Source organism: Acidovorax sp. MR-S7 (assembly GCF_000400995.2).
Lineage (GTDB): Bacteria > Pseudomonadota > Gammaproteobacteria > Burkholderiales > Burkholderiaceae_C > MR-S7.
In genome coordinates, this window is the sequence record NZ_DF238919.1 from 1 (window position 1) to 54,195 (window position 54,195).

Genomic DNA, 54,195 nt, shown 5'->3' on the forward strand with positions numbered 1-54,195 from the left:
TTCCGCATGGCAAACCCACTCCGTCAACGCGTTGGCCCACATACTACCAACACAGATTTGTGACAGAGCCAAAGGAAAAGCGGCCAAGGCCGCTTTTCTTTTCGACGCAGACTCCCTAAGCCGCTCGCCTGCGCACACGTCCATCCGAAATTTCGTAGGGATGGTTGATTCCGATGTGCGCCATGTTCCGGTCGATCTCCTCCTGGAGCAGGGCAAGCGCGGTATCGACGCCTTCCCGTCCACCCGCGGCAAGCGCGAAGTTGAACGGGCGGCCGGCAAAGACGCAGCGCGCGCCCAGGCCCAGGGCCTTCAACACATCGGAGCCGCGGCGAATCCCGCCATCCATCATGACGGCGAGGCCGGGCACCGCATCGACCACATCCTTCAACACGTCGAGCGATGCCGCGACCCCATCGGCCTGGCGTCCTCCGTGGTTGGAGACGATGAGCCCGTCAGCGCCCACGTCCCGCGCACGGACGGCATCCTGCGCGCACATCAGCCCCTTGACGATCAATACGCCATCCCAATGCTCGCGTGCGATCCGAATATGGTCCCACGTAAAGTTGTCCCGGTTCTTGACGTCTTTCTGCAGCGAGGCCGAAAGCACCGGATTGCCCCGGGCGGCACGCCAGTTCTCCAGGTGCGGCATCCCGTGCGACAGCAGCGAGCGGCCAAACGTCCCTATCGTCCAGGCGGGGCGGCTGAGGCCCTGCCACAGCAGATCGAGCGACGGGCGCAGCGGCGATGAAAACCCGAACCGGGCATAGCGATCCGGGCTGACCGACACCGGGATATCGACGGTGATGACCAGTTTCTTGATCCCTGCGGCGGCAACCCTGCGAAGCAGGCGGCGGATCTCCTCGCGGTCTCCGGGCAGATAGGCCTGGAACCACATGCCCGGCGCATGCTCCGCAACCCGTTCCAGACGAGTGAGGGAAGCGCCGCTCAGCACGTACGGCACGTTCGCCTGGCGCGCTGCGCAAGCCAAGCGAACGTCGCCATCGAAGCTGTAGAGCGCCCCCAGCCCCACGGGCGAGATCCCGAACGGGCTGGCGTACGTCTCACCGAAGAGCTCGATCGCCTGGGATCTCTCCGAAACGTCGACGAGCATCCTGGGCATGAACTCGTACTGCTCGAACGCCTGCCTGTTCCAGCGCAGCGAGGCCTCGTCTTCGGCGCCGTTGTTGATGTACGCAAAAAGCGACCGGGGGAGTTTTCTCCTAGCCAGGGCCTGGAAGTCGTGCAGGTTGTATATCTGCCGATGTCGCATTTGCTCTGCGCTCGCGGGTTCTGGGCGGCTCAATTGAGCTTGATGCCGGCTTTGCGCACGACCTCGCCCCACTTGGCCTGTTCGCTCTGCAGGAACTTCTCGAAATCCGGGCCGTAGACGAGCGAAGGCGTGATGCCCGCAGCCCGGATCTGTTTCAGGAACTCCGGCTTCTGGTAGACCTTCTTCAAGGCGTCGGTGTATTGGGCGACCGTGCCCGCGGCCGCGCCGCGGGGCAGGAAGAGAGCGAACCACGACTCGAGCTCAAACCCCTTGAACCCTTGGGCATCGAGCGGCCTGACGCCCGGCAATTGCTCGGACGGCTGGAGCGAGGAGACCGCCAGCGCACGCAGGCGTCCGGATTCGATGTGCGACAGCAGGCTGGTCAGGTTGTCGAACTGGAACGCGATGTGGCCGCCCATGAGGTCGGCGACGGCGGGCGCGGATCCGCGGTAGGGCACGTGGGTCAGCCTCATCTCCGGCTTCATCTGCTTCATCAATTCGCCCGAGAGGTTGCTGGTCGTGCCGCCGCCGGAGGAGCCGAACGTCAGATCCATGGTCCTGGCCTTGCTCACGAGATCGTCGACCGACTTGATGTCGGAGCCGGCCCGCACGGCCAGGACGTTGGGCATGGCCACCACCTTGGCCACCGGCACGAAGTCCTTGTTCGCATCGTAGGTCAGATCCTTGTACAGCCACGGATTGATCGCATGGGTGCTGATGGTGCCGAGCAGGATCGTTCTTCCATCGGGCGCCGAGCGAGCGACGGCGCCGGCGCCCAGCCCTCCGCCCGCGCCCGGCTTGTTCACCACGATGACGGTCTGCTTCATCTCGGCACTCAATTCCTTTGCCAGGAATCGGGCGTATATGTCGGTGGAGCCCCCGGTCGCGAAAGGAACGACGAGTTCAATGGCCTGGTTGTCGGCGAATGCCAGCGGCGCGATGGCAGCGGCGCACAGGGCGAGCGAAGCGCGAAGAATTTTTTTCATGGGATGGCTGCTGAGGCGGAAGGAATGAAGGGGTGAATGACTAGACGACGGTGTTTTCCAGGGTTCCGATGCGCTCCACGGTCGCGCGCACCACATCGCCCACCTGGAGGCATCGCGGCGGCACCATGGCGAATCCCACGCCTTGCGGCGTTCCCGTCGAAACCACGTCGCCCGGCTCGAGCGTCATGCCAGCGGAAAGCTCCTCGATGATCCGCTGGACGCTGAAAATCATGTCGCTGGTGCGGTGGTCCTGCCGCATCTCGCCGTTGACCTCCAGCGTCAGGCGAAGGTCGTTCGGGTCGGGTATGGCCGAGCGGTGCGTGATGACGGGGCCCATGGGGCAGGTGGTGTCGAGCGCCTTGCCCTTGAACCACTGGCCGTGCCGCTTTTGCAAATCCCTGGCGGTGATGTCGTTGACGACGGTGAATCCAAACACATGGTCCAGCGCATCGGCCTGTGCGATGTTCGTGCCTTTTTTGCCGATGACGATGGCCAGTTCCACCTCGTAGTCCAGGCTGTTGGTGAGGGCCTCGTGGCGCAGCACCCGGCCCCGGTGCCCCACCAGCGCCGTGGCCGGCTTGGTGAAGAACTCGATCGCCTCGGGGAACTGGTTCTCCGGGCGGCCATTGGCCCGGTTTCCCTCGATGATGTGTTCGCGATAGTTCCGGCCCACGCAGAACACGTTCTTGCCGTTGCTGAGGGGCGGGCGGAATTTCACCGCGTCCTGCGGGAACGTCCATTCGTCTTCGCAGCGCTGCAGCAATTCCCGGATCGCCCGCACCCCGCCTTCACCGGCCTGGATCAGCGAAAGCATCGTGGCGGGAGCCGCTGCGCCCGACCGGGCCGCAGCCAGGGTCACGTTGAAGATGCCGCCGCTCTCCAGCAGCACACCCAGTTGGTCGCCGGGCAGGGTTTCCACGGCAAAGGTCAAGAACTTCATCACATCTCTCTCGGGTCATGTGCGCCTGATGCTCGATCCGCGCGGTTTCGGAACGGGGCGCCTGCCGCCAGAGCCGCCCACAGCCCTCGAATCTATTCAGCTCCTAGATTCCAGTCCATTGAACAATTGGCTTGTCTTCTTTCTGTTCTGGTTAACATGCCGGCATGATCGCGCGCCTGCTTCGCTCCAACCTCAAGCTGCGCCATCTGCAGTTGCTCGTCACCCTCGACCAGATCCGCCATCTGGGCCGTACCGCGGAAGTGCTCTCGCTGAGCTCGCCGGCCGTATCCAAGAGCCTTGCCGAGATCGAACGCATGATCGGCTTCACCCTGTTCGTGCGGTCGACGCGGGGCACGGAGCCCACGAGCCATGGAACGGTGGTGGTGGAGTTCGCGAGGCGGGTGCTCGCGGACTATGCGCGGGCGCAGTCCGATCTGGACGCCGTGTCCGCGGGAAGCATCGGGCGGGCGCACGTCGGGGCCATGGTGGCGACCATCCCCGCCCTGCTGGTGCCGGCGATCGAGGCCATGAAGCGGAAGGCCCCGCGGTCCACCGTCCTGATCGAAGAGGACGACCTGAAGGGGCTGTTCCGGCGGCTGCGGCTCGGCGAGCTGGACTTTCTGGTGGGCCGGCTGGACCCGGCCTACGCCGCCTCCGATATCGCAATGGAGGAGCTCTATTCCGAACCTTCGTGCTGCGTGGTGCATGCCTCCCATGCCTTTGCGCATCGGGGCGACGTGGCCTTGCCCGAACTGGCCGATGCGAACTGGGTGATCCCCCAGCCCTGGGCCACCATGCGGCCCCGGGTCGAGCTCATGTTCCGCGTCGCCGGTCTTGCATTGCCCATCGATGTCATCGAGACGGCCTCGTTCCTCGCGATGCTGACCACGCTGCGCGTCCGCAAGGCCGTGGCGATCATGCCGCGGTCCGTCGCCTCGGCCTTCGAGGACGAAGGCCTGTTGAAGATCCTGCCCTTGGAGGTTCCGTTCGTGATGGCGCCGATCGGCATTATCTCGCTCGAAGGGCAGGAGTTCTCTCCCGCAGCGACGCTGCTGCTGCAGCACGTGCGCGAAGTGGGCCGGGGCCATGCCCCAGGCCGGCCACCCTATCCAGGCAACCGCAGGATAAGTGTCGAGCCGGGCTCTAGCCCTTTGCTAGAAAGCGCAGGAAGCTCCTGAAACAGGAGCATTCAGCAGGTGTGACATTACCCCAGGCACACCCCGATGTCGCGCGCCATGGCGAGCAGCTCATGGTCTAGCGACACCGTGCGCTGGGTGTTCGCCACGTCGGCGATCGCCACGCTGCCGATGCGCCCGCCCTGCAACGTGACCATGCGGCCGAAGCGGCCCTCGATCACGAGGCGCGCCGCATGGTGGCCGAAGCGCGTGGCCAGCACGCGGTCGAACGGCGTGGGGTCGCCGCCGCGCTGCACGTGGCCGAGCACGGTGGCGCGCACCTCGCTCTTGAGGTGCGGCTGCAGGCGCTCGCGCAGCACGTGGCCCACGCCGCCCAGGCGCACCGGGTCGGGGCTGTATTCCACGCGCTCGCGCACGGTGAGGCTGCCGCCGCGCTCCTTGGCGCCCTCGCCGATGCAGACGATGGTGTAGCGCTGGCGCTGCTCGCGCGCGCGGCAGCGGGCGATGACGGCCTCCAGGTCGTAGTCGATCTCGGGCAGCAGGATCACGTCGGCGGCGCTGGCGATGCCGCTCTCCAGCGCCAGCCAGCCCGCGTGGCGACCCATGGTCTCGACGATCATCACGCGGTGGTGGCTGTAGGCCGTGCTCTCGATGCGGCGCAGCGCGTCGGTGGCGGTAGCCACCGCCGTGTCGAAGCCGAAGCTGCGCTCGCAGTGGGCGATGTCGTTGTCGATGGTCTTGGGCACGCCCACGCAGTGCAGGCCCGCGGCGCGCAGTCCGTGCGCGATGGACATGGTGCCGTCGCCGCCGATGGCCACCACGCCATCCAGCCCCAGTGCGCGCACGTTGCGGCCCACCTGGGCCAGCGTGGCGTCGTCCTTCAAGGGGTTGGCGCTGTTGCTCGTGCCGAGGATGGTGCCGCCGATGTGCAGGATTCCCGACACGTCGCCCCACCCCAGCGGCCGCGTGCGCGGCGCATCGCCCATCAGGCCCTCGAAGCCGTCGAGGATGCCCAGCACCTCGCAATGCCCGTGGTGGATCAGCGACTTGGCAACCGCGCGGATCACCGCGTTGAGGCCGGGGCAGTCGCCGCCTCCCGTGAGCACGCCGATGCGCATCGTGGCTCTCCTCAAGGCAGCAGGTCGAGCGCGTGCATGTACGCGGGCTGCACCATGAGGTCGTCCCAGGGCTGGGGCAGCGTCTCGGGCAGCAGGGCGAGGCGGCGGGCCTCGCTGTTCTGGCTGGGCTGCCAGCGGCGTTGGCCTTGCGCTTCGCCCAGGCCGTCCAGCAGTTCATCGACCGCCCTGCCCTCGCCCAGGCTCTGGTTGCACAGCAGCACGAGGTCGCAGCCGGCATTGAGCGCCTCCACGGCCGCGTCGGTGTAGCTGACCACCTGCCCATCGATGCGCCGCGCGCCTTCCATGCTCAGGTCGTCGCTGAAGATGGCGCCGTCGAAGCGCAGCCGCCCGCGCAATATGTCCTGCAGCCACTTGGCCGAGAAGCCGGCCGGGCGCTTGTCCACCTTGGGGTAGATGACGTGCGCGGGCATGACGCTGGTGAGCACGGTGGAGAGCCACGGGTACGGCGCCGCGTCCTCCTGCAGGATGGCCTTGAGGCCGCGCTTGTCCACGGGCACTTCGGTGTGCGAATCGGCCTTGACGAAGCCGTGGCCGGGAAAGTGCTTGCCGCAGTTCGCCATGCCCGCCTGCAGTAGCCCCTGCATGAGCGCGCGCGCCAGCATGGCGACCACGCGCGGGTCGCGGTGGAAGGCGCGGTCGCCGATCACGCCGCTCTCGCCCCAATCCAGATCGAGGACAGGGGTGAAGGAGAAATCGACGCCGCAGGAGCGCAGTTCCGCGCCCAGCACGTAGCCCGCCGCCGTGGCCGCGTCCATCGCGCGCAAAGCATCCTTCATCCACAGCTCGCCCAGGGCGCGCATGGGCGGGAGGTGCGTGAAGCCGTCGGTCCTGAAGCGCTGCACGCGGCCGCCTTCGTGGTCCACGCAGATCAGTAGGTCATCGCGCACGGCCTTGATGGCGGCGGTGAGTTCCAGCAGTTGCGCTCGGCTTTCCCAGTTGCGCGCGAACAGGATCATGCCGCCCACGAGCGGGTGGGCGAGGCGGCGGCGGTCGGTGTCGGTGAGCCGGGTTCCAGCCACGTCGATGATGAGGGGGGCGTGTTCTGTCATGTCGTGTTTGCTCATGGATTGATAGCTGCTCGCGCTTGCCCATCAAGCGCCGGAGGCTGATTTGGCTTCAAACTTTCTCCACCACGCAAAAGCTGGCCGCGTAGTCGGTTTCGTCGGTCACGGTGACGTGGCAGCGCAGGCCGCGCGCGTCGAACCAGTCCTTGAGCGCGCCGTGCAGCACGATGGCGGGCTGGCCGCTCTTCAGGTTGACGACCTCGCAGGCGCGCCACGTCATCGGCATGACCATGCCCAGGCCGATGGCCTTGCTGAACGATTCCTTCGCGGAAAAGCGCGTGGCGAGGTAGCGCACGCCGCGCTCGGGCCAGCGCGCGCCGCGTGCGCGCCAGGTGGCGAGTTCGCCTTCGCACAGAACCCTCTCCGCGAAGCGGTCGCCGTGGCGCGCAAGGCTTTCGCGGATGCGGCGCACGTCGCAGATGTCGGTGCCGATGCCGTAGATCATGCGCGTGCGGCCATGCCGGCGTCGATGCACTGCTGGTAGGCATGCACGGTGGCGGCGTAGCCCAGCTCCAGCGCGTCAGCGATAAAGGCGTGGCCGATGGAGACTTCCAGCAGCCCCGGCACGCGCGCGATGAATGCCGCCAGGTTGTCGCGGTTCAGGTCGTGGCCCGCGTTCACGCCCAGGCCCTCATCCAGCGCGGCCTGCGCGGTGGCGGCGTATTGCTGCAACTGGCGCTCCTGATCGGGCGTGCCCCAGGCGGCGGCGTAGGGTTCGGTGTACAGCTCCACGCGGTCGGCCCCCACGGCGCGGGCGGCGGCCATCTGCTCGGGCACCGCATCCATGAACAGGCTCACGCGCACGCCCAGGCGTCTGCATTCGGCGACCAGGGGCGCCAGGCGCTCGGCATCCTGCGGAAAGCTCCAGCCGTGGTCGCTGGTGAACTGGTCCTCGCTGTCGGGCACGAATGTGGCCTGCTGAGGACGCACCTCGCGGATGAAGTCCATCAGGTTCTGCGTGGGATTGCCCTCGATGTTGAATTCGCGGCCCGGCCAGGCCTTGAGCAGCGCGGCGAGCTCGTGCACGTCGTCGGCGCGGATGTGGCGGCCGTCGGGGCGTGGGTGGACGGTGATGCCCTGCGCGCCCGCCTCCAGGCACAGGCGCGCGGCGCGCGCGACCGAGGGGATGCCGAGGTGGCGCGTGTTGCGCACCAGCGCGACCTTGTTGACGTTGACCGAGAGTGCGGTGGTGTGGGTCGTCATAGCGATTGCAGATCCATCATGAGCTGGCGCGTGCGCAGCAGCGGGTGGCCGCAATGGTATTGCAGCAGCGCGCGCAACTGGGGCTTGAGTTCGGCCGCCACAGGGGCCACGGCGCGCAGCAGCGCGGTGTAGGCGGTGCCAGCCTCCTGCGCTTGCTGCAGCGCGCCCCATTGCGCGCCGCTGAGGCTGGCGCGGTCGGCATCGGTGGCGGCGCGCAGGCCGCCTTCGGCCACGAGGGTGTAGCGTGCCTGCGCGGCCAGCGCGCCGAGCGTGGCGGTCTCCAGGTCGAGCGCGGGCAGCAGGCCCACTTCGCGCAGCAGCAGCAGCTCGAAGGCGCGCAGCACGGGCTCCAGTGCGTCGCCGTGTTCGCTGGCAAGCACGCGCACCACGCCCGCGTACACGTCGAACAGGGCGGCGTGCGTATCCTCGCGCGCCAGCAGGCGCAGCAGCAGTTCGTTGAGGTACAGGCCCGAGAGCAGCGCGTCGCCCGTGGGCATCACGTGCCCGCCCACCCATTCGGCGCCCTTGAGCGCGTGGATCTCGCCATGCCCCTCGCCCGCCACGCCGTAGGCCACGCGCAGCGGCTGCAGCGGCAGCAGCACGGGGCGGAAGTTGGAGGTGGGCTTCTTCGCGCCCTTGGCGACCAGCGCCACGCGGCCGTGGTGGCGCGTGAAGGCTTCGAGGATCAGGCTCGACTCGCTCCAGTCGTAGCTGTGCAGGATGTAGGCAGGCTCGTCGTGGATGCGGCGCGTGGCCATGGGTAGCTATTGTTTCAATAGCTGCTTGCGCTTGTCGGATAAGCGCTAGCGGCTGATTTCATTCATAGCCGAAGGAGCGCACGCGCGCCTCGTCGTCGGCCCAGCCGGAGCGCACCTTGACCCAGACTTCGAGGAACACCTTGGCGTCCATGAGCTTTTCCAGCTCCTGCCGCGCCTCGGTGCTGATGCGTTTCAGGCGCTCGCCCTTCTCGCCGATCACCATCGCCTTGTGGCCGTCGCGCTCGACGACGATGGTTGCGGCGATGCGGAGGAAGCGCTTGTACTGCTTGCTCTTTTCCTCGTCGAACTTGTCGATGACCACGGTGGAGGTGTAGGGCAGCTCGTCGCCGGTGAAGCGAAAGAGCTTCTCGCGCACGGTTTCAGAGGCGAGGAATTTCTCGCTGCGGTCGGTCAGCTCGTCCTCGGCGTACCACCAGGCCTGCTCGGGCAGGTACTTTTCGCAGATGCCGTACAGGCGCTCGATGTCGCCCTTGTTCTTGGCCGACATGGGCACGAACTCGGCGAACGGGTGGCGCTGCTGCATGCCCTTCAGCCACGGCGCGATCTCGGCGCGGCGGTGCACGGTGTCGAGCTTGTTGGCGATGAGCAGCGTGGGGATCCCGGGCTTGAACAGGCTCAGCACCTTGGCATCGGCCAGCGTGAAGCTGCCCGCCTCGACCACGAACAGGATCAGGTCCACGTCGCCGATCGCGCCCATCACGGTCTTGTTGAGCGACTTGTTCAAGGCCGTGCTGTGCCGCGTCTGGAAGCCCGGCGTATCGACGAACACGAACTGCGTGGCCCCGCGCGTGCGGATGCCGGTGATGCGGTGGCGCGTGGTCTGCGCCTTGCGCGAGGTGATGCTGATCTTCTGCCCGACGAGCGCGTTCATCAGCGTGGACTTGCCCACGTTGGGCTTGCCGACGATGGCGATCAGGCCGCAGCGCTGCCCTTCCACGGGCGCGCCGGCAGCAGGCCGTGCGGCGGCCAGCATGGATTCAAGGTCGTTTTGGCCTTCAGCGCTTGTCCCTTCTGCGCCAGCAGCTCCGTTTTCAGTAGCATTCATGCCTGTTTCGCTTTCAGTTGGGCCAGCATGGCGGCGGCGGCGGCCTGCTCGGCCGCACGGCGCGATGCACCGCTGCCGCGCTGCAATTGCCGCAGCTCGGCGATCTCGCACTCCACGTGGAAGACCTGGTTGTGCGCGGCGCCGGTCGTCTCGGCCACGCGGTACTGGGGCAGTTTCATTTTGCGGCCCTGCAGCCACTCCTGCAACGCGGTCTTGGCGTCCTTGGCGGCCTCCTGCAGGCGGGGGCTCAGCTCCACGCCCTCGAACAGGCGGTGGACCAGCGCCTCGGCGCGTTCATAGCCCGCGTCGAGGTAGACGGCGCCGATGATGGCCTCCAGCGCATCGGCCAGGATCGAGGGGCGCAGCTTGCCGCCCGACTTGGACTCGCCCTCGCCCAGGCGCAGCACCTCGGACAGCTGGAGCCTGAGCGCGATGCCGTGCAGGGAATCCTGCTTGACGAGGTGGGCGCGCACGCGGGAGAGCTCGCCCTCCGGCAGCGTGCGCAGCTGGCGGAACAGCAGGCTGGAGACGGCCAGGTTGAGCACCGAGTCGCCCAGGAATTCCAGGCGCTCGTTGTGGTCCGCGGAAAAGCTGCGGTGCGTGACGGCCCGCTGCAGCAGCGAAGGATCGGAGAAGCGGTGCTGCAGGCGCTCCTGCAGGGCGGCGTGGCTGGCGGGCGGCACTAATCAGTCGGTCGAGTGTTGGAAGCGGTACACCAGGTACGCCGGCCCGGCCAGCGGGATCTCGCGCGCGTAGCTGAACGACACGATGACCTTGTCGTTGCGCTTGGTCACTTCCAGGTCCTTGCCCCCGATGGAGCTGATGTCGTCGATGGCGGCGGCGCGGTCGAACGAGGCGCGGATCTCGGGCACCGTGGAGCCCTCGCGCGCAGCCTTGGCGGCGGCCTTCTTGATGGCCACGTATTCCAGGAAGATGGGCACGGACTGCCCGCCTATGGCGAACGCGGCCACGGCGAGCACGCCGATGAAGACGAGGCCGATGAAAGACAGTCCCCGCTGGCGCGAGCGAGCCGCGGTGTGTTGCAGACCCATGCCTGATTCCCCCATGCTGGTGTCGCGCATCAGTTGAACGAGCCGATGCGCTTGAGGTTGCCGAAGTTCATCCACACGAAGAAGGCCTTGCCGACGATGTTCTCGTCCGGCACGAAGCCCCAGTAGCGCGAATCGAGCGAATTATCGCGGTTGTCGCCCATCATGAAGTAGTGGCCCTCGGGCACCTTGCAGCTCACGCCCTCCACGCTGTAGCGGCAGTTCTCGCGGAACTTGAACTGGCTCGCGCTCTGCACGAAGGCCGGCACCTCGGGGGTGTTGAGGATGCGGTGGCGGTGCTCGCCCAGCTGCTCGTCGAACTGCTTGAAGTAGCGCATCGCGTCCTGGTCGAAGAAATCGGGCAGCGCCGTGGTCTCCACGGGCTTGCCGTTCACCGTGAGGCGCTTGTTCAGGTAGGCCACCTCGTCGCCCGGCACGCCCACCACGCGCTTGATGTAGTCCATGCTGGGCTGCGGGGGGTAGCGGAACACCATCACGTCGCCGCGCTGCGGGGCGTTGCCCTGCGTGATCTTGGTGTTGACGACGGGCAGGCGCACGCCGTAGGTGAACTTGTTCACCAGAATCAGGTCACCCACGAGCAGCGTCGGGATCATGGAGCCCGAGGGGATCTTGAACGGCTCGAACAGGAACGAACGCAGCAGGAAGACCACGGCGATCACGGGGAAGAGCCCGGCCGTCCAGTCCAGCCACCAGGGCTGCATGAGGATGCGGCCCTTGGCCTCCTCGACGTCGCCGTCCACCTTCTGGATGCCCATGCGGTCCAGCTCGGCGCGGCGCTGGGCCGCGGCGTCTTCCAGCGCCTGTGCGGCGCGGCGGCGGCGCGGCAAAAAGACGAACCGCTCGGCCAGCCAGTAGACGCCCGTGACCACGGTGGCCAGGAACAGCAGCAGCGCGAAATTGCCTTCGATGGCACCCAGGTACCAGGCGCCCACGTAGCCCGCGAACGCCGCGAGCACGGCGGCGGTGATGTATTGCATGGCTTGCATCAATCCTCCACTTGCAGGATGGCCAGGAATGCCTCCTGCGGCACCTCGACCGAGCCGATCTGTTTCATGCGCTTCTTGCCGGCCTTCTGCTTTTCGAGCAGCTTGCGCTTGCGCGTGATGTCGCCGCCGTAGCACTTGGCAAGCACGTTCTTGCGCAGCGCCTTGATGGTCTCGCGCGCGATGATGTTGGCGCCGATGGCGGCCTGGATGGCCACGTCGAACATCTGGCGGCTGATGATCTCGCGCATCTTGGCCGCCACCGCGCGGCCGCGGTACTGGCTCTGGCTGCGGTGCACGATGATAGACAGGGCATCGACCTTCTCGCCGTTGAGCAGGATGTCGACCTTCACCACGTCGGACGCGCGGTACTCCTTGAACTCGTAGTCCATCGACGCATAGCCGCGCGAGACCGACTTGAGCTTGTCGAAGAAGTCCAGCACGATCTCGCCCAGCGGCAGCTCGTAGGTCAGCATGACCTGGCGGCCGTGGTAAGCCATGTTCAACTGCACGCCGCGCTTCTGGTTGGCCAGCGTCATCACCGGGCCCACGTAGTCCTGCGGCATATAGAGGTGCACGGTGACGATGGGCTCGCGGATCTCCTGGATGCGGCCTTGCTCGGGCATCTTGGAGGGGTTCTCCACCATGATGACCTCGCCGTCGCCCTTGACCACCTCGTAGACCACGCTGGGCGCGGTGGTGATCAGGTCCTGGTCGAACTCGCGCTCCAGGCGCTCCTGCACGATCTCCATGTGCAGCAGGCCCAGGAAGCCGCAGCGGAAGCCGAAGCCCAGCGCCTGCGACACCTCGGGCTCGAAGTGCAGCGAGGCGTCGTTGAGCTGGAGCTTTTCCAGCGCATCGCGCAGCTGGTCGTACTGGTTGGCCTCGGTCGGGTAGAGGCCCGCGAACACCTGGGGCTGGATTTCCTTGAAGCCGGGCAGCGCCTCGGTGGCCGGGCCCGCGTTGTTGGGCAGCTTCTTTTCCAGCGTGATGGTGTCGCCCACCTTGGCGGCCTTGAGCTCCTTGATGCCGGCGATGATGTAGCCCACCTCGCCCGCGCGCAGCATGTCGCGCGGCTGGTTGGCCGGCGTGAACACGCCGAGCTGGTTGGCGTCGTAGGCGGCGCCGGTCGCCATCATCTTGAAGCGCTCGCCCTTCTTGAGCTCGCCGTCCACCACGCGCACCAACATGACCACGCCCACGTAGCTGTCGAACCAGCTGTCGATGATCATGGCGCGCAGCGGGCCTTGCGGGTTGCCCTTCGGAGGCGGCACCTTGGCCACCACGGCCTCAAGGATCTCGTCGATGCCCATGCCCGTCTTGGCCGAGCAGGGAATGGCCTCGCTCGCGTCGATGCCGATCACGTCCTCGACCTCGGCCTTCGCGTTCTCGGGGTCGGCCTGCGGCAGGTCCATCTTGTTGAGCACGGGTAGCACTTCCACGCCGAGCTCGAGCGCGGTATAGCAGTTGGCCACGGTCTGTGCCTCCACGCCCTGCGATGCATCCACCACCAGCAGCGCGCCTTCGCATGCGGAGAGCGAGCGCGAGACTTCGTACGAGAAGTCCACGTGGCCGGGCGTGTCGATCAGGTTGAGGTTGTAGACCTGGCCATCGCGGGCCTTGTACTGCAGCGCGGCGGTCTGCGCCTTGATGGTTATCCCACGCTCCTTCTCGATGTCCATCGAGTCCAGCACCTGGGCTTCCATCTCGCGGTCCGCGAGCCCGCCACAGCGCTGTATGAGGCGGTCAGCAAGGGTGGACTTGCCGTGGTCGATGTGCGCAATGATCGAGAAATTTCTGATGTGATTCATCAACGGATAACGACAAGTATTTGAATTGCAATGACCGGCACAAGAAAAAAGGGCGCGTCAAACAAGCGACGCGCCCTGAACCAACAATCTTTGGCAACTGCGATAGTTGGAGCTTCATTGTAGGCAAAAAGGCCTTTCCGGGAAGCCCATCCGACTACAGCCAAGGGCCGTTGCCATGCTGCAACGGGAATTTTATCAACAGGTTATCAACAATTGGGAGTCCAAATATCTGGACAAGGTGTGCGCGAGCTGTGGAACACCTGTGCATCACTCGCCTGCCTCCCGCATGGTGGCGAAGCGGCGGGAGTTTATATCAAAACCCTCACATTGAACCCCTCCATTCTACAAATATGCACAGATAGAAAAACTCGGCCGCAGGCTGCAGTTTGCGCTTCACGGAAAAAAGCCCCACTCCCGACTCCGGGGCAGGGCTTTGTCACGCAGGCACCGCTCGTCAGCGGGCAGGACGGATCAGCGTGTACTGCGCCCACTCGCCCCGGCGGAACAGCACGTTGATGGGCTTGGCCTTGTCGGCCTTGGCCAGTGCTGCCTCGAAGTCCTTCAGGTTGCGGATCTCGGTGTTGGCCAGCGCCACGATGACGTCGTCCGTGCGCAGGCCTGCGCGGGCCGCGGCATCCGCAGCCGTCACGACACGCACGCCGCCTTTGACCTTCAGCTCCTTTTCCTGCGCTGCAGTGAGCTCTGCCACGACCAGGCCGATCTGCTGCGCAGCCGAGGACGACTTGCCCTTGCTCTCCTGCTCTGCGGCCTTGGCCACGGCCTTCTCCTCCGGCTCCACCTCGGCGATGGTGATCGACAGGTCGCGCGAGGCACCTCGGCGGAACACGGTGATGCTGGTCTTGGTACCCGGCTTGGTATTGCCCACCAGGCGCGGCAGGTCGGAGACCTTCTCCACGGCCTTTCCGTCGTAGCGGGTGATGATGTCGCCCGCTTCGATGCCGGCCTTCTCGGCCGGAGAGCCGGCTTCAACGCCGCGTACCAGGGCGCCCTGGGACTTGCCCAGCCCGATCGACTCCGCGACGTCCTTGGACACCGATTCGATCTGCACGCCGATGCGCCCGCGGCTCACGCGGCCCACGGTGCGCAGCTGCTCGCTCACGCGGATGGCCTCGTCGATGGGGATGGCGAAGGAAATCCCCATGAAGCCGCCCGAGCGGGAATAGATCTGGCTGTTGATCCCGACCACCTCGCCGCGCATGTTGATCAGCGGCCCGCCGGAATTGCCGGGGTTGATGGCCACGTCGGTCTGGATGAAAGGCAGGTAGTCGCCCGTGTCGCGCTGCTTGGCGCTGACGATGCCCGCGGTCACCGTGTTCTCCAGCCCGAAGGGCGAGCCGATGGCCATGACCCATTCGCCCGCCTTGAGGCGGCTCACGTCGCCCACCTTGACGGCCGGAAGGCCCGTGGCGTCGATCTTGACCACGGCGACATCCGTGCGCTTGTCGGCGCCCACGATCTTGGCCTTGAACTCGCGCTTGTCGGTGAGCGTGACGATGACTTCGTCCGCTCCCTCGACCACGTGCGCATTCGTCATCACGTAGCCGTCGGGCGTGAGGATGAAGCCCGAGCCCACGCCGCGCGGCTGCTCCTCGGGCTGCGGGCGCTGCGGCCCCTGCTGCCGGGGAATGTTGGGGACCGGGACGCCGAAGCGCCGGAAGAACTCCAGCATGTCCTCGTCCATGCCGTTCAGCGCCGGACGGCTGGACACCTTCTCCGTGGTGCGGATGTTCACCACCGACGGTCCCACCTGCTCCACCAGTTCCGTGAAGTCGGGCAGGCCCCGCACCGCGGGCGCAGATTGCGCCTGCGCGGGCCCCGTCCCCAGCAGACCGCCAGCACCTGCCACCGCCATCAGGCCGGCAAGGGCCCAGGAGTGCATGCCTTCCTTCCAATCGATCATCCGCATCGTCGACCTTTCCTTGTCTTTCAAATCACCGAAACTGAATCTGTGAAGGCGCCCGGCCCGATTGGTTCCCGCCGTCGGCGCCAGGATAGGCGTTCAGCGCGCACGCTCCAGGGCACCGATGAAACGGCGCAGCGTCTCCAGAGGCACTTCCCCCACGACGGTGGCCCAGGTGTCCTGCCCGACTTTCTGCGCCACCACCTGGGTCGCTCCCATGCTGACGGAACGGGCACCCTCCGGGTGCCGCCCGGCGCCATAGGGCTCCAGGAAAACCGACAGCGTCGCCAGCCCATCCGAGTAGATGCACTGCAGAACCGTGCGCGGCACCTCCGCTTGAACAGCCCGCGCCTTCTTGTAACAGCCCTGGGGAACGAAGCCCGCCACGGTGGCCCGCATGCGCCAGCCTTCGGCGTCCGCCGTCGTCCGCTCCAGTGGGACGGCCGCTTTGCGGTAGCCCTCCATGTCGCCCATCATGCGCAGCATGGCCTGCAGCCCAGCGGGCGACTCCATGGCCAGCTCCGAGAAGGCGGCCTGCTCCAGCACGCGCCCCTCGGCATCCAGGGTCTGCAGCTGGAGGGCGAGGCCCGAGCCTTGCTCCGCCCAGATGCGGTAGCCGAAGCGCCAGGCATCGCGCGGAATGAAGACCACCACGTCGGCATCAAGCCCGGCCACGCGCTCCCGGCCAGCAGCTTTCACTGCATAGTGCTTGTCCGGCGATACGCCTTCCGCATCGGGAACCCGGGGGAACAGCCCCCTGGCATCGCGCATTTCGCTGCGCACGATGCGCGCCTGAGGCAGAAAAGTCCGTACTTCACCCTCGTGACGGAACACGATCCTCGGCGTTCCGCTGAGCGCTTCCACGCGCTCGATCTGCTGCGAGCCTTCACAAGCGTGCCAGATCCGGGAACTGGCCATCGCCCCGTTGGACGACAGGACCATGAACGTGCCGCTGTAATTGCGGCTGAGCGACGCGCGGTGCATGCGGGCTATCCACCCCGCCACATCTGTCGGCCTGCTTGCAGCAGGCGCGTCGGAAACCGCCACTGCGCACGGTGCAGGCTCCGCACTGGCCGCGCCGATCAGCCACAGGGCCACGCCCACAGCGATTCCACCCCGTTTCGCATACCACGCCAGCATCCGTTGATCCGCACGAATCCGCATGCGCGTCACGCTACTCCGTTCCTGGACAAATAGCCTGGTCAATGTTTTCAGCGCGCAGGGGCCTCGAAAGTGGCGTTGCGCAAGAAGCCTGCGGGCATCTGCAGGGCAGATGTGCTGCCGAACTGCTTGTGGGCCGCCAGCAGTTCGTCCAGGCGCGGGTCGCGGATCATGATCTGCGGCCCATCGGATCCGATATTCGTGGCCACCATCGTCTGCTGCTGCGGCATGGCAGGCGCGGGCTGCACGGCGGCCAGCTGCGCGCCCGCAGCAGCGACGCCCGGGGTCAGCCCGACATAGGCATTCCAGCCCAGCGCCGCGACGGCGGCCAGGGAAGCGAAGCCTGCGGCAAGCTTCCAGCGGAACACCGACGCGTTGGCGGCCTCGTCGTGGCGGGCCACCTGTGCCAATGCGGCAGCGGGCAGCCGCTCATGCGCAAGCTGCTCGCGCAAGCGCCCCAGCAGCGCAGGGTCGGTGGCATGCACGGGCTCGCTGCAGCGCATCACCTCGCCAATCATGTGGTAGAGCTGCCAGGATGCCTGGCCTTCGTCCGTGCCGGCATAGGCCATGGCCTGGGCGAACTCATCCCCTTGCAACTCCCCGTCGGCCAGCGCCGACAGGCATTCGCGCTTCATCACATCGTCCTTCATGGTGCCACCTGCATCGCGCTACCCCGATATATCCATTACCACCGCTTGCCCGAGCGCTTCTCGAGCAAGGGCTTGACCCGGGCCGATATCGCCTCCCGGGCCCGGAAGATCCGCGACCGCACCGTGCCGATGGGGCAGTTCATGGCCGCGGCGATCTCCTCGTAACTCAATCCCTCGATCTCCCGCAGCGTCACCGCCTGCCTCAGGTCTTCAGGCAACGCCTCCATGGCCGCGTTCACCGCAGCGGCGATCTCCTGGGCTGCCAGGACGGTCTCGGGGGTTTCGTCGCTGGTTAGTTCACGATCGAGCAGGGAAGTTTCATCGTCGTCGTCACCGCTACCGCGCAGGGCGCTTTCGGTGATCACCGGGTTGCGCTTGAGATCCACCAGAGCCTTTTTGGCCGTGTTGACCGCGATGCGGTAGAGCCAGGTGTAGAACTGCGCCTCCCCCCGGAACTGGTGGAGCGCTCGATAGGCCCGCAGGAAAGTCTCCTGCGTGATGTCCTGCACCAAGTCCACATCGCGCACCATGCGCCCGACCAGCCGCTCGATGCGCCGCTGGTACTTGATGACCAGCAACTCGTACGCCCGCTGGTCGCCCGCGACCGTGCGCTCCACCAGGCGCAGATCACTGTCGGCGGGTTCATTCGTAGAGGCTGTCATGTCCTTGTCTGTGTCTCACCTTCGTGCCGGGAAGGCATGCCTTCGGCACGGGCCGTGCCGGATGGGGCGCGCGAATATACCGCACGCCGCAGGGCTTGCCACCGGAGTGGCGAACTGCCGCGCTCCAGCCACAGCCAGACCGTACGGCCGTGCACCAGGCGCAAGGACAGGAGCAGCCCCGATTGCAGATCCAGGTGCACGCGCGGCCATTGCACCAAGCCGCCCCTCCCCCGGCCCCCATCGGCCAGCAGTGACCATTCCCGGCCATCCCACACCAATTGCCCCGGAAAAAGGCCATGCCACAGGCTCCAGGCCGCCGCCGCGCACAGGCACCACAGCGCCAGGCCCGCCAGGGCACGTTCGCGGCCATTGCCGAGCATCCACCAAGCCAGCACGCAGGCAAGTCCCAAGGCCGCGACCGCGAACAAGGCCCGCCCTGCGCGCCGCGAACGACCGAAGGGGAATTGGACGGAAGGTGCGTGGGCGGCGCCGCGCATCAAAGCTACCCGGCGACGTCCGGGCGTGCCCGCAGCGGCAGAGATGCCATCAGATGCGCCTGAAGACCAACGTGCCGTTGGTGCCGCCGAAGCCGAAATTGTTCTTGAGGGCGACATCCATCTTCATGTCGCGCGCCGTGTTCGCGCAGTAGTCCAGATCGCACTCCGGATCCTGCGAGAAGAGGTTGATGGTCGGCGGCACCTTCTGGTGGTGCAGCGCCAGCACGGTGAACACGCTCTCGATACCGCCCGCGCCGCCCAGCAGGTGGCCGGTCATGGACTTGGTGGAACTCACCACCATCTTCTTCGCATGGTCGCCGAGCGCCGCCTTGATGGCGTTGGTTTCGTTCAGGTCCCCCAGCGGGGTGGAGGTGCCGTGCGCGTTGAGGTACTGCACCTCGTCCGCGTTCACGCCGGCGTTGCGCAGGGCCGCCTGCATGGCGCGGCGCGGGCCATCCATGTTCGGGGCGGTCATGTGCCCGGCATCGGCGCTCATGCCGTAGCCAGCCACCTCGGCATAGATGCGAGCACCGCGCGCCTTGGCATGCTCGTACTCTTCGAGCACGACCACGCCCGCACCTTCGCCGAGCACGAAGCCGTCGCGGTCCTTGTCCCAAGGGCGCGAGGCCGTCTTGGGATCGTCGTTGCGCGTGGACAGCGCGCGCATCGCGGCGAAGCCCCCCACGCCCAGCGGGGAAACGGTGGCCTCGGTGCCGCCGGCCACGATCACGTCGGCATCGCCGTATTCGATCTTGCGGGCCGCCTCACCGATACAGTGCAGCCCCGTCGTGCACGCGGTCACGACAGAGAGGTTCGGGCCCTTGAAGCCGAAGCGCATCGATACCTGGCCGGCCACCATGTTGATGATCGACGCCGGCACGAAGAACGGCGTGATGCGGCGCGGGCCGCGGTTGGCCAGTTCGGCGTGGGTGTTCTCGATCAGCGGCAGGCCGCCGATGCCCGAGCCGACGATACAGCCAATGCGCGTGGCCAGCTCTTCATCCAGCGCCTCGCCTGTCGGCAGGCCCGCGTCGCGTACAGCCTCCTGGGCCGCGGCGATGCCGTAATGGATGAAGGTGTCCATGGTGCGCGCATCCTTGGCGCTAATGTAGGACTCCAGATCGAAGCCCTTGACCTCGCCTGCGATCTTGCAGGCAAAGTTCGATGCGTCGAACTTGGTGATGAGGTCAATGCCGGATTGCCCGGCAAGGATGCTGGCCCAGGCATCCTGCACCGTGTTGCCCACGGGCGAAATGCAACCCAGGCCGGTCACGACGACGCGACGACGGCTCATGCGTTAAACCTTCTGCTGATCGGATGCTGCGCCCCACCGGGGCGCCGGCCGCTCATTCCATTTACCTATCAATCGAGTGCACGAAGGCGAAGCCGACAAAGCAACGGTTGATTTAGAAATGGAATCAGGCCTTTTGGTGGGTGTTGGCGTAGTCGATGGCGTTTTGCACCGTCGTGATCTTCTCGGCATCCTCATCGGGGATCTCGATGCCGAATTCGTCTTCCAGCGCCATCACCAGCTCCACCGTGTCCAGAGAGTCGGCACCCAGATCGGCCACGAAAGCCTTTTCGTTGGTGACTTGGGACTCTTCCACGCCGAGTTGTTCGGCAATGATTTTTTTGACACGTGCTTCGATATCGCTCATGGTTTCCCTCTGGGGGTTGTGAATGAATCCGCGATTCTAGCCGCTTCGGGTGCAGCACCCGAGCAGCCCGCCGCACGGACGATCCGGCGTCAATTTGCTTCAACTACATGTACATGCCGCCATTGACGTGCAATTCCTGCCCCGTCACATAGCCAGCGCCCTGCGATGCGAGGTAGGCGACCGCATGCGCAATGTCGCTCGGCTGCCCCAGATCCCCCATGGCGATCTGGGATTTAAGGGCCTTCTTCTGTTCTTCGGGCAGGTCGGCCGTCATGTCGGTGGCGATGAAGCCGGGGGCCACGCAGTTCACCGTGATGCCGCGGCTACCCAGCTCGCGCGCCAGGGCGCGGGTCATGCCGGCCACGCCGGCCTTGGCAGCAGCATAGTTGGCCTGGCCGGGGTTGCCCGAGGCGCCGACCACACTGGTGATGCTGATGATGCGGCCGAAGCGTTGCTTCATCATGGGCCGGATGGCCGCGCGGCTCACGCGAAAGACGGCCTTGAGGTTGGTGTCCAGCACCGCGTCCCAGTCGTCGTCCTTCATGCGCATGGCAAGCGTGTCGCGCGTGATGCCGGCGTTGTTCACCAGCACGTGCAGGCCGCCGTGCTCTTTCACGATGGCATCGATCAGCGCATCCACGGCGGCGCCATCGGTCACGTTCAGCTTCACGCCCCTGCCGCCGTGGGCGGAGAGCGCTTCGGTGATGCGCGCCGCGCCTTCGTCGGTGGTGGCCGTGCCGATCACGCGCAGGCCGCGGGCCGCCAGTTCGGCGGCGATGGCCGCGCCGATGCCGCGCGTCGCGCCGGTGACCAGCGCGGTCTGGGAAGGGGTCGTGGATTCGCTCATGCCAGCAGCTCTCGGGTTTCGGCCAGGGTGGCCGGATCGTACAGGGAGGCGCCGACCAGCTCGGGGTCGATGCGCTTGGTCATGCCGGCCAGCACCTTGCCGGGACCGCATTCGACGACATGGGTGATGCCGCGCGCCTTCAACGCCTGCAAGCACTCCACCCAGCGCACCGGACCGAAGGCCTGGCGGTAAAGCGCGTCGCGGATGGCGTCGGCATCTTGCTGCACGGCCACGTCCACGTTGTTGACCACGGGGATCTGCGGCGCTTCCAGCGTCAGCGCGGCCAGGGCGGCACGCAGCTTCTCTGCGGCGGGCTTCATGAGGCTGGAGTGGAAAGGCGCCGACACGGGCAGCGGCAACGCGCGCTTGGCACCAGCGGCCTTGAGCATTTCGCAGCCCTTCTCGACGCCGGCCTTGCTACCGGCAATGACGGTCTGCATGGGGTCGTTGAAATTTACGGCCTCGACCACCTCGGGCGAACCCGCGCCGAAGCTCGCGGTCGCCTCGGCGCAGCCGGCGATGACCTTGGCGGCGTCCAGCCCCAGGATGGCTGCCATGGCACCCGTGCCCACGGGCACGGCCTCCTGCATGGCGGCGGCGCGCAGGCGCACCAGGGGCGCGGCCTGGGCCAGCGTCAGCACGCCCGAGGCGACGAGTGCCGCGTATTCGCCCAGCGAATGCCCGGCGACGGCCGAGGGCAGCGCGCCGCCCTCGGCACGCCAGACGCGCCAGGCGGCCACGCCGGCCACCAGCATCACGGGCTGGGTGTTGGTGGTGAGAGCCAGCGCCTCCTTGGGGCCGCCGTGGATCAATGCGCCCACGTCCTCGCCCAGTGCGTCGGACGCTTCGCGCAGCGTCTCGGCCACCGCGGGATGATCGCCCCACGCATCGAGCATGCCTACGGACTGCGAGCCCTGGCCGGGGAACACGAATGCAAAGTTGTGTGCCATTGTCTCTTCTTGGTTTTGAATGGAATCAGGCTCTAGCGCTTATCCAGCGAGCGCAAGCAGCTATATTTTCAGGAGTACAGCACCCCAGGTGAAACCGCCGCCCACGCCTTCGAGCAGCACGGTCTGCCCCGGCTTGACCTGGCCCGCGCGCACCGCGTGGTCCAGCGCCAGGGGAATGGAGGCCGCCGAGGTGTTGCCGTGCTGGTCCACCGTGACCACCACCTTGTCCATGGGCAGCTTCAGCTTGCGCGCCGTGCTCTGCATGATGCGGATGTTGGCCTGGTGCGGGATCAGCCAGTCGACGTCGGCATCGGTGAGGCCCGCCTTGTCCAGCGTGGCGCGCGCGGCCTTGTCCAGCAAGCCCACGGCGAGCTTGAACACGGCCTGCCCGTCCATCTTGAGCAGCGGGTCGCCCAGGATCTGGCCGCCATAGACATTGCCGGGCACGCACAGGATGCCCACGTGGCTGCCGTCGGCATGCAGGTCGCTGGCCAGGATGCCGGGCGTTTCCGAGGCCTCGAGCACCACGGCGCCAGCGCCGTCGCCGAAGAGCACACAGGTGGTGCGGTCCTTGAAGTCGAGGATGCGGCTGAACACCTCCGCCCCCACCACCAGCGCGCGGCTGGCGGCACCGGACTGGATCATGGCGTCCGCCACCGTGAGCGCATAGACGAAGCCGCTGCACACGGCCTGCACGTCGAAGGCGGGGCAGCCGTTCGCGCCCAGCTTGTGCTGGAGGATGCAGGCAGTGGAGGGAAACACCATGTCCGGCGTGGACGTGGCGACGATGATCAGGTCGATGTCCTGCGGCTGACGGCCCGCGGCCTCCAGGGCGCGGCGAGAGGCCTCCAGCGCCAGGTCGCTGCTGGCCACGTCGCGCTCGGCGAAGTGGCGGGAGCGGATGCCGGTGCGCTCCACGATCCATTCGTCGGACGTCTCGATGCCTTGCTGCGCCAGCTGGGCCACCAGGTCATCGTTGGTCACACGGCGCGGCGGCAGGCTGCTGCCGGTGCCGGCAATACGGGAATAGCGTCTCATCAATGTGTGGCTGCGGCGGCAGTTCCGGGTTCGGGCTGGGCATCGGCGGCGGCCAGCAAGGGCGCCGCGTGTGCGACCCGCGTGCGGACGCGGTCGAGCAGGTTGTTGCGGGCCGCATCATACGCCCGGTTCAACGCCTGCTCGAAGGCCAGCGCGTCGGCCGAGCCGTGGCTCTTGAACACCAGGCCGCGCAGGCCCAGCAGCGCCGCGCCGTTGTAGCGGCGGTGATCGACGCGCCGCATGAGGGCAGATAGCACGGGATAAGCGACGATCGCAGCGATTTTCGTGAAGATGTTGCGCGAAAACTCCTGCTTGAGTATTCCCGCGATCATGGATGCGACACCCTCGCTGGCCTTGAGCGCCACGTTGCCCACGAAGCCGTCACAGACCACGATGTCCACCGTGCCCTTGAAAATGTCATTGCCCTCGACGTTGCCGTGAAATTTAAGATCGCCGGAGTTGGCGGCAGAACGCAGCAGTTCGCCCGCCTTTTTAATGACTTCGCTACCTTTGATGACTTCCTCGCCGATGTTGAGCAGCCCCACGGCAGGCTCCTCGTGGTCCTGCAGCACCGACACCAGCGCCGAGCCCATCACGGCGAATTGCAACAGGTGTTCGGCCGTGCAATCGACGTTCGCGCCCAGGTCCAGCACCGTGGTGGCGCCGCCCTTGGCGTGGGGCAGCTGGGTGGCGATGGCGGGGCGGTCGATGCCGTCCAGCGTCTTGAGCAGGTAGCGCGCGATCGCCATCAGCGCGCCCGTATTCCCGGCGGACACCGCTGCCTGGGCCGCCCCGTCCTTGACCTGCTGGATCGCCACGCGCATGGACGAATCCTTCTTGCGGCGCAGCGCGACTTCGACCGGGTCGTCCATCGTCACCACCTCGGATGCGGGCACGACCGTGGCCCGATCGTGCGAGAAGCCCTGCAGGCTGGCCTGCTGGCCGACGAGCAGCAGGCGCGCGTCGGGATGGTGGTCGAGGAACTGGCGGCACGCGGGAAGCGTGACGCCGGGGCCGTGGTCGCCCCCCATGCAGTCAACAGCCAGTGTGATGGTCATCGGCGGATATTAAAACGACAAAGGCCCGCGCTACGTACGTAGCAACGGGCCTCGAAACAGCGCGGCCTGGGGAATTATCAGGCTTCGGACTTGTTCTTCAGCACCTGGCGGCCACGGTACACGCCGTTGGGGCTGATGTGGTGGCGCAGGTGGGTTTCGCCGGTAGTGGGTTCCACTGCGATGCCAGGCACCGTCAGGGCGTTGTGCGAGCGGTGCATGCCGCGCTTGGAAGGGGACTTTTTGTTTTGCTGAACAGCCATGTTCGGCTCCTAGGGTCTTGAAGGGTTGGTAAAAACGCGATCAGCCCATTGAAGACACGAGGGGATTCGCGCGAAGCCCTCGATTATAGCCCAACTCCTTTTCGGCCTACGCACCGGGCTTGCGCAGCCCGGCCAGCGCGGCGAAGGGGTTGGGCTTGTCGGCGCTGGCCTCCTCGAAGTCCTCGTCGCTCGAAGCCATCTTCACGTCGGTGGGGCATTCGTCGTGTCGCGGCACCACGGGCAGCTCCATGAGCAGCTCGTCCTCGATAAGCTCGCGCAGGTTGAATTCACGGCTCAGGGCCAGCAGGTCTTCATCGCTGGACTCGTCCAGCGCCTCGGCCGTGGCCTCGTCGGCCACGAAGCGGAATTCGCGGTCCACGGCGAGCGGCACGTCCACCGGGAGCAGGCAGCGCTGGCAGATCATGGGGAAGGTGGCCTGCGCCTTCAGCCGCAGCCAGATCTGGCCGCCGATGCCGTGGGTGGCGCGCACCTCGCCATCGGCCTGCCAATCGACGCGCAGGTCGGGGTGCAGGCCCTGAGCCTCCTCGGCCAGGCGCTTGTACTTGAGCAGGGTGTCATGACCGGACAGGTGTCCGCCAGCCTGTGCGAAGGCCTTGACGTCCAGCCGGTCGGGGGAGTGTTCCTTGGTCATGGGCGGCAGTGTAAGAGAATCAAGCCATGCCTGAACCCGTCCGCCCGCCCTATTCCCTGGTCCTGGGATCAACCTCCCGCTACCGGCGCGAGCTGCTGGCCCGCCTGGGCCTGCCCTTCGACGTGGCTGGCCCCGACGTGGACGAAACCCCGCTGCCCGGCGAGGCCCCGCGTGCGCTGGCCCTGCGCCTCGCGCTGGCCAAGGCCCGGGCGGTGGCCGCCCAGCACCCGCAGGCCGTGGTGATCGGCTCCGACCAGGTGGCGGACCTCGCGGGCCAGCCCCTGGGCAAGCCCGGCACGCACGAGCGCGCCACGGCGCAGCTGCGGCAGATGCGCGGGCGCACGGTGGTCTTCCAGACGGCCGTGGCCGTGGTGTGCCAGGCCACGGGCTTCGCACAGATGGACATCGCCCCCGTGGAGGTGCGCTTCCGCGACCTGGACGACGCCGAGATCGAGCGCTACCTGCAAGCCGAAACCCCCTACGACTGCGCGGGCAGCGCCAAGAGCGAAGGCCTGGGCATCAGCCTGCTCGACGCCATCGTGAGCGACGATCCCACGGCCCTCGTCGGCCTGCCGCTGATCCGCACCTGCCGCATGCTGCGCGCCGCCGGCCTGATGCTGCCATGAGCACGCCCCCCGCACCCGGCACGCTCTACCTCGTGCCCGCGCCGCTCGACTTCGGCTGCGAGGCGCAGGCCCCGCTGCAGGACGCGCTGCCCGAAGGCACGCTGCGCACCGCCGCGCGCCTCACGCACTGGGTCTGCGAAAACGCCAAGAGCTGCCGCGCCTACCTGAAGCGCATCGACGCGCTGCACCCGCTGGCCGCGCCGCTGCAGGCGCAGCAGATCACCGAACTGCCACGCGAAGTGCACAAGAAGGGCGACCATGGCGGCCAGTTCAACGCCGCCCCGCTCATCGCACCGCTGCTCGCAGGCCATGACATGGGTCTGGTCAGCGAGGCCGGCATGCCCGCCGTGGCCGACCCGGGCAGCTCCGTGGTCCGCGCCGCGCACGACGCGGGCGCACGCGTCGTGCCGCTCGTGGGCCCGGTCTCGCTGCTGCTGGCGCTGGCCGCCAGCGGGCTGAACGGGCAGAACTTCGCGTTCACGGGCTACCTGCCGCAGGACGCGGGCGAGCGCGCCGAACGCATCCGCGCGCTCGAAGGTCTGGCGCTCAGGCAGGGCCAGAGCCAGCTTTTCATCGAAACGCCCTACCGCAATGCCGCGCTGTGGCAGGCGCTGCTGCAGCACCTGCAGCCGAACACACGCCTGGCCATCGCGGCGGGCCTCACGCTCGCGCAGGCGCGCGTGGAAAGCCGCTCCGTGCGCCAATGGCGCCAGCAAGGCGAGGCACCCGACAACCGCACCCCGGTGGTGTTCGCCATCGGCCGCTGACCGCCATGCCCCTTCTGCGCAAAGCTCTCATTTCCATAGCTTCTTGCGCTTGCTGGACAAGCGCTGGGGCCATTATTCGCTGCGAAATGAACGGCAAGCCCGTGAACCCGTCGAACGGCGCCGAAACCGCCGGCCTCACCGGCCTGCTGCGCTGCCGCGACGAGGACACGGGCCACCTGCAGCGTGAGCAGGAACTGCGCGGCGGCAAATACCTGGGGCTGCAGCGCTTCTACGACCGCGAAGGGCGCCTGCAGCGCGAGCGCCACGTGAACGAGCGCGGCAACAGCCAGGGCCGTATGGCGGAATTTTGGCCGAACGGCCAGCTGCGGCGCGAGGAATTCGCCGAGAACGGGCGTACGCGGGGACCGGTGCGCCGCCTCGATGCGCAGGGGCAGTTGGAGCGCCTCGCGTTCCACGCCGACGGGCGCGAACAGTTCTACGTGGAGTACAACGCCGCTGGCCAGCCCACGCGGCTGATGTGCCCCGCCGCGAGCGTGCTGCCCGAAGACCGCCCGCTGTGCGGCTTCGGCGGCGCGGCGGAAACGGCGCTCCACACCGCGTCAGGCGCCAAGGCCGCGCAGATGCGCTACGAACAGGGCCGCCTGCTCACCGCCATGGAGTGGGATGCCGGCGGCCTGCTGGCCGCGCAGATGCTGTTCGAGAACGGCCGCCGCGTGCACCGCCGCTACAGCAGCGAGAACGGCAAGGCCGTGCTGCGCGAGGAGCGCATCTACGAGGCCGACGACCGCCCGCTCGCCCATCGGGGCGGTGCGCTCGCGCAGGTGCGGCAGTGGGGCGCATCGGGCCAGCTCGTCGAGCAGCGCAGCTACACGGCAGGCCGCGAGACGCTGGTGGAGCGCTGGTACCTCAACGGCGCGCTGCGCGAACGCACCGCGCCGGCCGGCGAAGGCCCGGCCGCGCGCGTCCTGCGCGAGCTGCATGGCGACGACGGACGCCTTGCGCGGCGGGAGCGGCTCACGGCCGACCGGCAGCCCACCGGCGTGCAACAGCACTTTCACGCCAACGGACGCATCGCGCTGGAAGAAGGCTACGGCGAGCCCGACGCACGCGGCCGCACGCGGCTGCAGACGCGCAAGGAATGGGACGAGAGCGGCCGCCTGCTGGCCGACGATGTGCTGCTGGAGGACGGCTCGCGCCAGCGCAAGGCGGGCCTGACCGGCAGTTAACGAAGCTGCGGCACCTGCAGCGCGGCCAGCGCCTTCATGGCGCCCATGCCGACGGCGGCGCCGAACTTCTTGGCCAGGCGCTCGGCCACGTTGTCGCGGCGGGTGTAGTCGATGACCTCCTCGGCCTTGACCACTTCGCGCGCCACGTAGTCCAGGTTGCCCATCTGGTCGGCCAGGCCCATCTCCACCGCCTGCTGGCCGGTCCAGAACAGGCCGCTGAAGGTCTCGGGCGTGGTCTTCAGGCGGTCGCCCCGGCCCTTCTTGACCACGGCGATGAACTGCTGGTGGATCTGGTCGAGCATCTGCTGCGCGTAGGCGCGCTGCGTCTCGGTCTGCGGGCTGAAGGGGTCGAGGAAGCCCTTGTTCTCGCCGGCGGTGAGCAGGCGGCGCTCCACGCCGAGCTTTTCCATGGTGCCAGTGAAGCCGAAGCCGTCCATCAGCACGCCGATGCTGCCCACGATGCTGGCCTTGTCCACGAAGATGTCGTCGGCCGCCGCGGCGATGTAGTAGGCGGCGGAGGCGCAGGTTTCCTCCACCACGGCGTAGACCGGCTTGTCGTACTTGGCCTTCAGGCGCGTGATCTCGTCGTTGATGATGCCGGCCTGCACGGGGCTGCCGCCCGGCGAGTTGATGAGCAGCACCACGGCCTGCGAGCCCGAGTCCTCGAACGCGCTGCGCATGGCGGCCACGACGAACTCGGCGCTGGCCTCGGCACCGGCCGCGATCTCGCCCTTCACGTCCACCACGGCCGTGTGCGGCGTGGTCTTGGCGGTCGCGGCGATGTCGCGCGAGAGCACCGCCCAGACGACGGCCGCCGCCAGCACGATCCACGCGAAGCGCCAGAAGATGCGCCAGCGGCGCGCGGCGCGCTGCTCGTTCAGCGTTCCAAGCACGAGCTTTTCGAGCACTTCACGCTCCCAGGCGGGCGCCGCCTTGCTTGCTCCTTTTTCCGTAGCTGCTTGCGCCCACAGGTCGGGCGCCGGAGGCGGATTTCCCTCAAAACCTGCGGGTTCGGTGCGGGTGGGGTCGGTCATGGAATCAGAACTCTACGGGTTGCAGCAGTGGGGCAGTATGCCAGCGGACCATCCCGCCCTCTTCCGAGAGGGCTACCTTCACCAGGCCGCCACGGCACGGCCCGCCGACGCAGGCGCCGGTGTCGGGCTGGTAGGCCGCGCCGTGCGTGGCGCACAGCAGCCAGCGGCCGGTGTCGTCGAAAAACCGGCCTTCCTGATAGTCCATCTCCATGGGCACGTGGGAGCAGCGGTTCAGGTAGGCGTGCACCCGGCCTTCGTAGCGGATGGCGAAGGCGCGGCAGTGCTCGCCCGCGTAGCGCACGTCGAAGGCCACGGCGGGCCCGCCGTCCACCAGGTCGGCGCTGGGGCACAGGGGCATGGTCACGTCAGGCATGGGCGTGCAGCCAGCGGTGCAGTTCGGCCACCGAAGGGGCGATGTAGAGCGGTTCCAGCGCACCGAAGCCCTGGATGTCGTGCGCGCCGTAGCCCACGCCCACGCTGGCACAGCCGGCGGCACGGGCCATCTCCAGGTCGTGCGTGGTGTCGCCGATCATCAGCACGCGTCCGGGCGCCACGTCGAACTCGGCCATCAGCTCCTGCAGCATCAGCGGGTGCGGCTTGCCGGCGGTTTCGTCGGCGGTGCGCGATGCGTCGAACATGCCGCGCAGCTGCACCTGGTGCAGCACGTGGTCCAGCCCACGCCGGCTCTTGCCCGTGGCCACAGCCAGCAGGTGGCCCCGCTCGCGCAGGCCGTGCAGCATGGGCAGCACGCCGTCGAACAGGCTCAGGTCGTCCTGGTGCTGCAGGTAGTGGTAGCGGTAGCGGTTGGACAGCTCCACGTATTTCTCGCGCGGCACGTCGGGCGCGGCGTGGGCCAGGGCCTGGGGCAGCGCCATGCCGATCACCCAGGCAGCGGCCTCGTCGGTGGGCACGGTGCATCCTAAGTCGCGCACGGCCTCCTGGATGCTGCGCACGATGATGGCGGTGGAGTCGAACAGCGTGCCGTCCCAGTCGAAGGCGATGAGGTCGAAGCGGCGGAGGGTCATGGGGTGGGGAGGAAATCGGCCAGCTCGGCGGGCAGGTCGGCGTGCAGCTCGACGCGAGCGCCCGCTTCGCCGGGTTGCGCGGGATGGCTGAACTGTAGCCGCCATGCGTGAAGGAACATGCGCTTGAGGCCTTGTTTCTGCAGCCGCTTGTTGAGTTCGAAGTCGCCGTACTTGTCGTCGCCCGCGATTGGGTGGCCCTGGCTTGCCAGGTGCACGCGGATCTGGTGCGTGCGGCCGGTCTTGATGGTCACTTCCAGCAGGCTCATCGCAGGCAGGCCCTGCGAGGGGCGCGGCGCGATCTGGCTGCGCACCTTGACGAGGGTGATGGAGCGCATGCCGTCCGGGTCCTCCTGCGTGGTCACGCGCACGCGGCGCTCGCCGTCCTCCTGCAGGTATTTGTGGAGCGGCGTGTCGATCACCTTCTTGTTCGCGGGCCACGCGCCCGTGACCAGGGCGAGGTAGGTCTTGCCCGTCTCGCGCCCGCGGAACTGGTCCTGCAGGTGGGTGAGCGCAGAGCGCTTCTTGGCCACCAGCAGGATGCCCGAGGTTTCGCGGTCCAGCCGGTGCACCAGTTCCAGGAAGCGCGCCTGGGGGCGTGCCTGGCGCAACTGCTCGATCACCCCGAAGCTCACCCCGCTGCCGCCGTGCACGGCCACGCCGGCGGGCTTGTCGAGGGCGATCAGGTGCTCGTCCTCCAGCAGGATGGGGAATTCGCGCGCGGGCGCGGGGCGCTCGGCCGGGTTCTTCTCGGCCACGCGCACGGGCGGCAGGCGCACCTGGTCGCCCGCGGCCACGCGCGCGTCGGCGCTGGTGCGGCCCTTGTTCAGCCGCACCTCGCCGCTGCGGATGATGCGGTAGACGTGGGTCTTGGGCACGCCCTTCAGGTGGCGGATCAGGAAGTTGTCGAGCCGCTGGCCTGCGGATTCGGGGTCGACCTCGACGATGCGGGCGGCCGGGAGGGAAGAGGATGGGCCCGGTTTGCCCCCTATAATGTGTTTCACCTGCGCGACGAAAGTGTAAGTGGTTGATTTGTCTGAAGTTTAATGGACACACGGCCCGGCAAGACGCGCAGCATGGTCGATGCCAGCGAGCGTCGTGCGCCAAAGTAGGTCGCACGCCGAGCGGCGGGCTGACGAATCGAAACACTGAATACGGAAATTCCAGGCTGTCCCCCCGCCCGACCAGGGCGCGGCGGCCAGCGGATCAAAGCGAAATCATGTGGGTGTTGCTGGCATGGATTGTCTCGCTGTGGCAAGGGCGCCAGCCTTTGCCATTGGCGTGCAAATCGCCTGTAACGCCCGTCCGGCAAGCGCCAGCAGCTATGCTTTTCACAGCATACCCGCGCACTCTCCGGCTCGCCCCCATCCACGCGCCCCCACCTCGCCTGCGCAGCTGACCGCTGCGCAGCCGCGGTGCGCCCGGCCTTTTCCCTTCGTTTCGATGCGCCAGCCCAGGCATTCCCGGCTCCCCTAGAGCCTGTTTTGGTTTGGAACCGGCGGAACCCCGCAGCCCTGCACAGGCGCTGCGCACGGCCCCGCCGCACAACGCAGAGAAATAAAGGAAACGCATCATGAAACGGATGCTCATCAACGCCACGCAGCCCGAGGAACGGCGCTTGGCCATCGTGGACGGCCAGAAGCTGCTGGACTACGAGATCGAGATCGAAGGGCGCGAACAGCGCAAGGGCAACATCTACAAGGCCGTGGTGACGCGCGTGGAGCCGTCGCTGGAGGCCTGCTTCGTCGACTACGGCGAAGACCGCCACGGCTTCCTGCCGTTCAAGGAAATCTCCCGCCAGTACTTCGCCGAAGGCGTCTCGCCCAGCCAGGCCAAGATCCAGGAGGTCATCAAGGAAGGCCAGGAGCTGATCGTCCAGGTCGAGAAGGAGGAGCGCGGCAACAAGGGCGCCGCGCTGACCACCTTCATCAGCCTGGCCGGCCGCTACGTGGTGCTGATGCCCAACAACCCGCGCGGCGGCGGCGTCAGCCGGCGCATCGAGGGCGAGGACCGCGCCGAGCTCAAGGAGGCGATGGACCAGCTCGAATACCCCAAGGGCATGAGCATCATCGCGCGCACCGCCGGCATCGGCCGCACCGCGCCCGAACTGCAGTGGGACCTGAACTACCTGCTCAAGCTGTGGAACGCCATCGACGGCGCCGCCAAGGCCGGCAAGGGCGCGTTCCTGATCTACCAGGAATCGAGCCTGGTGATCCGCGCCATCCGCGACTACTTCAACAGCGACATCGGCGACATCCTCATCGACACCGATGACATCTACGAGCAGGCGCAGCAGTTCATGGCGCACGTCATGCCCGAGCATGCCGCCCGCGTGAAGCGCTACCGCGACGACGCGCCGCTGTTCTCGCGCTTCCAGATCGAGCACCAGATCGAGTCGGCCTACTCGCGCACCGTCACCCTGCCCTCGGGCGGCGCCATCGTGATCGACCACACCGAGGCGCTGGTCAGCGTGGACGTGAACTCCGCGCGCGCCATCAAGGGCGGCGACATCGAGGAGACCGCCACGCGCACCAACCTGGAGGCCGCCGACGAGGTGGCGCGCCAGATGCGCCTGCGCGACCTGGGCGGCCTGATCGTGATCGACTTCATCGACATGGAGGAGAGCAAGAACCGCCGCGAGGTCGAGAACCGCCTGCGCGACGCGCTGCGCCAGGACCGCGCGCGCGTGCAGTTCGGCACCATCAGCAAGTTCGGCCTCATGGAAATGAGCCGCCAGCGCCTCAAGCCGTCGCTGTCCGAAGGCGCCCACATCCGCTGCCCGCTGTGCGACGGCACCGGCCACGTGCGCGACACGGAAGGCTTCTCGCTGCAGATGCTGCGCATGATCCAGGAAGAGTCCATGAAGGACAACACCGCCGCCGTGCACTGCCAGGTGCCCGTGGAGGTGGCCAGCTTCCTGCTCAACGAGAAGCGCACCGAGATCGCCAAGATCGAGTTGAAGCAGCGCGTCAGCGTGGTGCTGATCCCCAACAAGTCGCTGGAGACGCCGCACTACAAGCTCGAACGCCTCAAGCACGACGACCCGCGCCTGGACAGCCTGGACGCCAGCTACAAGCTCGCCGACGTGGAGGAGGAGCAGACCCAGGTCACGCGCCGCTCGCAGGAGCCCACGAACAAGCAGACGCCCGTCATCAAGGGCGTGCTGCCCGATGCCCCCGCTCCCGTGGCCGAGCCGCGCCCTGAAGGCGCCGCACGCCCCGCGCGCAACCAGGGTGGCCAGGGCCCGGGCAATGCGCAGCAGCGCCCGGCAGCGCCCGCGGTGCAGCCGCAGCGCCCAGCCCCGGCGCCCGCACCGGAGCAAGGCTTCTTCTCCTGGCTCAAGAGCCTGTTCGGCTTCGGCCCTGCGCCTGCACCCGCCCCGGTGGCCGTCGCCCCGCAGCAGCCGGCCGAGGCCGCCCGTGGCGAAGCACGCCGTGACGGCCGCAATGGCGAACGTGGCCGCCGCGGCGGCCGCGACGCCTCCCGTGACGGCAACCGCGATGCGTCCCGCGAAGGCAACGGCGAAGGCCGCGGCCGCCGCGGCGAAGGCCGCAGCGGCGAGCGCGCGCTGGAAGGCCGCGAGGGCCGTGACAGCCGCAATGGCCGCAACGGCGAACGCGCCGAAGGCGAAGGCCGCCGCGAGCCGCGTGAACCGCGCGAAGGGCGTGGCGGGCGCGAACGCGGCGAGCGCCAGTCCCCTGCGCAAGCTGCCCTGCCGCAAGGCGCCGAGGCGCAGGCCCCTCTGACCGCACCCGCCGATGAAGGCACGCCCGAGCAGGCACGCGCCGAGCGCGCACCGCGCGGCGAACGTGGCGAGCGCAGCAGCGAGCGCGGTGGCCGCCGCGAACGCGGGGAGCGCCGCGAACGCGGCCCGCGCACCATCGACGCTAATGCCCCGGCCCCGGCCGCCGCAGCGCCGGCAGCCCCTGGCGCCGACTTCGTCGATACCGCGCCCCTGGCCTCGCTGCCCGACCTGGACCTGTCGGCGGGCGAAACGGCCCCTGCGGCCGCTGAGTCGCCCGCTGGCGGCGAGGAGCGCCGCGAGCGCCGTTCGCGCGACCGCTACGGCCGTGACCGCCGCGAGCGCGGCCCACGCGGCGGCGACGCCGCGGACGCGCAGCCCGCGGCCCCGCTGCTGGACTTCGACGCCTCGGCCATCGCAGCGCCCACCGCTGGCGACGAAGAGGCCGCGCAAGAGCCCGCGCGCCGCAGCTACTTCGCCGCTTCCGCCGCACCCGTCCCTGCGGCGGAGGCCGTACCTGCCAACGCAGCACCCGTGAGCCCGGCGCCGGTGGCCCCTGCGCCCGTCGAGGCACTGGCCCCCGCGTCGGCGCCGGCACCCGTGGCCGTGGTTACGGAAGAAAGCGGCATGCCGCGCGTGCAGTCCTTCGCGCTGCCCGTGGATGCGCTGATCGAGGTGGCGAAGTCCTCGGGCCTGGAATGGATCAACTCCGACGCGGAGAAGATCGCCGCCGCCCAGGCCGCGATCGCCGCCGAGCCCCAGCCCATCCGCGTGCCGCGCGAGCGCCCGCCCGTGGTGGTGGTGGATGAAGGCCCGCTGGTGCTGGTGGAGACCCGCCGCGACCTGCGCGACCTGCAGCTTCCCTTCGAGCAGGAAGGCCGCGCCTGACCGGGCCTGCCTAGCCGGCCGCGCCTGACCGGCCGCGCCATCCAGGGCCTCGCCCCTGGATGGCTTCTCGAACCATCAAAAACCATAGCTGCCAGCGCTTGATGCATAAGGGCTAGAAGCCCATTTGGCTTGAAACAGGGCAGCGCACCGCCACGCCATGCTGTTCCTGCTCTCCCCCGCCAAATCGCTGGACTACGACACCCCCCTGCCCGAGGGCCTGCCGCACACGCTGCCCGCCTTCGTGCCCGACAGCACGCGATTGATCGAGGTACTGCGCGAGCAATCGCCGCAGCAGGTCGCCTCGCTCATGTCCATCAGCGACCCGCTGGCCGCGCTCAACGTGGCGCGCTACGCCGCGTGGAAGCCGCGCTTCACGGCGCGCAACGCCCGCCAGGCCGTGATGGCCTTCAACGGCGACGTATACGAGGGCCTGCAGGCGCGCACCCTCTCGCCCGAGGACCTGGACTGGGCGCAGCAGCACCTCGCCATCCTCAGCGGCCTGTACGGCGTGCTGCGCCCGCTGGACTGGATGCAGCCCTACCGCCTGGAGATGGGCACGCGCCTGGCCACCGATGCGGGGTCCAACCTCTACCAGTTCTGGGGCGCGCGCATCGCCGAGCACCTGAACCAGCGGCTGGCGGCCGACGCCACGCCGGTCGTGGTCAACCTCGCGTCGCAGGAATATTTCAAGTCCGTCGACCTCCTGACGCTCAAGGCCCGCGTGGTCGAGTGCGTGTTCGAGGACTACAAGGGCGGCCGGTACAAGATCATCAGCTTCCACGCCAAGCGTGCGCGCGGGCTCATGGCGCGCTGGGCCATCCAGCGGCGCGCGGCGACCCCGCGCCAGCTGGAGGGCTTTAACCTCGAAGGCTATGCTTTCCACCCCGCCGCCTCCGCGCCCGACCGCCTGGTCTTCCGCCGCACGCCATGACTTCACAGCCCATCACCCCCGAACTGCGCCAATGGATCATCGACCAGGCGGGCACAGGCATCGCCGCGCCCGCGCTGATCGACGCCATGTGCAAGGCCGGCTGGAACGAGGACGTGGCTATCCAGGCGGTGGAGCAGGTGCTGCGCAAGCACCTGGACGACGTGGCCGTGCAGCAGGGCCAGCCGCCCGCCGTGCGCGTGCCCGGGCCGCCGCTGGCCGATTCGCCGCTCTTCATCGGCGTGGGCGACCGCCAGGTCGAGGTGCTCATGGCCATGGGCAGCCCGCGCGTGGTGCTGTTCGGCAACCTGCTCTCGCCCGAGGAGTGCGACGCCATCATCGCCGCCGCGCGCCCGCGCATGGCGCGCTCGCTCACCGTGGCCACGCGCACCGGCGGCGACGAGGTCAACGACGACCGCACCAGCGACGGCATGTTCTTCCAGCGCGGAGAGAACGACGTGGTGACGCGGCTGGAAGAGCGCATCGCCCGCCTGGTGGAATGGCCCATCGAGAACGGCGAGGGCCTGCAGGTGCTGCACTACCGCCCCGGCGCCGAATACAAGCCGCACTACGACTACTTCGACCCGGCCGAGCCCGGCACAGCCACCATCCTCAAGCGCGGCGGCCAGCGCGTGGCCACGCTGGTCATCTACCTCAACGACCCGGCCCGGGGCGGCGGCACCACCTTCCCGGACGTGCACATGGAGATCGGGCCGCGCCGCGGCAATGCCGTGTTCTTCAGCTACGAGCGGCCCCACCCCTCCACGCGCACGCTGCACGGCGGCGCGCCCGTCATCGAGGGCGAGAAGTGGATTGCCACCAAGTGGCTGCGCGAGCGGGAATTCAAGTAAAAACGGCCTCCAGCGCCTACCCATCAAGCGCAAGCAGCTATCCATTCAATAGCACACCATGACCACGCCGGAACAATCCCAGCTCGGCAAGGCGTCCGCCTACGCCGACCAGTACGACGCATCGCTGCTGTTCCCCCTGCCGCGCCTGCCCAAGCGCGCCGAGATCGGCATCGCGGGCGCGCCGCCCTTCTTCGGCGCGGACCTGTGGACGGCCTACGAGCTGTCGTGGCTGGGCCCGCGCGGCAAGCCGCAGGTGGCCATCGCCCACGTCACGGTGCCGTGCGAGACGCCCAACATCGTCGAGAGCAAGTCGTTCAAGCTGTACCTGAACAGCTTCAACAACACCCGCTTCGCCAGCCTGGAGGACGTACGCGCGCGCATCCGCCAGGACGTGAGCGAGGCCGTCTGGCGCGGCAGCCCCGTCGCCGGCACCGTGGGCGTGAAGCTGGTCGCGCCCGAGCTGTTCGACCAGGAGCCGATCCACGAGCTGGACGGCCTGCTGCTCGACCGGCTGGACGTGGAGTGCACGCAGTACACCCCCGCGCCCGAGCTGCTCGCAGCCAACCACGCCGAGGCGCCCGTGACCGAGACGCTGGTGAGTCACCTGCTCAAGAGCAACTGCCTCGTCACCGGCCAGCCCGACTGGGGCAGCGTGCAGATCGCCTACAGCGGCGCGCAGATCGACCAGGCCGGGCTGCTGCAGTACCTCGTGAGCTTTCGCAACCACAACGAATTCCACGAGCAGTGCGTGGAGCGCATCTTCATGGACGTGTGGACGCGCTGCCGCCCCATCAAGCTGGCCGTCTACGCACGCTACACGCGCCGCGGCGGGCTGGACATCAACCCCTGGCGCACCAGCCACCCGCAGCAACTGCCGCGCAACGTGCGCACGGCGCGGCAGTAACGCTCATCAACGTCGCGGCACGCGCGCGAGTTGCGCCAGCGCGCCCAGGCAGGCCTGGGCGACCTCCTCGCCCTTCTTGACGAAATGCGCGCGGAAGAAGGCGCGGTGCTCCTCGTGCTCATGGAAGTCGTGCGGCGTGAGCACGGCGGAAAACACCGGCACGCCGTCGTCGAGCTGCACGCGCATCAGCCCGTCGATCACCGCGCCGGCCACGAACTCGTGGCGGTAGATGCCGCCGTTGACCACCAGCGCGCAGGCGACGATGGCGTCGTACTGCCCGCTGCGCGCCAGCGACTGCGCAAGCAGCGGGATCTCGAACGCGCCCGGCACGTCGAAATGGGTCACATGGTCGGCAGGCACGCCGCGCGCGGCCCAGGTGGCCACGGCGGCGTCGCGCGCCTGGTGGACGATGTCGGCATGCCAGAGCGCGCAGATCAGCGCGATGCGCGGCGATGCCGTGGAAGGAACGGAAGAAGAAGTTTCAGTCATCTGATTCATGGTGAGTTCCAGACAAGGGACATGAACCAGGGCGCGCACGCGAAGCCATGCCCCCGGCGCGCGGTCAGGCACGCCGGGGGCACGGCACTCGCGCTCTCTTTCATCCGGACTGTGACCGTCGGCCCTGGCATCGCACCAGGTCTGCTGACCCCCGGCGGCCATCCACAAGACGGCACCGGGGCGCTCGCGGGCTCGCGCGGGTCGCCCCGCGCCTACCGCCGGTGGGGAATTCCGCCCCGCCCTGAGAACGCTTGCCGGCACCGCGAACGAAGCGATGCGGCGCCGGCCCGCGCATTGTAGAAGGCACCGGCACGGCCCACGGATCCATCGGGTTTTTATGCCGACCTCCAACAAATAAAATAATTTACGAATGGATCACGGCTTCCTACAGTCGCGGCTTCTTTCACCCAGGAGCCTGCCCATGCACACCGCCACCATGCCCTACCCCATCGACCACGTGCTGAACGCCTTCGCCGCCGGCGACGTGCCGACGCTGCTCGCGCACATCGACGATGGCGTGGACTTCCGCATCGACCACTACCGCGACACGGCCGACGTCTCGTGGCAGCAAGCGAAAGACAAAGCCGGCCTGCTGGCCGTGCTGCAGCGCCTGGCGGCGGAAGTCTTCCCGCGCGGCACGCAGATCGTGCAGACCGAGAGCCAGGCGCTGGGCGATGACTGGGTGCTCACGCGCTTCCACCAGCGCTTCTTCTATGCCGTGCAGCAGCGCGAGGTGGAGAGCGTGACCTGGATCGTGAGCCACTCCGTCCAGGGCCGGCTGGACTACTTCCGCGAAACCGTCACCACCATCGCGCCCACGGGCGCCTGATTCCCCGCACACCATGCTGTTCGACCTGCGCGCCCTGGGCTACTTCGTCGCCGCCTACGAGGAAGGCGGCGTCACCGCCGCTGCACGCCGCTGCCATGTGGCGCAGCCCTCGATCAGCATGGCCATCAAGGGGCTGGAAGACGTGCTGGGCAGCCCGCTGTTCCAGCGCAGCCGCGCGGGCCTGGCGCCCACGCCCGCGGGCGAGCGGCTCTATCCGCGCGCCTGCAGCCTGCTGGCGCAGGCCGGTGCGATGGTGCGCGACTTCCGCGAGGCGCCGCGCGAGGTGCTGGCCCTCCACCTGCCCGACGACGTGTTGCTGCGCAGCGCGGCGCCGCTGCTCTCCTGGATCGATGCGCACTGGCCCGCCGCGCTGATCCGCCTGACCGCCACGCCCGGCGAGGCGCGGCTGCGCCTCGTGGCCGACCACTGCAAGCCCGAGGGCGATCTGTTCGAGAGCGTGGCGCGCGAACCCTACGTGATGCTCGTGCCCGAGAGGCACCCACTGCGCTTCAAGGCCCGCTTCGCCCTCGCCGACCTGCAGGGCCTGCCCCTGATCGAGCGGCCCTACTGCCCGCTGCACGAGCGCTTCGCCCGGCTGCTGGCGCAGCAGGGCATCACCTTCGAGGTGCGGGCCAGCGCCGCGCGCGAGGAAGCCCTGCTGCAGATGGTGGAGCTGGGCCTGGGCCTGGCCGTGGTGCCGCAGTCGCACGCGGCCCATGCGCCGCGCTGCATCGCCCGGCCGCTGGATGCGGCCCTGCCCTTCGCCCGCCACCTGGGCCTGGCCTGCGCGCCGGACGACGCCGCGCTCGTGCCGGCGCTGCCCCTGATGGCCGCCGCACTGCAGGGCCAGCCTGCCCCGGCGATGGCAGGCCGCGCCTAGAGCGTGTTATGAACTCACCCCCGCGCCCAAGGCAGGCAACGCCTTTGGCAGCATGAGGATCACGAAGATCAGGAAATGCAATCCGGCGAGCACTTCGGGCAATCTTTCATAGTCGCGGCTGAGCCTTCTGAATCGCGCCAGCCAGCCAAAGCTGCGCTCGACCACCCAGCGCCTGGGCAGCAGCACAAAGCCCTTCCTGGCCTCGGGCAGCTTGACAATTTGCAGATCAATGCCGTGCTCGCTGGCCTGCCGGTTGGGCTCTTCGCCCGTGTAGCCCTGGTCGGCCCAGGCCAGTCTCACCGTCTCGCCTGTCGCTTCCTGCACCGCCTCGCACAACGGCGCCACTTGCGCTCGCTCCTGTTCATTGGCTGGTGTGATATGGACGGCCAGCAAATGCCCCAGCGTATCGACGGCCATGTGCACTTTCGAGCCGTTGCGCCGCTTGTAACCATCGTAGCCAGCACGCGGACCACTCTCACAGCTCGATTGCAAGGTGCGTCCATCCAAGACTGCCGCACTGGGCTGGCCCTGGCGTCCTTGCGCCACGCGAATGACCGAGCGAAGGTCGTTGGCCATTGCCTCAAAGCATCCTGCTTGCAACCAGCGGCGTGTTTGCTGATAGACCGCCTCCCACGGCGGGAAGTCCCCAGGCAGCATGCGCCAGGGCGCACCCGCACGGGCCATCCAGCGCAAGGCATTGAACACTTCGCGCAGTTCGTGCTGGCGTTGCGCTGCCTTCTCGTCGATCAGTGCCAGGTACGGCGCCGCGAAGCCCCACTCCTCATCCGTGACATCCGTGGGGTACTGCTTGCGCCTTGCCATGCGGCGAATCTACCGCACGCGCTATCAAGTTCATAACACGCTCTAAGGGCCGAAGCCGTAGAGCGCGGCCGGGTTGCCTTGCAGCACCCGGTCGGCCAGCGCCTGCGTGTCGCACCACGCCAGCGCGCCGTGGAGCAGCGCGGCATCATGGGGCATCGGCACCTCGCCCGCCGTGGCAGCGGGGTGCGGCCAGTCGGAGCCCCACAGCATGCGCTCGGGCGCCTGCGCCAGCAGCCAGTGCGCCGCGTCCTGCATGTCGCCGTAGCCGGGCGGTCCCGCGCGGCTGTCCAGGTACGGCGCCGAGAGCTTGACCCAGAGCCGTCCGCCGTCCAGCAGGCGCCGCAGCGTGGCCAGCGCCCGCGCATCCGCCTGCGGCGGCACGCGCGCCAGATGGTCGAGGACGGTGGGCACAGGCAGCCCCTCCAGCCAGGGCGCCAGGTCTTCGAGCGCGGACAGGCCGCAGTGCAGCTGCAGGTGCCAGCCCAGCGGCCGTGCGCGCTGCAGCAGCCGCGCCCAGGCGGACAGGTCGGGCGCCGCCCCGCGCGCGAGGTTCAGGCGCACGCCGCGCGCGCCCTGCGCGTGCAGCCGCCCAAGCTCCGCCTCGTCCGCGCCGGGCTCCACGACGACGACGGCGCGCGCTGCCTGCGGCCCCAGGCGGGCCACGGCGTCGAGCGTGCAGCGGTTGTCGGTGCCGTAGCTGGAGGGCTGCACCACCACCACCCGCGCCAGGCCCAGCCGCTGCTGCACCTGCCGGTAGTCCTGCACGGTGGCCGGCGGCGGGCGCAGGTGCGCCTGCGGGGCGAATGCGAAGCGCCCGTCGAACACGTGCATGTGGCTGTCGCATGCGAGCGGCGGCAGTGCGGGCATGTCAGTCTTGCGCGATGCCCGCGGTGCGGATCACCTCGCTCCAGCGGCGCGCCTCATCGGCCACATAGCGCGCGAAAGCGGGCTGGTCCATGGCGATGCGCTCGGAGCCCTGCGCGGCCAGGCGCTGCTGCACGTCGGCGTCCTGCAGCGCCTCGCCGAGCGCCTTCACGAGCTTCTGCTCCACGTCGCGCGGCAGCCCGGCCGGAGCGAACAGGCCGGTGTACACGGCCACGTCCACGCCCTCGACGCCCTGCTCGCGCAACGTGGGCACGTCGGGCAGCACGGGCGAGCGCTGGGCGCCGGTCTGCGCCACGGCGCGCAGGCGCCCGTCCTTGATGAACGGGGCCGAGGAACTGAGCTGGTCCACCATCGCGTCGAGCTGGCTGCCCAGCAGGTCCGACAGCGCCGGGCCCGCACCCTTGTAGGGGATGTGGGTGGCTTTCAGGCCGGTCTTCTGCTTGAGCAGCTCGGTGGTCAGGTGGTTGAGCGAGCCGGTGCCGGGCGAGCCCATGCTGAAGCCCTGCGGCTGCGCGCGGCTTTGCTCCACGAGCTGCTGGTACGTGCGGGCCGTGGTCTTGGGCGCCACCACGACCACCGACGGCGTGGTGCTGATGCCGCCGATCGCGGTAAAGCTCTTGACCGGGTCGTAGGCCGCGGCCTTGAGCATCGCGGGCGCCGTCGCGTTGGTGGCCGTGCTGCCGACCATCAGCGTGTAGCCGTCGGGCTTGGCGCGCGCCACCAGCGTGCTGCCGATGGTTCCGCCACCGCCCGCGCGGTTGTCGATGACCACGGGCTGCCCCAGCGCCTTGCTGAGCGCGGGGCCGATGGCGCGCGCCGTGGCGTCCACGTTGCCGCCGGGCGCGAAGGCCACGACGATGGTGATGGGCCGTTCGGGATAGCCTGCAGCGCTGGCCGTGCCTGCCAGCAGGGCCGTTGCGGCCAGCACGGCGAGCGAGCGCCGGGTGAAGGAAGTGCGAAGGAATGCCATGGCGAAGGTCTCCTGGGTTTTATAGAGAAAAGCCCGGCTCAGTTGCCGAGCGTGAAGATGTCGTGGAAGTCGCGCGGCGCCACGCCCTTGAAGTGGGCCTTGTAGCCAGCGGCGGCGATCTTCAGCAGCTTGTCGCGCGTGGCGAGCGACATGGTGTCGTCCACGCCCGCGGCGCGCAGCGTGGCGACCACCTCGTCCATCTCGTGCGCGCGGCGCTCAGCATGGATCACACCGCGCGCGATCAGGCCGTTGGCGACTTCGAGGAACGGCCCGGCCGCGAAGGTCTCGGCGATCGAGTCGAGCAGGTCGTCCTCCAGCCCGTATTCGTGGCCCGCGAGCACCGTCTCCAGCAGCAGCGCGACGACGCCCTTCATGAAGATGCTGCGCAGCATCTTGGAGGCCGATGCCTTGCCCGCCGCGCCCTCCAGCACGGTGAGCTGCATGCCGAAGGGCCGCAGCACGTCCGCGAAGCGCTGCGCGCCCTCGCCGCACACGAGCGTGGGCACCTTGTGGCCGAGGCCCGGCACGGTGCCCATGATGGCGCCGTCCATGAACGCGGCGCCCGTGGGCGCGACGATGGCGGCGGCCTCGATCTTGGTCTGCGGCCCGGCCGAATTGAGGTCGGCATAGACCTGCCCCGGCCGCAGCCACGCCGCGCTCTCGCGCGCCAGCGGCACGGCCAGGTTGGCGCTGACGGCGGAGACGACGATGTCGCAGCCCTCGACCAGCGCCTGCAGGCTCGGCGCCAGCGTGACCGAGGCCTCGCCCGCGCGCTGCGCCACGAGGTCGGACTGCGGCGGCACGTTCCAGAACTTGTCGTAGGCGCGGATGCCGCGCAGGCCCTCGCCATGCAGGCCGCGCGCGATGTGGAAGGCGGCCTCGCCCAGGCCGATGAAGCCGAGCACGGGCATGTTGTCGTTGCGCGCGGTCATCAGCGGCCCTCCACGTCGGCGTAGGCCGCGTCGATGATCTCGCAGCCCATCGTGCGCAGCACCGCTTCGCTGTAGCCCGAGCGATCCCAGGTGCCGGCGTTGATGGCCTCGCGCGTGGCGATCTCCTTTTGCAGCTTGGCGCGGGCCTTGCCCAGCACCGCTTGCGCATCGCGCGGCGCGATCACCAGCACGCCGTCCTGGTCGCCCACGACGATGTCGCCGGGGTGCACCACCACGCCGCCGCAGGAGATCGGCACGTTGATCTCGCCGGGCCCGCTCTTGTGCGGCCCGCGCGGGTTGATGCCGCGCGAGTACACGGGGAACGCCATCGCTCCGATGGATTCGAGGTCGCGCACCGCGCCGTCGATCACCACGCCCGCGACGCCGCGGCGCGCGGCCCACATCATCATGTTCTCGCCGGTCAGCGCGTTCGCCTGGTCGCCCTGGTCCTCCACGACGATCACGTCGCCGGGCTCGGCCATGTCGATCGCGCGGTGCAGCATCAGGTTGCAGCCGGGGCGGGCGCGCACGGTGAAGGCCGTGCCCAGCAGCGGCGCCTTGTTCAACGGGCGGATGCCCGTATCCATGCAGAACATGCGCCCCATCTCGTCGGCGATGTTGGCGACGGGCAGGCCCCGAAAGCCCTGCACCAGGTCGGGCGCGGGGCGGTGGATGCGTTGGAAGATACGAAAGCCGATATTGGGCATGGCGTGGACCGTGAAGGGTGGAACAACGCACGTCAGGCCTGCCGTTCCCCGGCAACCCTTGCAGCGCGACTGGGGGAATCGTAGGTTTTGCTGCCCGAACGATGGCCGCGTTTTCGTTGTCCGATCCACCAAGGAATTTGGTGGATCGTGCAGCCTTCAGGCGCTGCCGTGCCGCCCCTGCGCCACGGATGCCTGGAACGCGCGCAGCACGGCCTGGATACGCCGATCTTCCGCATCGCCCGCGCGGCACACCAGCGCGATCTGGCGCGTGGGCCCGCGCCGGCCCAGGCCGACCTCGCGCACGGGCCAGGTGCGCCGCACGTCCTCGCGCAGCTCGGGAACCACCGACACGCCCACGCCCGCCGACACCATGGCCACGATGGCATCGGTGCCCGGCAGCTCGAGGAATTCGCGCTTGCCCGGCAGCGTGGCCTCCACGAAGGCCGCGGCGATGCGCCCGCCCGTGGCTCTGCGGTCCAGGCGGATCCACTCGTGCGCGGCCAGCAGTTCGCGCACATTGCGCCCACGCGCCTGGGGCGGCGCTACGAGCACGAAGGATTCGGTAAGCAGGGGCGTCCAGCTCAGGCGGCTCGACCCGCCCGTTTCGGGCCGCACGAGCACGGCCACGTCCAGCCGCCCGGCCTTCAGGTCCTGCAGCAGCAGCTGCGAGACGCCGCGCGCGCAATGCACCTCCAGCCCCGGCACCGATTTGCGCAGCGCCAGCATGGCCTGCGGCAGCAAGGCCACCTGGGCGGATTCGATGATGCCCAGGCGCACATGGCCGGTCACGGCGGCCTCGGTGCGCGAGCGCAGCTGCTCCAGCGTGCCCAGCGCGGACTCCACGGCCGCCGCCACCTCCAGCGCCAGCGGCGTGGGCCGCACCGCGCGGCCCGAGCGGTCGAACAGCGGGCGGCCGAAGTAGATCTCCAGCTGGCGGATCTGCATGCCCACGGCGCTGGCTGTCAGGTTCACCTCCGGCGCGGCGGCGGCGAACGAGCCGTGCCTGATGACGGCGATGAGGGTGTGCAGGAAGTGGAGTTTCATGGCGGCATTTTTTTCAGAACAGCGGCGCGCTTTCGCCCCAGCCCGGCGGCGGCAGCGCCGCGGCGCAGGCCTCGGGCAGCAGGTTGCCCACGCGCACGCCCAGCAGGCGCAGGCGCTTGGTCAGGGGCACGCGCTTGAGGCACAGGCCCGCCACCCGCCGGATGACGGCCGCGTCTTGCGTGTGGCGCTCCACCGTCTGGTCGCGCGTGGCGATCTTGAAATCGTCGTAGCGCAACTTGATGCCGATGGTCTTGCCGACGTAGCCCTTGCGCTGGAGGTCGCCCGCCACCTGTTCGCACAGCTCGGTGAAGATACGCCCCAGCTCGGCCCGGTCGGCCACGGCGTGCAGGTCGCGGTCGAAGGTGGTCTCGCGGCTCATGGAGACGGGCTCGCTCTCGGTGACCACGGGCCGGCTGTCGCGGCCCCAGGCCGCGTCGTGCAGCCAGGCGCCGTAGGAGCGGCCGAAGTGCTCCACCAGCCACTCGCGCGGCCGCCCAGCCAGCTCGCCGATGGTGTGGATGCCATGGCCCTGCAGCCTGGCATCCGCCTTGGGGCCCACGCCGTTGATCTTGCGGCAGGCCAGGGGCCAGATCAGCGTTTGCAGGTCGCCCGCGTGGACGACGGAGATGCCATTGGGCTTGTTGAACTCGCTCGCCATCTTGGCGATGAGCTTGTTGGGCGCCACGCCGATGGAGCAGGTCAGGCCCGTGGCCTCGGCGATGCGCCGCTGGATGCGCTGCGCCAGCGCTCGGCCGCCCTCCTCCTGGCCGCCGGGGACTTCGGTGAAGTCGATGTACACCTCGTCCACGCCGCGGTCCTCCATGACCGGGGCGATGGAAACGATGACCTCCTTGAACCGCCGCGAGAACCGCCGGTACTCGGCGAAGTCCACCGGCAGCAGGATGGCCTGCGGGCACAGGCGCGCGGCCTTCATCATGCCCATGGCCGAGCCCACGCCGAAATGCCGCGCCGGGTAGGTGGCGGTGGTGATCACGCCGCGGCCCGCATAGTCCCGCAGCCGGGGGAACGCGTCCACCGGGATGTCCGCCAGCCGGCCGGCATAGGCGGCGGCCAGCGCCTCGTCCTGCGCGCTGCGCCCGCCTCCGATGACCACGGGCAGCCCCTGGAGCTGCGGATAGCGCAGCAGCTCGACGGAGGCGTAGAACGCATCCATGTCGAGGTGGGCGATGCGGCGGGACGAAAGGGGCGGCAAGGGCGCGGTCACGGCCGCCATTGTCCGCGCTGCGCGGAGCGCTTGCCCGCGCCGGGGTGAATACAAGCCCAATAGACCTCTAGAGCCTATCCATCAAGCGCGAGCAGCTATCGAAAGTGAAGCACTTCACAACCCCTGCATGCAGATCAGCACCAGCCCCGCGAGCATCACGCCCATGCCGATCTTCTCGGGGCGCGTGAACGATTCGCTGAGCATGCGGCGCGACACCAGGTAGCTGAACACCACCTCCACCATGCCCAGCGTGCGCACCGGCCCCGCGCTCTGCATGGCATAGGCCGTGAACCAGCCGAGCGACGCGGCCGCGCCCATGCTGCCCGCCACCAGCGACACGCGCCACGAGCGCAGCAGGGGCCCCAGCCCGCGCTCGGTGCGCAGGGCCACCCAGGCGCCCAGGCCCACCGTCTGCAGCGCCTGCGCGATCAGCACGCCCCAGGCGCCCGACAGCCAGGGCGTCTCGGCCCCCAGCGCCAGCGCGGCGCCGCGAAAGCCCACGGTGGCCAGCGCGAAGCACGCGCCGCAGGCCAGGCCGTAGAGCGACGACCGGCTCGTCCAGGCCGCCAGCGACAGCATCTGCCCGCGCGGCGGCAGCGACAGCATGAGCACCCCGGCCGTGGCCAGCACCATCGCCACCAGCGCCAGCGGCGTGGGCAGCTCGTGCAGGAAGACGCTGGAGAACAGCGCCACCTGCAGCACCTCGGTCTTGGACAGGGTCACGGCCACGGCGAAGTTGCGTTCCTTCATCGCCAGCAGCAGTGCGGCCGTGGCCGCGACCTGGAAGAACGCGCCCAGCGCGATCCAGCCCAGGTAGGCGGCGCTGAAGCCGGGCACGGCCGGCGTCTGCCCCGGCCACGCATACAGCAGCACCAGCCACAGGCCCGCGAACGGCAGGCCGTAGAGAAAGCGCGCGAGGGTGGCGGGCAGCGTGCCCAGTTCCTGGGTCAGCGAGCGCTGGGCGGTGTTGCGTGCGGTCTGCGCGGCGGCGGCGCACAGGGTCAGGGGGATCCAGGCCCAGGCGGCCATCCAGGAAAAGCTCATGCGCCGGTTATAGCGCCGCCGGGGCGCACGCCCCGACGCCGATGGGCATCCCCCTCATGCAGGGCCGCGAAGGCGTACAGCCCATCCGTGAGACAGGCGCACCGCACCCGCGGGCAGCCGCGCAAGGGCCGCCCCGCCGCGCCGGCTGCGTCCCCCTTCCCGCGCAAAGCGCGAGAGAAGGGGGAAGCGGCGCAGCCGCTCAGGGGGATGTCCTCAATCCGCGGAGATGCGGTTGTCCTGGGCCACCTTTTTCCACTTGGCCACGTCGTCCGCGATGATCTTGGCGAACGCCGCGGGCGTGTCTTCCACCACGATCGCGCCGGCGGCGGCGAACTTCTCCTGCACCGCCTGGGTGCGCAGCGCGCGCACGATGGCGCCGTGCAGCGTCTTGAGCACGTCGGCCGGCAGGCCCGCGGGCGCCAGCACGCCGTTCCAGAAGCCGTCGTTGGCGCTCTTGAGGCCCAGCTCGGCGAAGGTCGGCACGTCGGGCAGGTCCTTGACGCGCTGCGGCGTGGCCAGCGCCAGGGGCACCAGGTTGCCGGCCTTGATGTGGGGCATGGACGAGGCCAGGGTGTCGTAGATCATGTCCACCTGCCCGCCGATCACGTCGTTGAGCGCCGGGCCCGTGCCGCGGTAGGGCACGTGCACCACGCGCATGCCGCTGAGCGACTTGTAGTACTCCATCGCCATGTGCGTCGCGCCGCCGTTGCCCGACGATGCATACACGTACTTGCCGGGCGACTGCCCGACGAGCTTGGCGAAGTCGGCATAGGTCTTCGCCGGGAAGTTCTTGTTGACGCTCAGGACGCCGGGCACTTCGAGGATGCGCGTGATCGGCGTGAAGCTCTTGACAGCGTCGAAGGGCAGGTTCTTGTAGACGGCCGAGTTGGTACCGTTGGTGCTGGTGGTGCCCAGCAGCAGGGTGTAGCCGTCGGCCTTGGACTCGGCCACGTAGCGCGCGCCCACCGAGCCGCCCGCACCCGCCTTGTTCTCGACGATGACGGGCTGGCCCAGTTCGCGCGACAGCGCGTCGGCCAGCACGCGGCCGCTGATGTCCGACGTGCCGCCCGGCGGAAAGGGCACGACAAGGCGCACCGGCTTGTCCGGAAAGCCGCTCTGCGCCAGGCCCGGCAGGGCCGCGAATGCGCCCGCGAGCGCCAGGGCCAGGCCCGCCAGGCGGCGGCTGGTGTGTGGGGTGGAAGGGGTCATGGTGTCGTCTCCTGGTTTCGTGATGGATGGTTCATTTGCCGGTACAGCCCTTGCCGCCGTCCACGGGAATGCACACGCCCGTGATGTAGCGGGCCTCGTCGCTGGCCAGGTAGAGCGCGGCGTATGCCACGTCCCAGGCCTGGCCCATGCGGCCCATGGGGCTGGCGGCGTTGCGCGTGCGCAGCATTTCCTCGGTGCTGGCGAACTGGCCGGCGATCTGCTGGTGGATGAGCGGCGTGTCGATCACGCCGGGCAGCACCGCGTTGGCGCGGATGCCCCGAGCCGCGTACTGCACGGCCAGCGCGCGCGTGAAGTGGTTGAGCCCGGCCTTGGCCGCGTAGTACGGCATGTAGGGGTAGCTGTTGATCTGCTGCGAGGCGAGCGACGAGATGTTCACGATCGCGCCCCTGCCCTGCTCCAGCATCACCGGCACCACGTGCTTGCAGGTGAGGAAGACGCCGGTGAGGTTGGTGTCGATCACCTGCTGCCAGGTGGCCTCGTCCATCTCCACCACGCTGCCCATGCGCGTGATGCCCACGTTGTTGTGCAGGATGTCGATGGCGCCGAAGCGCGCGTGCACCTGCCGCACCACCCCGGCCACGGCGGCGGAGTCGGTCACGTCGGCGGCGTAGGCCTCGGCATCAAAGCCCTCGGCGCGGAGCTGGTCGCAGGTTTCCTCGGCGGCCTCGCCGCGGATGTCCACCACGGCCACGCGCGCGCCCTCGCGGGCGTAGACCATGGCGGCGGCCTTGCCGTTGCCCCAGCCGGGGCCGGCCGAGCCGCCGCCGAACACCAGCGCCACCTTGCCGGCGACGCGGCCGCGGCCCGGCAGGGCGTCGAGCGGGGGAAAGCAGGCAGAGGTCGTCATCGTCATGGCCTTCCTGCCGCAGCGGCCATGCCTTCGGCCCACGCGCGGGCGCTCTGCCCTTCGCGCGCGCCCAGGGCACGGGCGGTTTGGTTGACGCGGCTGATGACACCCGTCTCCCAGGCCGAGCGCGCGTCGCCGATGCGCGCGCTGCCCGCGGCGACGGTGGCACCCGCGATGCCGCGCGCATCGAGCGCCGGCAGGCGCGACACGCCCGCGCCGTCGCAGCCGATGCCCGCGTCGTTGTAGAGCGCGGCGAACACGTCCACCTTGATCGCGGACTCCGGCCGCCCACCCTGCAGGCCGCCGTGCGAGCCCGTGAGCACCACCGCGTCCCGGTCCTCGGGGGCCGCCAGCGACACGGAATCGATCAGCACGATGGGGCGCCGGCCCGCCTGCGGCGGCAGCACCGTGCGCGCCTCGGCGGGCAGCGGCCCGGGGTCCACCGCGCGCAGAGGCGCGGCGGCCAGGCACTGCGCGGCCTGCAGGGCGGGCATGCCCGCGCGCACGCCCAGCCGTTCGGCCTGGGCGTTGGCGAAGGCGATCACACCGCGCGCGGCGCAGTCGGCCCCGTCGCCGATGCGGGCCGAGCGGTGGTCGATGGCGGCGCAGGGCACGCCCAGCGCCTGCGCGAAGTCCAGGCCGGCGATGCCCGCGCGCGCCAGGCCCACGCCGCCATCGCTGACGACGAGGCCGCCCACGCCCTCGCTGAGCGCCAGGTGCACGGCATACACGCCGCCGTGCGACGCGGCGATGACGGCGCGGCCCCGCACGGCGGGGTCCATGCGGGTGACGGAGTCGTAGACCAGCACGCCGCCCGTCATGCGCCGCTCCGGTCCTTGTTATGGCCCTCGCCCGCGCCGCGGTACGGCACTTCGTGGTCCACCAGGTCCCAGACGAAGCGCGCCGAGGGGATGCGCTGCTCCTCCGCGATGTGCGCCACCAGCCCCGCCGCGCGCGAGATGACGGCGAAGCCGCGCATTAGCGCCGGCGGCACGCCCAACTCGCCCAGCAGCGTGCCCACGGCGCCGGTGGCGTTGATGGTGATGTGCTTGCCGAAGGCGGCGTCCACCTCGCGCGAGAGCACTTCCATCGCATGCAGGTAGCGCCCCTCGAAGCGCGGGTGCTCGCGCCCGATGGCCAGCAGCCGCGCGGCGCGCGGGTCGTCGGGCTTGTGCATGTGCTGGCCGAACCCGGGGATGGGCTTGCGCTCGGCGCGGTATTGCTGCGCCGTGGCGCGCGCGGCGGCCTCCACGCCCTCGGGCGCGTCGATGATGCGGCGCAGCAGGATGGCCGAGTTCTCCACCGTGCCCACGAACTGGCTGCCCACGGCCAGCAGGCCCGCGGCCACGCCGCTCTGGATGTTCTCGGGCGAGCTCATGTAGACCATGCGCGTGGCGATGGCGCTGGGCGTGAGACCGTGCTCCATGATGGCGATGAGCGCGGCATCGAGCACGCGCAGATCATCCGCATCGGCCCGGCGGCCCAGGATCTGCGAGAACAGCACGTCGGTGAAGCCGCGCCGGCCCAGCACGTCCTCGGCGAGGTTGTCGCCCCGGTAGTGGATGGAGGTTTGCGAATGCGTGCACAGCTCGGTGTACGGGCGCTCCTGGGGTTTGCCGCTCATGCGTTCGTCTCCTCGCGCAGCTTGCGCGTGATGTCTGCCTTCAGGGTGACCTTGTGGACCTTGCCCGCCACGCTGCGCGGCAGGTCGTCGTAGAAATGGATGGCCTTGGGCGTCTTGACCGAGCCCAGGTGCTCCTTGGCGAAGGCGATGAGCTGCCGCTCGTCCACCTGCGCGCCGGGCTTGCGCTGGATGGCGGCGTGCACGGCCTCGCCCCACTTGTCGTCCTCGATGCCGAACACGGCCGACTCGTGCACTGCCGGGTGCTGGTCGAGCACGCTCTCCACGTCGATGGGATAGACGTTGAAGCCGCCCGTGATGACCACCTCGCGCAGCCGGTCCTTGAGGAACAGGTAGCCGCGCTCGTCCACGTAGCCCCGGTCGCCGGTGTGCAGCCAGCCGTCCACGATCGTCTCGGCCGTCTTCTCGGGCATCTTCCAGTAGCCGCTCATGACGAGGTCGCCGCGCACCACGATCTCGCCCGCCTCGCCCGCGGGCAGCAGGCGGCCCTGCGGGTCCATGATGGCCATGTCGGCCAGCAGGCCCTGGCGGCCTACGGAGCGCCAGTTGGCCTCGTCGGCGAAATCCTCGGCGCGCATGATGCTGACCACCTGCGGCGCCTCGGTCTGGCCGTAGGTGGTCTCCAGCACCGGGCCGAAGCATTCGCGCACGGAGCGGATCTTCTCGGGCGGCATGGGCGCGCCGCCGTAGATCAGGTGCTTGAGGCGAGGCAGATGCAGGCGCTCGCCGTGCGCCTCGGCCACCAGCATGTACAGCAGCGTGGGCGGCATGAAGGTGGTGGTGATGCCGTCCTCGCGGAAGCTGCGCAGCAACTCGGCCGGCTTGTTGCTGGCCGGCAGCACGTGGCAGCCGCCCTGCGCCAGGATGGGCAGCAGGTAGGTGGAGGTGCCGTGCGTGACGGGCGCGGAGACGAGGTAGCGGTCGCCGGCATCGAAGCCGAAGGCCTGGATCTGGTTCACCAGCGTGGCCACCCAGGCGCGGTAGGGCTGCATCACCCCCTTGGGCACGCCCGTGGAGCCGCCCGTGAACTTGATGGCCTGCGCCTCGTCGCGCGAGCGCTGGTGAGGCGTTGGCATGCGCCCCTGCTGGGCCTGCGCGAGGGCGGCGAGCAGCGGCGTGCCCGCGCACTCGCCCAGCGCCACGGCCTGCACGTTCGACAAATCCAGCGTACCCAGGTGTGCGGGCTCGGCCACGACGATGGACGGCGCGGTGAATTCGATGATGCGGTTCAGCTCCGCCGCGGGATTGCGCCAGTTCAGCGGCACCCACACCTTGCCCGCCGCCAGCACGGCCAGCAGCGCCACCACGTGGTCCACGGTGTTGCCCGCGCAGATGCCCACGCGCGAGCCCGGCTGCGCATCGAGCGCCTGCAGCGCGCAGGCCGCAGCGTTCACGCGCCCGGCCAATTCGGCATAGGTCAGCACCTCGCGGCCGCTCACCAGGGCTTCGCGCTGCGGGTACAGGCGGGCGGCGCGGTAGAAGAAATCGATGGGGTACATGCAGTTTTCCGCAATACGGACTTGTTGAAAGAAGAGCAGCAGGAATTGGCGCAATTTTTCCCATAAACATCTACAAGCCCAAGTCGATAAGTCCACAATACGGATTCACTGCAAATTTTTTTATCCATGTCCACCGTCCAAAGCCTGGGCCGCGCCATCGAACTGCTGCGGCTCATTTCCGCCGAGCACACCAGCGGCGCGCGCCTGTCCGACCTCGTGGCCGCCAGCGGCCTGCCCCAGCCCACGGTGCACCGGCTGCTGCGGCAGATGGTCGAGGGCGGGCTGGTCATGCAGGATGCGCAGCGCCGCTACCGGCTGGGCCATTTCGCGTACGAGCTGGGGCTGGTGGCATCGACCCATTTCCACCTGCGCGACCAGTGCGCTCCGCACCTGGGCCGCATCAGCGCGGAGACGGGCGACACGGCCTTCCTGATGGTGCGCAGCGGCGCCGACTCGTTCTGCCTGGACCGCCAGTCGGGCAGCTTTCCCATCCAGGTGCTCACGGTGCAGGTGGGCAAGCGCAGGCCGCTGGGCATCGGCGGCGGCGGGCTCGCGCTGCTGAGCTTCATGCCGCGCGAAGACCTGCCCGGCGTGCTGGACCGCATCGAGCCGCACCTGGCCCCCTACGGCGGCTTGACGCGGCGGATCCTGCTCGGGCTGGTGGAGGAGGCGCGCGCCCAGGGCTATGCGCGCATCACCGACTACGCCGTGGCCGGCGTGACCAGCGTGGGCGTGCCCATCCGCGACCGGGGCGGCGCGGTGGTCGGCGCCATCAGCGTCAGCGCCATGACGGCGCGCATGCAGCCCAGGGAAGAGATGGTCGTGCAGACCATGCAGCGGGAGGTGGCGGCGCTGCAGCGGTCACTATGAAAACGGAAGCTGCTTGCGCTTGATTGACAAGGGTTTCCATGCCATTTCCACCCAGAAATGGCTTGCAACCAGCGCGGCCAGCTATGGATGGGGTAGCACCCTCAGCCCCGCGGCGCCACGGGATAGGTGCCCGGCACGAGGATGGACTTGTCCACGTTCTGGATGTTGGTGTGGCCGCAGAAGGCCATGCTCACGTCCAGCTCCTTGTGGATGATTTGCAGCGCCTTGGCCACGCCCGCTTCGCCGAACGCGCCCAGGCCGTAGGCCATGGCGCGGCCGATCATGGTGCCGCGCGCGCCCAGGGCCCAGGCCCGCAGCACGTCCTGGCCGCTGCGGATGCCGCCGTCCATCCACACCTCCAGCTTGTCGCCCACCGCATCGACGATGGCCGGCAGCGCATGGATGGAGGACGGCGCGCCGTCGAGCTGGCGCCCGCCGTGGTTGCTGACCACGATGGCGTCGGCGCTGTTGTGGGCCGCGAGCAGCGCGTCCTCCACTTCCATGATGCCCTTGAGGATGAGCTTGCCGCCCCACTGCTGCTTGACCCAGCGCACGTCCTCCCACGACAGGCGCGGGTCGAACTGCTCGTTGGTCCACGCGGCGAGCGAGTTCATGTCCGACACGCCCTTGACGTGCCCCACCAGGTTGCGGAAGGTGCGCCGCTGCGTGCCCGCCATGGCCATGCACCACTGCGGCTTGGTCATGAGGTTGAGGATGTTCCTGAGCGTGGGCCGCGGCGGCGCCGTGAGGCCGTTCTTGATGTCCTTGTGGCGCTGGCCGATCACCTGCAGGTCGAGCGTGAGCACCAGAGCGCTGCATTTCGCGTCCTTGGCGCGCTGGATCATGCGGGCCATGGCATCGCGGTCGCGCATCATGTAGAGCTGGAACCAGAACGGCGCGCTGGTGTGCTCGGCGATGTCCTCGATGGAGCAGATGCTCATCGTGGACAGGGTGAACGGAATGCCGAACTTCTCAGCCGCGCGCGCGGCGTGGATCTCGCCGTCGGCGTGCTGCATGCCGGTGAGGCCCACGGGGGCGATGGAGACGGGCATCTTCGCCTGCTGGCCCACCATGGTGGTGGCGGTGGTGCGGCCTTCCATGTTCACGGCCACGCGCTGGCGCAGCTTGATGGGGTGGAAGTCGCTCTCGTTGGCGCGGTAGGTGCCCTCGGTCCACGAGCCGGAATCGGCGTAGTCGTAGAACATGCGGGGCACGCGCCGCTCGGCGATCACGCGCAGGTCTTCGATACAGGTGATTTTGGAAAGATCGGCCACGTCGGTTCCTCGGGGGGATGGGGTGCAAACGGCAAGCCACGCATCGTAGCCCCAGGCACCCCGGGCCGGCTTGAAGGCTTTTGCGCGGCCCGTGAATTTTTTTATTGCGCCGGCACGATCAGCGCCACGCGGCGGTTTTCCTGGCGCGCGGCCTCGCTGGTGCCGGCCACCAGCGGGCGGCTCGCGCCGTAGCCGCGCACGTCGATGCGCTCGCGCGGGATGCCCGTCTCGGCCAGCACCTGGGCCACCGACTGGGCGCGGCGCAGCG

Annotated in this window: 57 protein-coding genes and 1 riboswitch (1 of these 58 only partly in view); of the genes, 11 read left to right on the forward strand and 46 right to left on the reverse strand. The window is 68.7% G+C overall.

The genetic code is table 11. The annotated features are described in order from the left end of the window. Positions 1-115 precede the first annotated feature (115 nt). The 3 genes from AVS7_RS10490 to AVS7_RS10500 are packed head-to-tail and all read right to left on the reverse strand — an operon-like array spanning position 116 to position 3,196. Positions 116-1,270, reverse strand: coding sequence for an alpha-hydroxy acid oxidase (locus AVS7_RS10490; RefSeq protein WP_020228362.1), 1,155 nt, complete (start codon positions 1,268-1,270; stop codon positions 116-118). A gap of 29 nt (positions 1,271-1,299) precedes the next feature. After that, a complete protein-coding gene (locus AVS7_RS10495; protein WP_020228363.1) occupies positions 1,300-2,256 on the reverse strand; it encodes a tripartite tricarboxylate transporter substrate binding protein in 957 nt (318 codons plus the stop codon). A gap of 40 nt (positions 2,257-2,296) precedes the next feature. Beyond that, positions 2,297-3,196, reverse strand: a complete 900-nt coding sequence (locus AVS7_RS10500) for a fumarylacetoacetate hydrolase family protein (protein WP_020228364.1) — start codon at positions 3,194-3,196, stop codon at positions 2,297-2,299. A gap of 164 nt (positions 3,197-3,360) precedes the next feature. On the opposite strand from AVS7_RS10500, the gene AVS7_RS10505 reads away from it, so the two are divergent. Then, positions 3,361-4,374 carry a LysR substrate-binding domain-containing protein gene (locus tag AVS7_RS10505; protein ID WP_020228365.1) on the forward strand — a complete coding sequence of 338 codons (1,014 nt, stop codon included), beginning with the start codon at positions 3,361-3,363 and terminating at the stop codon, positions 4,372-4,374. 26 nt (positions 4,375-4,400) lie between these two features. Here the strand turns inward: AVS7_RS10505 and AVS7_RS10510 are convergent, their stop codons facing one another. The 23 genes from AVS7_RS10510 to AVS7_RS10615 form a co-directional block, all read right to left on the reverse strand. Then, positions 4,401-5,450: a 6-phosphofructokinase gene (locus AVS7_RS10510; protein ID WP_020228366.1), complete on the reverse strand. Its 1,050-nt coding sequence runs from the start codon at positions 5,448-5,450 to the stop codon at positions 4,401-4,403. An 11-nt stretch (positions 5,451-5,461) separates the two neighbouring features. Beyond that, positions 5,462-6,520, reverse strand: coding sequence for a beta-N-acetylhexosaminidase (nagZ, locus tag AVS7_RS10515; protein ID WP_020228367.1), 1,059 nt, complete (start codon positions 6,518-6,520; stop codon positions 5,462-5,464). Positions 6,521-6,587: 67 nt separating this feature from the next. After that, positions 6,588-6,980 (reverse strand): holo-ACP synthase, encoded by a 393-nt coding sequence (acpS, locus tag AVS7_RS10520; protein WP_020228368.1) that lies wholly within the window; start codon positions 6,978-6,980, stop codon positions 6,588-6,590. After that, positions 6,977-7,738, reverse strand: coding sequence for a pyridoxine 5'-phosphate synthase (locus AVS7_RS10525; protein ID WP_020228369.1), 762 nt, complete (start codon positions 7,736-7,738; stop codon positions 6,977-6,979). Before AVS7_RS10525 ends, acpS begins: the two co-directional genes overlap by 4 nt. Beyond that, positions 7,735-8,496, reverse strand: coding sequence for a DNA repair protein RecO (gene recO, locus AVS7_RS10530; RefSeq protein ID WP_020228370.1), 762 nt, complete (start codon positions 8,494-8,496; stop codon positions 7,735-7,737). The genes AVS7_RS10525 and recO overlap by 4 nt, the downstream gene beginning before the upstream one ends. 58 nt (positions 8,497-8,554) lie before the next feature. Next, on the reverse strand, positions 8,555-9,562 hold the full coding sequence (era, locus tag AVS7_RS10535; RefSeq protein WP_034690592.1) for a GTPase Era: 1,008 nt from the start codon (positions 9,560-9,562) through the stop codon (positions 8,555-8,557). Beyond that, the gene (rnc, locus tag AVS7_RS10540) at positions 9,559-10,245 is read right to left on the reverse strand and encodes a ribonuclease III (RefSeq protein WP_020228372.1); all 687 of its coding nucleotides are present in this window, start codon (positions 10,243-10,245) and stop codon (positions 9,559-9,561) included. The genes era and rnc overlap by 4 nt, the downstream gene beginning before the upstream one ends. Positions 10,246-10,248: 3 nt before the next feature. Continuing rightward, positions 10,249-10,614: a DUF4845 domain-containing protein gene (locus AVS7_RS10545; protein ID WP_034690605.1), complete on the reverse strand. Its 366-nt coding sequence runs from the start codon at positions 10,612-10,614 to the stop codon at positions 10,249-10,251. A 29-nt stretch (positions 10,615-10,643) separates the two neighbouring features. Next, on the reverse strand, positions 10,644-11,618 hold the full coding sequence (lepB, locus tag AVS7_RS10550; RefSeq protein ID WP_020228374.1) for a signal peptidase I: 975 nt from the start codon (positions 11,616-11,618) through the stop codon (positions 10,644-10,646). Beyond that, positions 11,618-13,426 (reverse strand): translation elongation factor 4, encoded by a 1,809-nt coding sequence (lepA, locus tag AVS7_RS10555; protein WP_020228375.1) that lies wholly within the window; start codon positions 13,424-13,426, stop codon positions 11,618-11,620. Before lepA ends, lepB begins: the two co-directional genes overlap by 1 nt. Before the next feature lie 454 nt (positions 13,427-13,880). After that, positions 13,881-15,353, reverse strand: coding sequence for a Do family serine endopeptidase (locus tag AVS7_RS10560; RefSeq protein ID WP_024001312.1), 1,473 nt, complete (start codon positions 15,351-15,353; stop codon positions 13,881-13,883). A gap of 93 nt (positions 15,354-15,446) precedes the next feature. Further along, on the reverse strand, positions 15,447-16,487 hold the full coding sequence (locus tag AVS7_RS10565; RefSeq protein ID WP_049696891.1) for a MucB/RseB C-terminal domain-containing protein: 1,041 nt from the start codon (positions 16,485-16,487) through the stop codon (positions 15,447-15,449). 71 nt (positions 16,488-16,558) lie between these two features. Continuing rightward, complete coding sequence (locus AVS7_RS10570) at positions 16,559-17,158, reverse strand: sigma-E factor negative regulatory protein (RefSeq protein WP_020228378.1); 600 nt, start codon at positions 17,156-17,158, stop codon at positions 16,559-16,561. 35 nt (positions 17,159-17,193) lie between these two features. Beyond that, positions 17,194-17,820: an RNA polymerase sigma factor RpoE gene (rpoE, locus tag AVS7_RS10575; RefSeq protein WP_024001315.1), complete on the reverse strand. Its 627-nt coding sequence runs from the start codon at positions 17,818-17,820 to the stop codon at positions 17,194-17,196. After that, complete coding sequence (locus AVS7_RS24345) at positions 17,817-18,248, reverse strand: hypothetical protein (protein ID WP_144425078.1); 432 nt, start codon at positions 18,246-18,248, stop codon at positions 17,817-17,819. Before AVS7_RS24345 ends, rpoE begins: the two co-directional genes overlap by 4 nt. 118 nt (positions 18,249-18,366) lie before the next feature. Further along, the gene (gene fabF / locus AVS7_RS10580; RefSeq protein ID WP_024001317.1) at positions 18,367-19,611 is read right to left on the reverse strand and encodes a beta-ketoacyl-ACP synthase II; all 1,245 of its coding nucleotides are present in this window, start codon (positions 19,609-19,611) and stop codon (positions 18,367-18,369) included. A 124-nt stretch (positions 19,612-19,735) separates the two neighbouring features. After that, a complete protein-coding gene (acpP, locus tag AVS7_RS10585) occupies positions 19,736-19,975 on the reverse strand; it encodes an acyl carrier protein (protein ID WP_003058049.1) in 240 nt (79 codons plus the stop codon). Between the two features lie 103 nt (positions 19,976-20,078). Further along, the gene (gene fabG / locus AVS7_RS10590; RefSeq protein ID WP_020228381.1) at positions 20,079-20,822 is read right to left on the reverse strand and encodes a 3-oxoacyl-ACP reductase FabG; all 744 of its coding nucleotides are present in this window, start codon (positions 20,820-20,822) and stop codon (positions 20,079-20,081) included. Beyond that, positions 20,819-21,772, reverse strand: a complete 954-nt coding sequence (fabD, locus tag AVS7_RS10595) for an ACP S-malonyltransferase (protein ID WP_020228382.1) — start codon at positions 21,770-21,772, stop codon at positions 20,819-20,821. Before fabD ends, fabG begins: the two co-directional genes overlap by 4 nt. Positions 21,773-21,832: 60 nt before the next feature. Further along, entirely contained in the window at positions 21,833-22,810 is a 978-nt protein-coding gene (locus tag AVS7_RS10600; RefSeq protein ID WP_020228383.1) for a beta-ketoacyl-ACP synthase III, read from the reverse strand. Continuing rightward, positions 22,810-23,868, reverse strand: coding sequence for a phosphate acyltransferase PlsX (gene plsX / locus AVS7_RS10605; protein ID WP_024001318.1), 1,059 nt, complete (start codon positions 23,866-23,868; stop codon positions 22,810-22,812). The genes AVS7_RS10600 and plsX overlap by 1 nt, the downstream gene beginning before the upstream one ends. A gap of 77 nt (positions 23,869-23,945) precedes the next feature. Next, on the reverse strand, positions 23,946-24,128 hold the full coding sequence (gene rpmF / locus AVS7_RS10610; RefSeq protein WP_024001319.1) for a 50S ribosomal protein L32: 183 nt from the start codon (positions 24,126-24,128) through the stop codon (positions 23,946-23,948). A 106-nt stretch (positions 24,129-24,234) separates the two neighbouring features. Next, complete coding sequence (locus AVS7_RS10615; protein WP_020228386.1) at positions 24,235-24,780, reverse strand: DUF177 domain-containing protein; 546 nt, start codon at positions 24,778-24,780, stop codon at positions 24,235-24,237. A 26-nt stretch (positions 24,781-24,806) separates the two neighbouring features. On the opposite strand from AVS7_RS10615, the gene AVS7_RS10620 reads away from it, so the two are divergent. The 3 genes from AVS7_RS10620 to AVS7_RS10630 all read left to right on the forward strand — a co-directional run bounded on the left by AVS7_RS10620 (position 24,807) and on the right by AVS7_RS10630 (position 27,360). After that, complete coding sequence (locus tag AVS7_RS10620; protein WP_020228387.1) at positions 24,807-25,406, forward strand: Maf family nucleotide pyrophosphatase; 600 nt, start codon at positions 24,807-24,809, stop codon at positions 25,404-25,406. Next, a complete protein-coding gene (locus AVS7_RS10625) occupies positions 25,403-26,173 on the forward strand; it encodes an SAM-dependent methyltransferase (RefSeq protein WP_020228388.1) in 771 nt (256 codons plus the stop codon). Before AVS7_RS10620 ends, AVS7_RS10625 begins: the two co-directional genes overlap by 4 nt. 86 nt (positions 26,174-26,259) lie before the next feature. Further along, positions 26,260-27,360, forward strand: a complete 1,101-nt coding sequence (locus AVS7_RS10630; RefSeq protein ID WP_020228389.1) for a toxin-antitoxin system YwqK family antitoxin — start codon at positions 26,260-26,262, stop codon at positions 27,358-27,360. On the opposite strand, the gene AVS7_RS10635 is transcribed toward AVS7_RS10630, so the two are convergent. The 4 genes from AVS7_RS10635 to AVS7_RS10650 are packed head-to-tail and all read right to left on the reverse strand — an operon-like array spanning position 27,357 to position 30,420. Continuing rightward, positions 27,357-28,394, reverse strand: a complete 1,038-nt coding sequence (locus AVS7_RS10635; protein ID WP_024001320.1) for a S49 family peptidase — start codon at positions 28,392-28,394, stop codon at positions 27,357-27,359. The two genes, AVS7_RS10630 and AVS7_RS10635, sit on opposite strands and share 4 nt — an antisense overlap. A gap of 4 nt (positions 28,395-28,398) precedes the next feature. Beyond that, the gene (locus tag AVS7_RS10640; protein ID WP_020228391.1) at positions 28,399-28,767 is read right to left on the reverse strand and encodes a Rieske 2Fe-2S domain-containing protein; all 369 of its coding nucleotides are present in this window, start codon (positions 28,765-28,767) and stop codon (positions 28,399-28,401) included. Further along, entirely contained in the window at positions 28,760-29,419 is a 660-nt protein-coding gene (locus tag AVS7_RS10645; RefSeq protein ID WP_020228392.1) for an HAD family hydrolase, read from the reverse strand. Before AVS7_RS10645 ends, AVS7_RS10640 begins: the two co-directional genes overlap by 8 nt. After that, on the reverse strand, positions 29,416-30,420 hold the full coding sequence (locus tag AVS7_RS10650; RefSeq protein ID WP_020228393.1) for an RluA family pseudouridine synthase: 1,005 nt from the start codon (positions 30,418-30,420) through the stop codon (positions 29,416-29,418). The genes AVS7_RS10645 and AVS7_RS10650 overlap by 4 nt, the downstream gene beginning before the upstream one ends. 569 nt (positions 30,421-30,989) lie before the next feature. On the opposite strand from AVS7_RS10650, the gene AVS7_RS10655 reads away from it, so the two are divergent. The 4 genes from AVS7_RS10655 (at position 30,990) to queF (ending at position 36,729) form a co-directional block, all read left to right on the forward strand. Then, positions 30,990-34,046, forward strand: coding sequence for an Rne/Rng family ribonuclease (locus AVS7_RS10655; protein ID WP_024001322.1), 3,057 nt, complete (start codon positions 30,990-30,992; stop codon positions 34,044-34,046). Positions 34,047-34,203: 157 nt separating this feature from the next. Then, on the forward strand, positions 34,204-34,977 hold the full coding sequence (gene yaaA / locus AVS7_RS10660) for a peroxide stress protein YaaA (protein ID WP_020228395.1): 774 nt from the start codon (positions 34,204-34,206) through the stop codon (positions 34,975-34,977). Continuing rightward, positions 34,974-35,825, forward strand: coding sequence for a 2OG-Fe(II) oxygenase (locus AVS7_RS10665; RefSeq protein WP_020228396.1), 852 nt, complete (start codon positions 34,974-34,976; stop codon positions 35,823-35,825). The genes yaaA and AVS7_RS10665 overlap by 4 nt, the downstream gene beginning before the upstream one ends. 58 nt (positions 35,826-35,883) lie before the next feature. Continuing rightward, positions 35,884-36,729, forward strand: coding sequence for an NADPH-dependent 7-cyano-7-deazaguanine reductase QueF (gene queF / locus AVS7_RS10670; RefSeq protein WP_020228397.1), 846 nt, complete (start codon positions 35,884-35,886; stop codon positions 36,727-36,729). 6 nt (positions 36,730-36,735) lie between these two features. Here the strand turns inward: queF and AVS7_RS10675 are convergent, their stop codons facing one another. Then, a complete protein-coding gene (locus AVS7_RS10675; RefSeq protein WP_020228398.1) occupies positions 36,736-37,218 on the reverse strand; it encodes a 6,7-dimethyl-8-ribityllumazine synthase in 483 nt (160 codons plus the stop codon). Positions 37,219-37,315: 97 nt separating this feature from the next. Beyond that, a riboswitch (FMN riboswitch) is annotated at positions 37,316-37,480 on the reverse strand. 168 nt (positions 37,481-37,648) lie between these two features. On the opposite strand from AVS7_RS10675, the gene AVS7_RS10680 reads away from it, so the two are divergent. After that, complete coding sequence (locus AVS7_RS10680) at positions 37,649-38,056, forward strand: hypothetical protein (protein WP_020228399.1); 408 nt, start codon at positions 37,649-37,651, stop codon at positions 38,054-38,056. A gap of 13 nt (positions 38,057-38,069) precedes the next feature. Continuing rightward, positions 38,070-38,936: a LysR family transcriptional regulator gene (locus AVS7_RS10685; protein ID WP_020228400.1), complete on the forward strand. Its 867-nt coding sequence runs from the start codon at positions 38,070-38,072 to the stop codon at positions 38,934-38,936. Between the two features lie 6 nt (positions 38,937-38,942). On the opposite strand, the gene AVS7_RS10690 is transcribed toward AVS7_RS10685, so the two are convergent. The 13 genes from AVS7_RS10690 to AVS7_RS10750 all read right to left on the reverse strand — a co-directional run bounded on the left by AVS7_RS10690 (position 38,943) and on the right by AVS7_RS10750 (position 51,783). Further along, entirely contained in the window at positions 38,943-39,758 is an 816-nt protein-coding gene (locus AVS7_RS10690; RefSeq protein ID WP_020228401.1) for an IS5 family transposase, read from the reverse strand. Positions 39,759-39,800: 42 nt separating this feature from the next. Continuing rightward, the gene (locus tag AVS7_RS10695; protein ID WP_020228402.1) at positions 39,801-40,625 is read right to left on the reverse strand and encodes an amidohydrolase; all 825 of its coding nucleotides are present in this window, start codon (positions 40,623-40,625) and stop codon (positions 39,801-39,803) included. Between the two features lies 1 nt (position 40,626). Further along, positions 40,627-41,613, reverse strand: a complete 987-nt coding sequence (locus AVS7_RS10700; RefSeq protein WP_020228403.1) for a tripartite tricarboxylate transporter substrate binding protein — start codon at positions 41,611-41,613, stop codon at positions 40,627-40,629. Between the two features lie 38 nt (positions 41,614-41,651). Further along, on the reverse strand, positions 41,652-42,545 hold the full coding sequence (locus AVS7_RS10705) for a DUF1932 domain-containing protein (protein ID WP_020228404.1): 894 nt from the start codon (positions 42,543-42,545) through the stop codon (positions 41,652-41,654). Then, positions 42,545-43,252, reverse strand: a complete 708-nt coding sequence (locus AVS7_RS10710) for an RraA family protein (protein ID WP_020228405.1) — start codon at positions 43,250-43,252, stop codon at positions 42,545-42,547. The genes AVS7_RS10705 and AVS7_RS10710 overlap by 1 nt, the downstream gene beginning before the upstream one ends. 156 nt (positions 43,253-43,408) lie before the next feature. Then, positions 43,409-44,296, reverse strand: a complete 888-nt coding sequence (locus AVS7_RS10715; RefSeq protein ID WP_020228406.1) for a LysR family transcriptional regulator — start codon at positions 44,294-44,296, stop codon at positions 43,409-43,411. Between the two features lie 13 nt (positions 44,297-44,309). Beyond that, a complete protein-coding gene (locus AVS7_RS10720) occupies positions 44,310-45,530 on the reverse strand; it encodes a DNA polymerase IV (protein WP_020228407.1) in 1,221 nt (406 codons plus the stop codon). A gap of 105 nt (positions 45,531-45,635) precedes the next feature. Next, on the reverse strand, positions 45,636-46,565 hold the full coding sequence (locus AVS7_RS10725) for a DMT family transporter (RefSeq protein WP_024001324.1): 930 nt from the start codon (positions 46,563-46,565) through the stop codon (positions 45,636-45,638). 213 nt (positions 46,566-46,778) lie between these two features. Beyond that, a complete protein-coding gene (locus tag AVS7_RS10730) occupies positions 46,779-47,774 on the reverse strand; it encodes a tripartite tricarboxylate transporter substrate binding protein (RefSeq protein WP_020228409.1) in 996 nt (331 codons plus the stop codon). Positions 47,775-47,805: 31 nt separating this feature from the next. Continuing rightward, positions 47,806-48,648 (reverse strand): SDR family NAD(P)-dependent oxidoreductase, encoded by an 843-nt coding sequence (locus AVS7_RS10735; protein WP_020228410.1) that lies wholly within the window; start codon positions 48,646-48,648, stop codon positions 47,806-47,808. Beyond that, complete coding sequence (locus AVS7_RS10740; protein ID WP_020228411.1) at positions 48,645-49,463, reverse strand: hypothetical protein; 819 nt, start codon at positions 49,461-49,463, stop codon at positions 48,645-48,647. The genes AVS7_RS10735 and AVS7_RS10740 overlap by 4 nt, the downstream gene beginning before the upstream one ends. After that, positions 49,460-50,266 (reverse strand): citryl-CoA lyase, encoded by an 807-nt coding sequence (locus AVS7_RS10745; RefSeq protein ID WP_020228412.1) that lies wholly within the window; start codon positions 50,264-50,266, stop codon positions 49,460-49,462. Before AVS7_RS10745 ends, AVS7_RS10740 begins: the two co-directional genes overlap by 4 nt. Further along, complete coding sequence (locus tag AVS7_RS10750) at positions 50,263-51,783, reverse strand: class I adenylate-forming enzyme family protein (RefSeq protein WP_020228413.1); 1,521 nt, start codon at positions 51,781-51,783, stop codon at positions 50,263-50,265. Before AVS7_RS10750 ends, AVS7_RS10745 begins: the two co-directional genes overlap by 4 nt. Before the next feature lie 126 nt (positions 51,784-51,909). Between AVS7_RS10750 and AVS7_RS10755 the strand changes: the two genes are divergently transcribed. Further along, on the forward strand, positions 51,910-52,653 hold the full coding sequence (locus tag AVS7_RS10755; RefSeq protein ID WP_020228414.1) for an IclR family transcriptional regulator: 744 nt from the start codon (positions 51,910-51,912) through the stop codon (positions 52,651-52,653). 101 nt (positions 52,654-52,754) lie between these two features. Here AVS7_RS10755 and AVS7_RS10760 read toward each other — a convergent pair whose 3' ends face one another. Beyond that, entirely contained in the window at positions 52,755-53,927 is a 1,173-nt protein-coding gene (locus AVS7_RS10760; RefSeq protein ID WP_020228415.1) for an alpha-hydroxy acid oxidase, read from the reverse strand. 101 nt (positions 53,928-54,028) lie between these two features. Continuing rightward, on the reverse strand, positions 54,029-54,195 hold the 3' portion of the coding sequence (locus AVS7_RS10765) for an OmpA family protein (protein WP_024001326.1). 352 nt of this gene lie beyond the right edge of the window; the window shows 167 of its 519 coding nt (coding positions 353-519); its start codon lies beyond the right edge, outside the window — the gene reads right to left on this strand; the stop codon is at positions 54,029-54,031.

What these genes read in the sequence shown, in the direction of transcription:
- queF (WP_020228397.1), top strand. Translation starts at nt 35,884, where the DNA reads ATGACCACGCCGGAACAATCCCAGCTCGGCAAGGCGTCCGCCTACGCC.
- AVS7_RS10750 (WP_020228413.1), bottom strand. Translation starts at nt 51,783, where the DNA reads ATGTACCCCATCGATTTCTTCTACCGCGCCGCCCGCCTGTACCCGCAG.
- AVS7_RS10630 (WP_020228389.1), top strand. Translation starts at nt 26,260, where the DNA reads ATGAACGGCAAGCCCGTGAACCCGTCGAACGGCGCCGAAACCGCCGGC.
- AVS7_RS10680 (WP_020228399.1), top strand. Translation starts at nt 37,649, where the DNA reads ATGCACACCGCCACCATGCCCTACCCCATCGACCACGTGCTGAACGCC.
- AVS7_RS10545 (WP_034690605.1), bottom strand. Translation starts at nt 10,614, where the DNA reads ATGGGTCTGCAACACACCGCGGCTCGCTCGCGCCAGCGGGGACTGTCT.
- AVS7_RS10570 (WP_020228378.1), bottom strand. Translation starts at nt 17,158, where the DNA reads ATGAAGGACGATGTGATGAAGCGCGAATGCCTGTCGGCGCTGGCCGAC.
- AVS7_RS10495 (WP_020228363.1), bottom strand. Translation starts at nt 2,256, where the DNA reads ATGAAAAAAATTCTTCGCGCTTCGCTCGCCCTGTGCGCCGCTGCCATC.
- AVS7_RS10500 (WP_020228364.1), bottom strand. Translation starts at nt 3,196, where the DNA reads ATGAAGTTCTTGACCTTTGCCGTGGAAACCCTGCCCGGCGACCAACTG.
- AVS7_RS10695 (WP_020228402.1), bottom strand. Translation starts at nt 40,625, where the DNA reads ATGCCCGCACTGCCGCCGCTCGCATGCGACAGCCACATGCACGTGTTC.
- acpS (WP_020228368.1), bottom strand. Translation starts at nt 6,980, where the DNA reads ATGATCTACGGCATCGGCACCGACATCTGCGACGTGCGCCGCATCCGC.
- AVS7_RS10600 (WP_020228383.1), bottom strand. Translation starts at nt 22,810, where the DNA reads ATGAGACGCTATTCCCGTATTGCCGGCACCGGCAGCAGCCTGCCGCCG.
- AVS7_RS10720 (WP_020228407.1), bottom strand. Translation starts at nt 45,530, where the DNA reads ATGGCGGCCGTGACCGCGCCCTTGCCGCCCCTTTCGTCCCGCCGCATC.
- AVS7_RS10675 (WP_020228398.1), bottom strand. Translation starts at nt 37,218, where the DNA reads ATGACTGAAACTTCTTCTTCCGTTCCTTCCACGGCATCGCCGCGCATC.
- fabD (WP_020228382.1), bottom strand. Translation starts at nt 21,772, where the DNA reads ATGGCACACAACTTTGCATTCGTGTTCCCCGGCCAGGGCTCGCAGTCC.
- AVS7_RS10640 (WP_020228391.1), bottom strand. Translation starts at nt 28,767, where the DNA reads ATGCCTGACGTGACCATGCCCCTGTGCCCCAGCGCCGACCTGGTGGAC.
- plsX (WP_024001318.1), bottom strand. Translation starts at nt 23,868, where the DNA reads ATGACCATCACACTGGCTGTTGACTGCATGGGGGGCGACCACGGCCCC.
- acpP (WP_003058049.1), bottom strand. Translation starts at nt 19,975, where the DNA reads ATGAGCGATATCGAAGCACGTGTCAAAAAAATCATTGCCGAACAACTC.
- AVS7_RS10705 (WP_020228404.1), bottom strand. Translation starts at nt 42,545, where the DNA reads ATGACCGCGCGCAACGACAACATGCCCGTGCTCGGCTTCATCGGCCTG.
- recO (WP_020228370.1), bottom strand. Translation starts at nt 8,496, where the DNA reads ATGGCCACGCGCCGCATCCACGACGAGCCTGCCTACATCCTGCACAGC.
- lepA (WP_020228375.1), bottom strand. Translation starts at nt 13,426, where the DNA reads ATGAATCACATCAGAAATTTCTCGATCATTGCGCACATCGACCACGGC.
- AVS7_RS10560 (WP_024001312.1), bottom strand. Translation starts at nt 15,353, where the DNA reads ATGCGGATGATCGATTGGAAGGAAGGCATGCACTCCTGGGCCCTTGCC.
- rpmF (WP_024001319.1), bottom strand. Translation starts at nt 24,128, where the DNA reads ATGGCTGTTCAGCAAAACAAAAAGTCCCCTTCCAAGCGCGGCATGCAC.
- fabG (WP_020228381.1), bottom strand. Translation starts at nt 20,822, where the DNA reads ATGAGCGAATCCACGACCCCTTCCCAGACCGCGCTGGTCACCGGCGCG.
- AVS7_RS10625 (WP_020228388.1), top strand. Translation starts at nt 25,403, where the DNA reads ATGAGCACGCCCCCCGCACCCGGCACGCTCTACCTCGTGCCCGCGCCG.
- rpoE (WP_024001315.1), bottom strand. Translation starts at nt 17,820, where the DNA reads ATGACAGCCTCTACGAATGAACCCGCCGACAGTGATCTGCGCCTGGTG.
- AVS7_RS10685 (WP_020228400.1), top strand. Translation starts at nt 38,070, where the DNA reads ATGCTGTTCGACCTGCGCGCCCTGGGCTACTTCGTCGCCGCCTACGAG.
- nagZ (WP_020228367.1), bottom strand. Translation starts at nt 6,520, where the DNA reads ATGACAGAACACGCCCCCCTCATCATCGACGTGGCTGGAACCCGGCTC.
- AVS7_RS10740 (WP_020228411.1), bottom strand. Translation starts at nt 49,463, where the DNA reads ATGACGGGCGGCGTGCTGGTCTACGACTCCGTCACCCGCATGGACCCC.
- AVS7_RS10665 (WP_020228396.1), top strand. Translation starts at nt 34,974, where the DNA reads ATGACTTCACAGCCCATCACCCCCGAACTGCGCCAATGGATCATCGAC.
- AVS7_RS10490 (WP_020228362.1), bottom strand. Translation starts at nt 1,270, where the DNA reads ATGCGACATCGGCAGATATACAACCTGCACGACTTCCAGGCCCTGGCT.
- AVS7_RS10525 (WP_020228369.1), bottom strand. Translation starts at nt 7,738, where the DNA reads ATGACGACCCACACCACCGCACTCTCGGTCAACGTCAACAAGGTCGCG.
- era (WP_034690592.1), bottom strand. Translation starts at nt 9,562, where the DNA reads ATGAATGCTACTGAAAACGGAGCTGCTGGCGCAGAAGGGACAAGCGCT.
- AVS7_RS10510 (WP_020228366.1), bottom strand. Translation starts at nt 5,450, where the DNA reads ATGCGCATCGGCGTGCTCACGGGAGGCGGCGACTGCCCCGGCCTCAAC.
- AVS7_RS10505 (WP_020228365.1), top strand. Translation starts at nt 3,361, where the DNA reads ATGATCGCGCGCCTGCTTCGCTCCAACCTCAAGCTGCGCCATCTGCAG.
- AVS7_RS10615 (WP_020228386.1), bottom strand. Translation starts at nt 24,780, where the DNA reads ATGACCAAGGAACACTCCCCCGACCGGCTGGACGTCAAGGCCTTCGCA.
- AVS7_RS10565 (WP_049696891.1), bottom strand. Translation starts at nt 16,487, where the DNA reads ATGCTGGCGTGGTATGCGAAACGGGGTGGAATCGCTGTGGGCGTGGCC.
- AVS7_RS10755 (WP_020228414.1), top strand. Translation starts at nt 51,910, where the DNA reads ATGTCCACCGTCCAAAGCCTGGGCCGCGCCATCGAACTGCTGCGGCTC.
- AVS7_RS10730 (WP_020228409.1), bottom strand. Translation starts at nt 47,774, where the DNA reads ATGACCCCTTCCACCCCACACACCAGCCGCCGCCTGGCGGGCCTGGCC.
- AVS7_RS10620 (WP_020228387.1), top strand. Translation starts at nt 24,807, where the DNA reads ATGCCTGAACCCGTCCGCCCGCCCTATTCCCTGGTCCTGGGATCAACC.
- AVS7_RS10690 (WP_020228401.1), bottom strand. Translation starts at nt 39,758, where the DNA reads ATGGCAAGGCGCAAGCAGTACCCCACGGATGTCACGGATGAGGAGTGG.
- AVS7_RS10645 (WP_020228392.1), bottom strand. Translation starts at nt 29,419, where the DNA reads ATGACCCTCCGCCGCTTCGACCTCATCGCCTTCGACTGGGACGGCACG.
- yaaA (WP_020228395.1), top strand. Translation starts at nt 34,204, where the DNA reads ATGCTGTTCCTGCTCTCCCCCGCCAAATCGCTGGACTACGACACCCCC.
- AVS7_RS10655 (WP_024001322.1), top strand. Translation starts at nt 30,990, where the DNA reads ATGAAACGGATGCTCATCAACGCCACGCAGCCCGAGGAACGGCGCTTG.
- AVS7_RS10745 (WP_020228412.1), bottom strand. Translation starts at nt 50,266, where the DNA reads ATGAGCGGCAAACCCCAGGAGCGCCCGTACACCGAGCTGTGCACGCAT.
- fabF (WP_024001317.1), bottom strand. Translation starts at nt 19,611, where the DNA reads ATGAGCCGTCGTCGCGTCGTCGTGACCGGCCTGGGTTGCATTTCGCCC.
- AVS7_RS10735 (WP_020228410.1), bottom strand. Translation starts at nt 48,648, where the DNA reads ATGACGATGACGACCTCTGCCTGCTTTCCCCCGCTCGACGCCCTGCCG.
- AVS7_RS10725 (WP_024001324.1), bottom strand. Translation starts at nt 46,565, where the DNA reads ATGAGCTTTTCCTGGATGGCCGCCTGGGCCTGGATCCCCCTGACCCTG.
- AVS7_RS10700 (WP_020228403.1), bottom strand. Translation starts at nt 41,613, where the DNA reads ATGGCATTCCTTCGCACTTCCTTCACCCGGCGCTCGCTCGCCGTGCTG.
- AVS7_RS10635 (WP_024001320.1), bottom strand. Translation starts at nt 28,394, where the DNA reads ATGACCGACCCCACCCGCACCGAACCCGCAGGTTTTGAGGGAAATCCG.
- lepB (WP_020228374.1), bottom strand. Translation starts at nt 11,618, where the DNA reads ATGCAAGCCATGCAATACATCACCGCCGCCGTGCTCGCGGCGTTCGCG.
- AVS7_RS10710 (WP_020228405.1), bottom strand. Translation starts at nt 43,252, where the DNA reads ATGCCCAATATCGGCTTTCGTATCTTCCAACGCATCCACCGCCCCGCG.
- AVS7_RS10715 (WP_020228406.1), bottom strand. Translation starts at nt 44,296, where the DNA reads ATGAAACTCCACTTCCTGCACACCCTCATCGCCGTCATCAGGCACGGC.